The organism is Microbacterium azadirachtae (assembly GCF_000956545.1).
Classification (GTDB): Bacteria; Actinomycetota; Actinomycetes; order Actinomycetales; family Microbacteriaceae; genus Microbacterium; species Microbacterium azadirachtae.
On sequence record NZ_JYIT01000084.1, the window covers coordinates 56,711 to 113,811 of the forward strand.

Consider the following 57,101-nt stretch of genomic DNA (forward strand, 5'->3'; position numbering starts at 1 on the left):
CTCCGCTGAGCGTCGCGTAAGGACGCCCCAGATCTGAGGTGTAAGATGGAACCTGTACGAACGTGTGTCGGTTGCCGCGCTCGTGCATCTCGCGCCTCCCTGATCAGGGTGGTCATCCGGAACGGCGAGCTCGTCTTCGACGAGCAGGCCGTGCTGCCGGGGCGGGGTGCGTGGGTGCATCCGACTCCGGAGTGCGTGGAGACCGCCCAGCGGCGACGCGCCTTCGCCCGTGCGCTCCGTGTGTCCCCTGTGCTGGAATTCCCGGAAGCAGAGAACATGCAGACCCTCGAGAAACGGCTGAACGGCTATGGAAACAAAGTGAACGGCTCGAAATGAGACCCGTCCGCGACTAGTGGTCTGCCCTGTCAGGGCGGACCGACCCCTGACAGGAGAATTGTGGCTGGTAAACCACGCGTGCACGAGATCGCCGCTGAACTCGGCGTCGACAGCAAGTTCGCACTCGCGAAGCTCAAGGAGCTCGGCGAGTTCGTGAAGTCCCCCTCATCGACGATCGAGCCTCCCGTGGCGCGCAAGCTGCGCGCGGCGATCGAGGCCGACAAGCCCGCCGGCGCGCCCGCGTCGGCGGCTGCTCCGGCGGCGCCTGCGAAGAGCACGGCGACCCCCGGCGCACCCAAGCCCGGCCCCAAGGCGCCGACCCCCGGCCCGAAGCCGGGTCCGGCCAAGCCGGTCGAGACGGCTCCCGCCCCGGCGGCGGAGAAGCCCGCGGCCCCGGCGGCGCCCGCGGCTCCGGCGGCACCTGCCGCGGAGAAGACGGCGGCGCCCAAGCCCGGCGGCTCGGCAGCGCCGAAGCCCGGTGCCCCGCGCCCCGGCAACAACCCGTTCGCGTCCTCGCAGGGCATGGGCCAGCGTCCCGCCGGCCCGCGTCCGGGCAACAACCCCTTCGCGTCGCAGCAGGGCATGGGTCAGCGCCCGACGCCGGGCAACATCCCGCGTCCGCAGGCGCCGCGTCCCGGTTCGCCGCGCGTCGGCGCGCCCCGCCCTGGTCAGGGTGCAGGGCGTCCCGGTCGTCCCGGCCAGGGCGGCGGTCGTCCCGGCGCTCCGTTCCAGCAGCGCAGCGGCGGTCCCGGCCGTCCCGGTGCGGGCGCCGGCGCGGGCGGCGGCTTCCAGCGTCCCGGCGGCGCTCCGGCCGGCGGTTTCGCCGGACGTCCCGGCGGTGGCGGCGGTCGTGGCCGTGGTCCCGGCGGCGGTACGGCCGGCGCGTTCGGCAAGGGCGGCGGCAAGAGCAAGCAGCGCAAGTCGCGGCGGGCGAAGCGGCAGGAGTTCGAGATGCGGTCGGCGCCGGTCGTCGGCGGCGTCAACGTCTCCAAGGGCAACGGCGAGACGATCCGTCTGCGTCGTGGCGCCTCCATCGCCGACTTCGCGGACAAGCTCGAAGCGCTGAACGGCTACACCGTCCAGCCCGGAACGCTCGTCACGATCCTCTTCAACCTCGGCGAGATGGCCACGGCGACGGAGTCGCTGGACGAGGCCACCTTCGAGGTGCTCGGCGAGGAGCTCGGCTACAAGGTGCAGATGGTCTCGCCCGAGGACGAGGACAAGGAGCTCCTCGAGGGCTTCGGTCTCGACCTCGAGGCCGAGCTGGAGGCGGAGAGCGAGGACGACCTCGAGATCCGTCCGCCCGTGGTCACCGTCATGGGCCACGTCGACCACGGTAAGACCCGGCTGCTCGACGCGATCCGCAAGACCAACGTCATCGACGGCGAGGCCGGCGGCATCACGCAGCACATCGGTGCGTACCAGGTCTGGACCGAGCACGACGGCATCGAGCGCGCGATCACCTTCATCGACACCCCGGGTCACGAGGCGTTCACCGCCATGCGCGCCCGTGGTGCGCAGGTGACCGACATCGCGATCCTCGTGGTCGCCGCCGACGACGGCATCATGCCGCAGACGGTGGAGGCGCTGAACCACGCGCAGGCGGCCGGTGTGCCGATCGTGGTCGCGGTCAACAAGGTCGACAAGCCCGAGGCGAACCCCGCCAAGGTGCGTCAGCAGCTGACCGAGTACGGCCTGGTCGCAGAGGAGTACGGCGGCGACGTCATGTTCGTCGACGTGTCGGCTCGTGCCAACACCGGCATCCAGGAGCTCCTGGACGCCGTGCTGCTCACCGCGGACGCGGGCCTCGACCTCACCGCGAACCCGAACAAGGCCGCGCGAGGCATCGCCATCGAGGCGAAGCTCGACAAGGGCCGCGGTTCGGTCGCGACGGTGCTCATCCAGTCCGGAACGCTGCGCGTCGGCGACGCGATCGTCGCGGGCACGGCCTACGGCCGCGTGCGCGCCATGATCGACGAGAACGGCGATGCGGTCGAGGCCGCGGCGCCGTCCCGCCCGGTGCAGGTGCAGGGTCTGAACTCCGTCCCGCGCGCCGGCGACGTCTTCATCGTGACCGACGAGGACCGCATGGCCCGTCAGATCGCGGAGAAGCGCGAGGCCGTCGAGCGCAACGCCCAGCTGGCCAAGGCCCGCAAGCGCATCTCGCTCGAGGACTTCACCCGCGCTCTGGAAGAGGGCAAGGTCGAGACGCTCAACCTCATCATCAAGGGCGACGTGTCCGGTGCCGTCGAGGCGCTGGAGGAGTCGCTCCTCAAGATCGAGGTCGACGACTCGGTGCAGCTGCGCATCATCCACCGCGGCGTCGGTGCGATCACCGAGAGCGACGTGAACCTGGCGACGATCGACAACGCGATCATCGTGGGCTTCAACGTGCGCCCCGACACGAAGGCCCGCGAGGCCGCATCCCGCGAGGGCGTGGACGTGCGCTTCTACTCGGTCATCTACAACGCGATCGACGAGATCGAGAACTCCCTCAAGGGCATGCTCAAGCCGGAGTTCGAAGAGGTCCAGTCGGGTGTCGCCGAGATCCGCGAGGTGTTCCGCTCCTCGAAGTTCGGCAACATCGCCGGTGTCATCGTCCGCTCGGGCACGATCACGCGCAACGCCAAGGCGCGCGTCATCCGCGACGGCGTGGTCATCGCCGACGGCCTGGCCATCGAGTCGCTGCGTCGCTTCAAGGACGACGTCACCGAGGTCCGCACGGACTTCGAGGCGGGTATCGGCCTCGGCAAGTACAACGACATCCAGGTCGGCGACGAGATCGAGACGACCGAGATGGTGGAGAAGCCGCGCGCGTAAGCGCCTGGTGACGCAGGATGGCATCCTGTGTCGGCCTGATGGGGGCCCGGTCCGCTTCGCGGACGCCCCAACGGCCGCCACAGGATGCCATCCTGCTCCGTTCGTGACTCAGCGGCGGATGAGAGAGTGAGAGGGTAGGGACATGGCCGGAGAACGACAGGCACGACTTGCGGATCGCATCCGCGTCATCCTCGCCGAGCGCCTCGAGAAGGGGCTGCGGGATCCGCGTCTCGGCTTCGTGACGATCACCGACGTGCGCGTCACGGGCGATCTGCAGCACGCGTCCGTGTTCTACACGGTGCTCGGCTCGGAGGAGGAGCGCGTCGCGTCCGGTGCGGCGCTGACCTCGGCGACGGGCCTCCTGCGCAAGGAGGTCGGCCGGCAGCTCGGCGTGCGCCTCGTCCCGACGCTCGAGTTCATCCCGGACGCGCTGCCGGAGAACGCCGACCACATCAGCGATCTGCTGCGCCAGGCGCGGGAGCGCGATGAGGAGGTCGCGAAGCTCGCAGCCTCCGGCAGCTATGCCGGCGACGCCGACCCGTACCGGGTCGAGGAGGACGCTGCGCAGGAGTGATCCGCCGGACGCCGCGATGCGGCACGCCGGAATCGACGAAGGCCCTGGGAGACCGCTCCCGGGGCCTTCGTCGTCTCATGGCGCAATGCCGGGCACATCCCCGTCACTGAGCGCCATGAGCAGCGGTTCGCGCGACGGACATTGCTACGTTCCGAAGACAGCGCACGGCGGCGTGCGCGTCTGCGACAGCGGGGGGCTGGCGGGATGGACGGCACGACACGCGCGCGCCCGGCGGTGCACGACCTCGCACGACGGGGGATCGTCGCCGACGTCGGTCCGCGGGGCACGCGCGCTGCGGAACCCGCCGATGGTCACGATCCCTCGCCGGGGGACGTCGCTGCGCCGCACGTGCGTGCCGCCGTCTCGGCCGCGTGCGCGGGTGATCCGGTCGCCGTCGCCGAGGTGCTGGCGGCGCTGGGCGCAGAGTGCCGGCGCGGCTGGCGCGCCCTGCCCGACCCGCTGCCGAACGTGCCCTCACTCGCGGCACGGTCGCGGAGCCTGCTGCCGCCGGACCTGGATCCCGACCGGGTGCTCGCTCTCGCGCTGTGCGGACGAGGTCCGCTGTCCGTGCTCCATGCGATCACGGGCGGCAGCGCGGACAGGATCGTGTCGTCGCGGTTCGGCCGGCTCGTCGAGGCGCATGGCGGGATCTTCCGCTTCAGCGATGCCGCACTCCGCACGGCCGTGCTCGCCGCGTCGACCGCGTCGGTCCGGCTCCGTGCGCATCGTCTGCTCGCCGCCGCATACGCGACCGCAGGAGATCCGGACGCGGCGCTGTGGCATCGCGCCCGCGGTTCGGCTTCCGGCGATCCCGGATTCGTCGAGCCGCTGGTCGCCCAGTCCCGCGTCGCACTGAGGAGGGGATCCCTCTCCCGCGCCTGGGCGCACGCCGAGGAGGCCGTGGCGCACGCACGATCCGGCACGCCGGCGCATGCCGCAGCGCTGCTGTGCGCCGGTCACGCCGCGCTCTCCGGCGGCTGGGTCGTGGACGCCCTGGAGCGGATCGAGGGAGCGCGCCGCATCGACGGCGCCCACCGCGGAGACGCCACCGCGGCGTACGTGCTCGCCCGCACGCTCCGGCACGGAGTGGTTCCCGCACCCGCCGGCCTGATCCCCGGGGATGCGACGAGCCAGGGATACCGCTCGGCGGCTGTGCGGGGTGCACTCCTCAGCGCGGAGCGCGGCGACCACCGACGCAGTGCGGCGTGGCTCGCCGTCGGCGCAGGGATGGAGCACGACCGCGGAGAGAGATCCGCGCTCCAGGCCTGGTGCGACGTGCTGGCGGGCGGGAGCTCGACGATGACCGCCGGCGGCGGATCCGCGTCCATCGCGCATGCGCTGTACCTCGGGCTGAGCGGGGATCCCCGCGCCGGATTGCACGCTCTCACGGAGACCGACGCCCTCGAGACGGAGGAGATCTGCGCCGGGCTGCCGGCACGGGCGCCGATGCACCGGGCGCGCAGGGCCGTCGCCGAGGTGCTGCTGCACGTCTGGGCGGGGAGGATCGGGATCGCGCTGGATCTGCTCCGCGCGGCCGCCGACGAGCTTCCGGTGGCGCTGCCTTTCGCGGGGCTGGCGGTGGCGCTGTCCCGGCGGCTGGAGCTCGCCGTGGACGGCAGGGTCGGGGCGCTCTCGCGCGATCTCGAAGTGTGCCTGCCGTGGGTGCGCGAGGGCACGGGTTTCGTCGATCGCGCCCTCGGCGCGTTCCTGCAGGGCCGCAGCGACGAGGCCGCCGTGCACATGCGGCTCTGGTCGGACAGGTGCGGGCCGCCCGAGCCGTTCGCGCTGCCGGGGCTCGACGAGATCGGGCCGTTCGGCGCCCCTCGGGCACCGGAGCCGCCGGACGCGACCGCCGCGCGCCTGCTGCGTCAGCGTGTACGGAAGACCCGGACGTCGGGATGGCGCGATGAGCTCGATCAGATCGCAGCGGAGAGCAGGGGGATCCGCTCGCCGTTCGAGCGGGCACGGCTGGAGGCTCTGCTGGGTCCGGCGTGCGCCGTGCGAGGAGACCGGAGCCGCGCCGTGCGGCATCTGCGCGCGGCACAGAGCCTCTTCGACGAGTCGGGGGCGCAGGCATGGCGAGGCATGGTCGACCGCAGGCTGCGCATGTTGGACGCGCCGCGGCATGGCACCGGCAGGGCGAGGGACGACGTCTCGACACCCGTGCTCGAGGTGTGTCGTGCCACCTGGGAGACGATCCTCACCGCCCGCGAGCTGGAGGTCGCGCTGCTGATGGCGCAGGGCTGCACGAACAGGGAGATCGCACTGGCGCTGCACGTGTCCGTGCGGACGGTCGAGGTGCACGGCAGTCGGATCTTCGCGAAGCTCGGCGTCCGCACCCGGCACGAGCTGACGGTGCTCGCGCACCGCACCGAACAGCACCTCTGACCGTCCCTGTGCCTCCCCGGAGCCGGGCGCGGAGGGGTCAGCGGGGCAGCAGGAACTCGCCGTCCTCCGCCTCGATGAGGCCGTCGGCGATGAGGGAGTCGATCGCACGATCGCGCTGCGCCGGATCCGGCCAGTCGGCGAGGACCTCGGCGGCCGGCAGCCGGTGACCGTCGGCGTGCCGCAGCGCGCGCAGCACTCGGCCGCGCGCCTGCCGGTCCGAGCCTTCGTAGCGCGCCTGCCTGCGCCGCCGGTCCTCGCTCTCCGGATAGCCCGCCGCGCGCCAGGCGCAGCTGTCGAGGAGGGGACAGCGCGCGCAGTCGGGGGTGCGCGCGGTGCACACCGTCGCACCGAGCTCCATGGCTGCGGCGTTCACGATCGCGGCGTCGCCCCGATCGTCGGGGAGCAGTGCCAGCATGTCGTCGAGGTCTCGGCGCGAAGGCGGCTCGGGCTGCGCCCTGCCGTGAACGGCGCGGGCGATCACGCGACGGGTGTTCGTGTCGACCACGGGATGGCGGTCTCCGAAGGCGAACACGGCGACCGCACGCGCCGTGTAGTCGCCGATGCCGGGCAGCGCGAGCAGCGACGCCACATCGCGCGGCGTGGTGCCGTCGTGCTGGTCGCGGATGGCGACGGCCGCCCGATGCAGCCACAGCGCACGACGGGGATAGCCGAGGTTCGCCCATTGCTGCAGGACCTCGGCGCCGGTCGCCGACGCGAGGGCCGCAGGGTCCGGCCAGCGGGCGAGCCACGCCTGCAGGTGCGGGATCACCCGTGTCACCGGCGTCTGCTGGAGCATGAACTCGCTCACCAGCACCCCCCACGCGCCGTACCGGGCGAGGTACTCGGGCCGTCGCCACGGGAGATCCCGGGCATGCGCGCGATACCAGGCGATCAGCTCGGGCGCGCCGCGGGTCGGTGAGGGCGGCATGGCTCTAGCCTATGGCTGCGGACGGCGTCGCCGTCGCGACGGGGGACGAGCAACCACACAGAGGGAGACCGGAGATGACCACCACCAGTAGGCTCGCGTGCGGCGCCGTGGCCGTGCTGACCATGATCGGATTGGCGGCGTGCGCGCCGACCGCGACCACCTCGTCGTCTCCGACGCCTTCTGCGTCCCCGGCGGTGTCGCCGTCGACACCGCCGGTCTCCAGCCCCCCTGCCTCGTCGTCGGCGCCGGCCGAGGATCCGTCCTCGCCGTCGACCTGGATCATCTCGACCGCCGGCGTGGGCGCTGTCCGGCTTGGAGACAAGGTGTCGGCGCTGCCGGATCTGGCGGGCTGGTCGATCCGCGACAGCTGCCGATGGGCGGCGCTCTGGGGCGACTCGGAGCTGCAGCTGGTCGCGGCGGGGGACTCGTCCGAGTCCGAACCCGTGGTCTCGGAGATCGCGGTGCTCGGCTCGACGACGGGGCCGCGCCCGCAGACGGACAGCGGGGTCGGAGTGGGGTCGACCGAGGAGCAGGTGCGTGCCGCCTACCCGGGAGCGGCCGAGGGGACGAGCGGCTACGGTCCGTGGATCCGCACGGGCGATCCCGCTCAGGGCGCTGTGTACTTCACGCTCTACCCGGACTCCCGCACGGTGCGTCAGGTGACGGTGACGACTCGGGACAAGCCCTCGGCGGAGTACTGCGGCTGAGTTTCGGGCACCCGGCGTTCCGCCCCTAGGCTGGGAGGATGGCAACCAGCGGGATCCTGCTCGTCGACAAGCCGGGCGGGATGACGAGTCACGACGTCGTCGCCCGCACCCGCCGGGCGTTCGGCACGCGGAAGGTGGGTCACGCCGGCACTCTCGACCCGATGGCCACAGGGCTGCTCGTCGTCGGCATCGAGGCCGCGACCCGGCTGCTGACCTTCGTCGTCGGCGCCGACAAGACGTACCTCGCCACGATCCGCCTCGGCCAGACCACCGGCACCGACGACGCGGACGGGGAGATCGTCTCCACCGCCGACCCGCACGCGGTCGCCGCGATCACCGGGGACCGGATCGAGGCCGGCGTGGCGGCTCTCACAGGCGCGATCTCGCAGGTGCCCAGCGCCGTCTCCGCGATCAAGGTCGACGGACGCCGCGCCTACGACCGGGTGCGCGCGGGGGAGGAGGTCGTCCTCGCCGCCCGTGACGTGGTCGTGTCGCGGTTCGACGTGCTCGCCGACCGTGCGGGGGACGCCGGGACCCGCGATCTCGATGTGGTCGTGGACTGCTCCTCGGGCACCTACATCCGCGCGCTCGCCCGCGATCTCGGTGCCGACCTCGGCGTCGGGGCGCACCTCACGGCCCTGCGGCGTACCCGCGTCGGTCCGTTCGACGTGGCGGACGCCACGGGCCTCGTCGATCTCGCCGACGCGCAGCCGCTCACGTCGGCCGACGCCGCGGGCCGCATCCTGCCCGTGCTCCCCGTGACGGCCCAGGAAGCTGTCGACCTGCGGCACGGCAAGCGCCTCGTGGGTCAGCGCTCCCGGCTCGAGGGCCCGCGCGCCGCGGCGATCGATCCGGACGGCGTCCTGATCGGTATCGTGGAGCGCCGCGGCGACGACCTGAAGAGCGCCATGAACATGCCGGAGGGGGCGTCATGATCCTGTGGTTCACCGTCGTGCAGCTCGCGGTGGCGGTCGCGGCCGGACTCTTCTGCCTGATCATGGGCTTCGCGGGGAAGCGTCCCAACGACTGGACGGTGGGATCCCTGGCGCTGGTGGAGCTCCTCCTGATCGTCCAGGTGGTCATGGCGATCGTCTCGCCCTTCGCAGGCAACCCCGCGCGCGGTGACGGGCTGGAGTACGGGGTGTACCTCGTGTCGGCCGTGCTGCTACCGATCGGCGGCGCGACGTGGGCGCTGCTTGAGCGGTCCCGCTGGAGCACGGTGATCATGGGCGTGGTCTCGCTGTCGCTCGCGGTGATGATCTGGCGGATGCAGGTGATCTGGACGACGCCGATGGGCGGCTGAACGGAACGGTCTCGGCGGACGCCGTGTCCGTCCCGTTCCGTAGAATGGAGACGCCATGAGCACCGCGCGATCCTCGACCCCCTCCGACTCCTCCCCGCAGCCGGAGGGATCGTCCACCGCACCGGTGCGACCGCGGATGCGCGGCATCGGGCGCGTGCTCGTGATCGTGTACGCCGTGATGGCGCTCGGCGCCACGGGCCGCTCGTTCGTCCAGATCGCGCGCGCCTTCGATCAGGCACCGCTCGCCTACACGCTCTCGGCGCTCTCCGCCGTGGTCTACATCGTGGCGACCCTGGCCCTGATCCTGTCGGGCCGGCCGGGCTGGTACCGCGTCGCCTGGGTCGCGATCGCCTTCGAGCTGGTCGGCGTGCTGGTGGTCGGCACGCTCAGCCTCACCCATCCCTCGCTCTTCCAGCACCCGACCGTGTGGTCGCAGTTCGGCTCGGGCTACATCTTCATCCCCCTGGTGCTGCCACTGTTCGGCCTGTGGTGGCTGATCGCGCATCGCCCGTCGGCGCGGCCCGCGGAGATCCTGCCGGAAGGGCCGACCGCATGATCGTCTTCCGGGATCCGGCCGATATCCCCGCCGACTTCGGACGCACGGTCGCGGCGATCGGCAAGTTCGACGGCGTGCACTCCGGACACCGCGCCGTGTTCCGCCGCGCGCAGCAGGATGCCGCGCGGATCGGCGCGAAGACGGTCGCCGTCACCTTCGACCGCAATCCGCTGAGCGTGCTGCGCCCCGATCGCTGCCCCGACGACCTGGTGTCGGTCGAGCGCAAGATCGACCTGCTCTCCGGATGCGGACTGGACGCGGTGCTGGTGCTCACGTTCGACGAGCAGCTGGCCTCGCGCACCGCGGAGGACTTCGCGACGTCGATCCTCGTCGACGCACTGCACGTCGCCACCGTGCTCGTGGGCCGCGACTTCCGGTTCGGCCGCGGCGGCAGCGGAACGCCCGCCCTGCTGTCAGAGCTGGGCCGGGACCACGACTTCACCGTCGACGTGATCGAGGACGTCTTCCTCGAGGGCACGGATCGGCGGGTGTCGTCGTCCTGGGCGCGGGAGCTGCTCGCCGCGGGAGACGTGACGCTCGCCGGCGCCGTGCTCGGCAGGCCCGTGTCGGTGCGCGGAGAGGTCGTGCACGGGCTCAAGCGCGGCCGCGAGCTCGGATTCCCCACGGCCAACCTGCCCACGCTGCTGGACGAGATGGTCCCGGCCGACGGCGTCTACGCCGGACGACTGGTGGACCACACCACGGGGGTCACGCATCCCGCCGCGATCTCCGTCGGGACGAACCCGACCTTCGACGACGTCCCGGAACGCCAGGTGGAGGCGCACGCGATCGACAGTCCGGGCCTGGACCTGTACGGACACGACGTGACCGTGGAGTTCACGCACCGGCTGCGCGGCATGACGGCGTTCGACAGCATGGACGCGCTCGTCGAGGGAATCGCCTCGGATGTGGCGCAGGCGCGCAGCCTGCTCGGCGTCCCGCAGCCGGCCGGTGTTCCGGCGGCCGGGGGAGCAGAGGTCGCGGACTCGCCCGCGTCATGACCGCGTGACCGCACGAGTGGCGTAAACTTACCGCGAACCCGTTGTGTTCGACGTGCGCGATGCACGCCTACGGGGTTCGCCGTCCGCGCGGTCCGCGTACTGCCGACCGACAGTCGCCGTCCGCGGACATCGCATCGCCCGGAGGCACCGTCCATCCGGACGGTCATCGTTCGGACCAGCCGCCGTCCGTGTGGGACGGCATCCACGCTCAGGAGGAGCATGCCGACCACGGCGACCGCCACCCGGCGGAAGAAGACGTCGCGCCGAGACGAAGACGCGCCGCTGATCCCGATCCTCGCGCGCAAGGTGCGCGAGATCGAGGCCAAGGCCCAGCACGGGAAGCTCGGGCCCACGAACCGTGTCAAGTTCCAGGTGATCGCGTTCCTGGTGCGCGAAGAGCGCGCCAGGGTCAAGGGCGACACGGAGCTCGGCGACAGCGCCCGCGCCGAGCAGCTCAAGCGGCTGGACGGCGTCGCGACGATCCTCGCGAAGACCGCTGCGCGCGACACCTCGCTCATTCAGCTGCTCGAGGCCGATCAGGCCACGAGCCCCGTCGCGAAGCGCATGCGGCGGGACTGGCTGCTCGAGTCGGGCGCGGAGCTCGCCCCCGAGGAGCTGGTGATCGCCGACGTGATCCGGGTGCAGCAGGCGCCCGTCGTGCCCGCCGCGCTCGCCGAGCGCCAGGTGACCCCGCCGTCGGTGGAGTCGCGGATGCTCGCGAACCCGTTCCTCGCGCCCGACCTGACGCCGCGTCCTGCCGTGACCCCGCGTCGTCGTCTGGACGGCTGGGAGCTGATGGGCCCGCTGTACAAGGCGTTCGAGACGGGCGCCGGCGGTGCGACGGCCTCGATGGAGCTGCCCCCGTTGCCCGAGTACGACCACATCTCGCCGAAGGGCCTGGAGGTGATGGTGCACCAGTCCCGGTTCCTCGAGTCCGTGCGTGCCGGCCATCGCTCCTTCCTGCTCGCGGACGAGCCGGGCCTGGGCAAGACCGCGCAGTCGGTGCTGGCTGCGTCGGTCGCCGACGCCTACCCGCTGCTCGTGGTCGTACCGAACGTCGTGAAGATGAACTGGGCGCGCGAGGTCGAGCGGTGGACGCCGCAGCGCCGAGCCGCCGTCATCCAGGGCGACGGCCAGGACGTCGACGCCTTCGCCGATGTGTTCATCGTGAACTACGAGATCCTGGACCGGCACCTGTCCTGGCTCGGCGAGATCGGCCTGCGCGGGATGGTCGTCGACGAGGCGCACTTCATCAAGAACCTGTCCTCGCAGCGGTCCCAGAACGTCCTGGCGCTCGCGACGCGGATCAGGGAGCAGACTCCGAACGGACGTCCGCTGCTGATGGCGCTGACCGGCACCCCGCTGATCAACGACGTCGAGGACTTCGACGCGATCTGGCGCTTCCTCGGCTGGACCAACGGCGAGCGCCCCTCCGCGGAGCTCGCGGACAAGCTGGACGCCACCGGACTCACGCCCGCGGACAAGGCGTTCTACGGCGAGGCCAGGGATGCGGTCATCTCGATGGGCATCGTGCGGCGCAAGAAGAAGGACGTCGCCGCCGACCTGCCGGACAAGCTCATCGCCGACCTGCCGGTGCAGCTGGACGACGAGTTCGGCCGCAGCATCCGCCAGGCCGAGGCCGAGCTCGGTGCTCGTATGGCGGCGAAGTACCGGCGCATCATCGAGGCACGCGGGGACCGCGGACTGGCGCACGGCGAGATCGACGAGGACATCGTCCGTCTCGTGGCGCACGGCGAGCTCGAGGAGTCCAAGGCCGCAGGCACCGGGGGCGACAACGTCTTCACCATGGTGCGCAAGATCGGTCAGGCCAAGGCGCTGCTCGCCGCCGACTACGCGGCGCAGCTGCAGCGCTCGGTGGGCAAGGTGGTGTTCTTCGCGAAGCACATCGACGTCATGGATCAGGCCGAGGCGCACTTCGCGGCGGCGGGGATCAAGGCGGTCTCGATCCGCGGCGACCAGTCCACGCCCGCGCGCCAGCTGGCCATCGACTCGTTCAACGGCGACCCGGAGGTCGGCATCGCGGTCTGTTCGCTCACCGCCGCCGGCGTCGGCGTGAACCTGCAGACCGCCTCCAACGTGGTGCTCGCGGAGCTCAGCTGGACGGCGGCGGAGCAGACGCAGGCGATCGACCGCGTCCACCGCATCGGCCAGGACGAGCCCGTGACGGCGTGGCGGATCATCGCCGCGCACACGCTCGACACGAAGATCGCCGAGCTCATCGACCAGAAGCAGGGCCTCGCGGCGCGCGCGCTCGACGGCGAGGCCGTCGAGGAAGGCGCCAGCGAGTCGGTGCAGCTGGCCGCGCTCATGCACCTCCTCCGCGAGGCGCTGGGCGGCAGCTGACGCGGAGTCCGCAACGATCGCAAAGAACGGCGCTTCTTCACCCGCTTTCGGGTGGTGAAGCGCCGTTCTTCGTCAAGAAGCCGAGAACTCGGCGAGCGAGTGCGTAAGAATGCGGGTTTTCGGCGCGCTCGAATGGCGCCGCGGAGCAGATCGGCACTAGTGTCGAACGAGGCAACGGTGCCGCGCTTCCTTTCCCTTCCCTCCCGAGGACGACCCATGAAGATCGGCATCTTGACCAGCGGTGGCGACTGCCCCGGCCTGAACGCGGTCATCCGCGGCATCGTGCTCAAAGGCACCGAGGCGTACGACCTCGAGTTCGTCGGCATCCGCGACGGCTGGCGCGGCGTCGTCGACGGCGACTTCTTCCCCCTCACGCGGCACGAGGTCAAGGGACTCTCCAAGGTCGGCGGCACCATCCTCGGCACCAGCCGCACCAACCCGTACGAGGGTCCGCGCGGCGGCGCCGAGAACATCGCCAAGACGTTGTACGGGCACAAGATCGACGGCATCATCGCGATCGGCGGCGAGGGGACCCTCGCGGCGGCGGACCGCCTGCACAAGGAGGGGATCAACGTCGTCGGGGTTCCCAAGACCATCGACAACGACCTGCGTGCGACCGACTACTCGTTCGGATTCGACACGGCCGTCAACATCGCCACCGAGGCCATGGACCGTCTGCGCACCACCGGCGACTCGCACCGGCGCTGCATGGTCGCCGAGGTGATGGGCCGCCACGTCGGCTGGATCGCGCTGCACGCCGGCATGGCGGCCGGGGCGCACGTGATCTGCATCCCCGAGGTGCCGATGTCGCTCGAGGAGATCGCCGCACTCGTCACCAGCGCGAACGATCGCGGGCGCGCTCCGCTCGTCGTCGTCTCCGAGGGCTTCAAGCTCAAGGACATGGACGAGGCGTACAGCGACAAGGGGCTGGACGCGTTCAACCGTCCGCGGCTCGGCGGCATCGGCGATCTGCTCGCCCCGGAGATCGAGCGGCTCACCGGCATCGAGACCCGGGCGACGATCCTCGGTCACATCCAGCGCGGAGGCGCCCCGTCCGCCTTCGACCGGGTGCTCGCGACGCGACTCGGCATGCACGCCGCCGACGCGGTCGTCGCCGAGGCATGGGGCCAGATGGTCGCGCTGCACGGCACCGAGATCGTGCGGGTCCCGTTCGCCGACGCCCTCGGCGAGCTCAACACGGTGCCCCGCAACCGCTACGACGCGGCGGCGACCCTCTTCGGTTGAACGCCGATCGGCCCCGGTTCTGCTGGGCCGGGGCCGATCGACCGAGAGCAGGCGAACACACGCGGATCCGCCTGATCCCGGCCGATCCGCCTGATTCCGGCAGGCCGGCGCAGGGGAGGGGGGCGAGGCGTCCGCGCGTCAGGCGGCGGCGCCCAGCCGGTCCAGGATCCAGGCGAGCTCGAACGCGCGCTCGCGCCAGGAGTTGTACCGTCCGCTGACGCCGCCGTGTCCGGCGACCATCTCGCACTTCAGCAGCACGTCCTCGGCGCCGGCGTCGCGCAGGCGGGCCACCCACTTCGCGGGCTCGACGTACAGCACCCGGGTGTCGTTGAGCGAGGTGACCGCGAGGATCGACGGATACGCCACCCCGTCGCGCACGTTCTCGTACGGGGTGTACGACTTCATGTAGGCGTAGACATCCGCGTCGTGCAGCGGATCGCCCCACTCGTCCCACTCGATCACGGTGAGCGGGAGCGACGGATCCAGGATCGTGGTCAGGGCGTCGACGAAGGGCACGGAGGCGAGGACGCCGCCGAAGAGCTCGGGGGCGAGGTTCACGACCGCGCCCATGAGCAGGCCGCCGGCGCTGCCGCCCTCGGCCACCATCCGCGACGGCTCGGTGATGCCGGAGGCGACGAGGTGGCGCGCGGCGGCGACGAAGTCGGTGAACGTGTTGGTCTTCTGGCCGAGCTTGCCGTCCTCGTACCACTGCCGGCCCATCTCGCCGCCGCCGCGCACGTGTGCGACGGCGAACACCACGCCGCGGTCGAGCTCGCTCAGGCGCATGACGGAGAAGCCAGGATCGATCGAGTGCTCGTACGAGCCGTATCCGTACAGGTGCACGGGCCGGAGAGCGGAACCGGGCTCTCCGAAGGAGCGCTTCCACACCAGCGAGATCGGCACGCGCGTGCCGTCGTCGGCCACGGCCCAGTCGCGCCGCTGACCGTAGGTGGCCGGGTCGTAGCCCCCGAGCACGGCCTGACGCTTGCGCAGGTGCAGGGTGCGGGTCGCCAGCTCCAGGTCGTACACAGTGGAGGGGGTCACGAACGAGCCGTAGCCGAGGCGCAGGAAGGGGGAGGACCACTCCGGATTGCCCCCGAAGCCGGCGGAGAACAGCGGCTCGTCGAAGCCGAGCTCGTCGAGCGCTCCGGTGGCGGCATCCATCAGCGCGATGCGCTCCAGGCCCTCGAAGCGGTAGGCGACCACGGTGACGTCCTGGAACGCGTCGACGTCGAGCAGGCGGCGCCCCGGCGTGTGCGGCAGCACCACGCGCGGTCCGCCCTGGGGGTCGGCCGCGGATACGGCGACGAGCTCGAAGTCGAGCGCCCCGTCGTTGTGGAGGATCAGCAGCTCGTCGCGGCCGTCGACCACGGCGTGCTCCACGGAGTACTCCACGCCCTCCCTCCGCGGCCAGACGACTCGCGGCGGCGCGGTCAGGTCGTCGAGGTCGACGAGCAGCTCCTCGCTCGTGATCGAGGATCCGACCCCGATCACGAGGTACTTCCGGCTGCGGGTGATCCCCGCGCCGAGCCAGAATCGCTCGTCCGGCTCGTGGAACAGCTGCACGTCCGCCGACACCGGCGTGCCGATCCGGTGCAGCCAGAGGGTGTCCGGGCGCCAGGAGTCGTCGACCGTCGTGTAGATCACGGCCGTGCCGTCCGGGGTGAAGAACGCTCCGGACGTGCCGGGGATCTCGTCCGGGAGCGTCCGGCCGGTGGCGAGGTCGCGCACGTGCACGGTGTAGCGCTCGTCGCCCTCGAAGTCCGTCGACCACAGCAGCCGGGTGGCGTCGTCCGAGACGTCGAAGGCGCCCATCGCGAAGAACTCGTGCCCCTCCGCCTCGGCGTTGCCGTCGAGCAGGATCTGTTCTCCCTGCACGGGGACGGCGGGATCCAGGACCGGAGGCGTCCAGTCGTCGGGGGAGGAGACGGCGGCGCGGCACTGGAGGCCGTACTGCTGTCCTTCGGCGGTGCGCCCGTAGTACCACCAGTCGCCGCGACGCGTGGGCACCGAGAGGTCGGATTCCTGGACGCGCCCCTTGATCTCCTGGAACAGCGCCTCGCGCAGCGGCTCGAGGTGCGCCAGGCGCGCGTCCGTGTAGGCGTTCTCTGCCTCGAGGTGAGCGATCACCTCGGGGTCCTCCTTCGCGCGCAGCCAGTCGTAAGGATCGTCGAACACGTCGCCGTGGTGGGTCCGCAGGAGCGAACGCCGCGCGGCGCGCGGAGGGACGAGCGAAGAGGGGGAGGGTGAAGCGGAGACGGAGGTCACCATCCCACGCTAGCCGAGTTGACCGGTCTGGGCCGGGATGGGAGGATGCAGAGCGGTCCGTTAACGGATGCTGTACTCCCGGTGAACTCTTCGTTCGTCACGTCCCTCCACTTCCCGAAAGCGAACGGTGGAAACCGCAGCCCTCATCGTCGTGCTGGTGATCCTGCTGGCACTCTTCTTCGACTTCACCAACGGGTTCCACGACACGGCCAACGCCATGGCGACCCCGATCGCGACCGGCGCCCTCAAGCCGCGCACGGCCGTCATGCTGGCGGCGGGTCTGAACCTCGTCGGCGCGTTCCTGTCGACCGAGGTCTCCAAGACCATCTCCGGCGGGATCGTGCGGGAGGACCAGATCCACGGGGATCTCTTCCCGGCGCTGATCTTCGCGGGCCTCATCGGCGCGATCACCTGGAACATGCTCACCTGGCTGCTGGGACTCCCGTCCAGCTCGTCCCACGCGCTGTTCGGCGGCCTGATCGGCGCCACGCTCGTCGGGATCGGCATGAACGGCATCGACTTCGGCGCGGTGCTGTCCAAGGTGGTGCTGCCGGCACTGATCGCACCGGTGACGGCGGGCCTCATCGCGTTCCTCGCCACGAAGCTCGCGTATCTGATCACGCGCCGGTACGACGGCAAGCCCGACGGCCGCAGCGGATTCCGCTGGGGTCAGATCTTCACGTCGTCGCTGGTGGCCCTCGCGCACGGCACGAACGACGCGCAGAAGACCATGGGCGTCATCACGCTCGCCCTCATCACGGTCGGCTGGCAGTCCGGCGCCCACCACGAGCCGCAGCTGTGGGTCATCATCGCCTGCGCCTGCACGATCGCCCTCGGCACGTATCTCGGCGGCTGGCGCATCATCCGCACCCTCGGCAAGGGCCTCACCGACGTCAAGCCCGCACAGGGCTTCGCCGCGGAGACGTCCACGGCCGCCACGATCCTCGCCTCCAGCGCGCTCGGCTTCGCGCTCTCGACCACGCAGGTCGCCTCCGGGTCCGTGATCGGATCCGGCCTCGGCCGTCGCGGATCCGCCGTGCGCTGGCGTACGGCAGGTCGCATCGCGATCGGATGGGTGCTCACGCTTCCGGCGGCCGCCGCCGTCGGCGCGCTCGCCGCGCTCATCGTGGTGATCGGGGGCGGCTGGGGCGTGCTCATCGACGCGATCCTGGCGCTCGCCGTGATCATCGGCCTGTTCCTGCGTTCGCGCCGCAACGCCGTCACGGCCAACAACGCCTTCAGCGAGGTCGCCGACTCCGCGCGCGCGGTCGAGGTGCCGGAGGAGCCGCCGCTCACGCCGCGTCAGGCGCGGGCGCAGCGGGCGCGCGAACGGGCGAAGGCTCGCGAGAAGGGGGCGGGACGATGACCGTGGCGATCCACTGGGAGGCGTTCTTCCAGGTGCTCGGGGCCGCTCTCGTCGGCACTCTGCTCGTGGTCGGGTTCTACGCCCTGGGCCTGCGCATGCTCGTGCGCGCCGGCCGCGTGCCCGTCGTCACCCCGGCCGAGTTCACCGATGCGATCACGGTGATCAGCGACAAGGAGGCCAAGCGCGCCGCGAAGGCCGCCGCGAAGGCCGCCCGCAAGAGCCCGCTCAGCGAGGCGCAGAAGTCGCTCGCGCTCGTCGCCGCGTACGCGTGCTTCGCCGTCTGCACGGCCGCGGTGGCCGCGGGGATCCTGCTCATCGTCGTGAAGTAGCACGGGCCCGCCGAGGAGCCGAGGAGCCGCCTCGGGCGCTCCACGCCGGCGTCCGGAGCGCCCGCTAGCCTGGGGGCATGACAGTGCAGTTCGGCCGTTATGCGCCGCCCACGCACACCCTCGTGCATCTGAGCGATCCGCATCTCCTCGCGGGAGGCGCAGCTCTCGGCGGGCGCTTCGACGTCGATCGCACGCTGGCGCGCACGCTCGCCGCGATCGAGAACGCGGTCGAACGGCCGGATGCGATCGTGGTCACCGGCGATCTCGCCGACCTCGGCGAGCCCGACGCGTACCGGCGGCTCCGCGCCGCCGTCGCTCCCGTCTCGGAGCGCCTCGGCGCTCCGGTCATCTGGGTCGCGGGCAACCACGACGAGCGCGCCGTGCTGCGCGAGCACCTTCTCGATGCTCCGCCCACGGAGGACCCGGTGACCGGGGTGTGGGATCTCCGGGGCCTGCGCGTGATCGCGCTCGACTCGACCGTCCCCGGCTGGCATCACGGCGACGTGGACGCCGAGCAGCGCGCCTGGCTCGCCGAGCAGCTGAGCGAGCCCGCCCCGCACGGCACCCTCCTCGCGATGCACCACCCGCCCGTGCCCAGCCACATCCCCTTCTTCGACATCCTGGAGCTGCGTCATCAGGACGAGCTCGCCGAGATCCTGCGCGGATCCGACGTGCGCGGGATCCTCGCCGGACACCTGCACTATTCGCTGCACGCGACGTTCGCGGGCATCCCGGTGAGCGTCGCGAGCGCCACCTGCTACACGATGGACGTGGCGAGCCCGGGCGACCAGGTGAACGGCATGGACGCCGCGCAGTCGTTCCAGCTCGTCCACGTGCGGCCGGAGACGATCGCGCACACGGTGGTCCCTGTGGTCGAGGCGATTCCGGTGGACACCTTCAGCCCGGAATGGGTCGCGAGGATGGAGCGGCTGACACCCGAGGAGCGCCTGGAGGCGTTCTCGCGCAAGCCGGGGCGGTGATCTCGGGCGGCTAGGATGGACGCATCCCCCTTCCCTGTTCGCCATCACCCACGAGGATGTGTCCATGGCCGCCGTTGCGCCTGCCACCCGCACCACACGAACCGAAACCGACTCCCTGGGAAGCAAGGAGATCCCTGCGGACGCGTATTGGGGGATCCATACGCTCCGCGCCGCCGAGAACTTCCCGATCACGAAGCGACCGATCTCGGTCTACCCCGAGCTGATCGAGGCGCTCGCGATGGTCAAGCAGGCCAGCGCCCGGGCGAACAAGGAGATCGGCGCCCTCGACGCCGAGCGCGCCGACCTCATCGACGCCGCGGCGCAGAAGGTGATCAACGGCGAGTTCCACGACCAGTTCATCGTCGGCGTCATCCAGGGCGGCGCCGGCACGTCCACCAACATGAACGCGAACGAGGTCATCACCAACATCGCGCTCGAGCTGGCCGGCCGCGAGAAGGGCGACTACGCGTTCCTCTCGCCGATCGACCACACCAACCGCAGCCAGTCCACGAACGACGTGTACCCGACGGCCGTCAAGATCGGCCTCTCGCTGAACCTGCGCTCGCTGCTGGACGAGCTCGACCTGCTGCGCGTGTCGTTCCTCAACAAGGCGCGCGAGTTCCACGACGTTCTGAAGGTCGGCCGCACGCAGCTGCAGGACGCCGTGCCGATGACCCTCGGCCAGGAGTTCCACGGCTTCGCGTCGACGCTCGGCTACGACCACACGCGTCTGACCGAGAACGCCTGGCTCATGTACGAGATCAACATGGGCGCGACGGCGATCGGCACCGGCATCACCACGCACCCGAACTACGCGCCCGCCGTGCTGAAGCACCTGCGCGAGATCTCGGGTCTGGACCTCGCCACGGCCAGCGACCTCGTCGAGGCGACCAGCGACACCGGGTCCTTCATGTCGTTCTCGTCGTCGCTCAAGCGCAACGCGATGAAGCTGTCCAAGATCTGCAACGACCTGCGACTGCTCTCCTCCGGCCCCCAGGCGGGCCTCGGCGAGATCAACCTGCCCGCGATGCAGGCGGGGTCCAGCATCATGCCGGGCAAGGTCAACCCCGTCATCCCGGAGGTCGTGAACCAGGTGGCCTTCGCCGTCGCCGGATCCGACATGACGGTGACGATGGCGGCCGAGGCCGGTCAGCTGCAGCTGAACGCGTTCGAGCCCGTGATCGCCCACTCGATCTTCCAGTCGATCACCTGGATGCGCCAGGCGATGTGGACCCTGCGGGTGAACTGCGTCGACGGCATCACCGCCAACCGCGACCGTCTGGGTGCGATGGTGGGCTCCTCGGTGGGCGTCATCACCGCGCTGACCCCGTTCATCGGCTACGCGGCCTCCGCGGCGCTCGCCAAGACGGCCCTGCTGACCAACCGCAACGTCGCCGACCTCGTCGTCGAGGCGGGGCTGATGTCGCGCGAAGAGGTCACCAAGCAGCTGTCGCCCGCGCGCCTGTCCGGTCTGGAGACGATCACCGCGGCGATCCCGGTGATCCCGTCGAAGGACGTCGACGCCGGGGCCTGACCCGACGCACCGCACGAACGGTCCGCCACGCGCTGCAGTGGCGGGCCGTTCGGCATTCCTGCTCTTGCATTCCCGGGATCTATGCGCTTAGATCGACGAAGAGCGAGAATCTATGCGCTTAGATCCAGTCGATGGACGCTTCAAGGAGGAAGACGTGAAAAGCAGGACAGCTCTGGCCGGGATCGCGGCTCTCGCAGCGATCGGCCTCGCGCTCACGGGGTGCGGCCGCGCGGACGGCGGGTCGTCCGCCCCCAGCGCCACGGCGGTGCAGCTCGACGACGCGCCGGCCAAGGGAACCATCACGATGTGGGCCATGGGAGCCGAGGGGGAGGCCCTGCCCGACTTCGTCAAGACCTTCGAGAAGGCGAACCCGGGCGTCACCGTCACGGTGACCGCGATCCCCTGGGATGCCGCGCACAACAAGATCCAGACCGCCATCGCGGGCGGCAACACCCCGGACATCGCGATGATGGGCACCACCTGGATGGCCGATTTCGGGGACTCCTTCGGCACCGTGCCCGCCGGGATCGACACGTCGGGATTCTTCGACGCGGCGGTGAGCTCCACCAAGGTCGGCGACCGGGCCGCGGGCATCCCCTGGTACGTCGACACCCGCGTGCTGTACTACCGCACCGACATCGCCGCGAAGTCCGGCTGGACCAAGGCTCCGGCCTCCTGGGAGGAGCTGCAGAAGATGGCGGCGGACATGCAGTCCCAGGGCGGGGCGAAGTGGGGGATCCGCATGCCCGCCGGAAACGACTCCTTCCAGGGCGCGCTGTGGATGCCGTGGTCGGCCGGTGCCGAGGTGACCGACGGCAAGAAGTGGACGCTCGACACCCCCGAGATGACCAAGGGGATCGAGTACTACAAGAGCTTCTTCGACAAGAAGCTCGCGGACCCGAACGCCGACACCTCCGCAGGGGCGGTCGAGTCCGAGTTCGTCGCCGGCACGACGCCGATGGTGGTGGAGGGGCCGTTCCTCCGGGGCCAGCTGGCCTCGGTCGGCGGTGCGGACTTCGCGAGCAAGTACGCCACGGCCGTGCTCCCGGCGGACAAGTCCTCGGTGTCGTTCAGCGGCGGTGCGAACCTCGTGGTCTTCAACGGCAGCAAGAACGCCTCCTCGGCGTGGAAGCTCGCGCGCTGGCTGGCGGATCCGAAGGTGCAGGCCGATTTCTACGCCGCGACCGGCGATCTGCCCGCGGCGAAGGCCGCGTGGCAGGAGAAGTCCGTCTCCTCCGACGCGAGCCTGTCGACCTTCGGCACCCAGCTGGAGACGGCGAAGGCTCCGCCCGTGACGACCTCCTGGGTGCAGGTGGCGGCCAAGGGCGACCAGGCGCTCGAATCGATCCGCCGCGGCGGGACCTCGGTCGCCGACGCGCTCAAGAAGCTGCAGTCCGACGCCGACACGATCGGGCTGAAGTGAGATGACGTCCACCGTCCTCCCCGCCGCCGGAACCCGGACGGGCTCCGGCGGCGGGAACGACCGGGCGGGCGGCGGCATGTTCGCGGCCGCCCGCCGCCGCCGGGCGCTCATCGCGTGGGGCTTCGCCCTGCCGTTCGTCCTGGTCTTCGGCGTGTTCATGATCGTGCCGATCGTGGGCTCGTTCGCGATGTCGTTCACCGACTTCACCGCCCGCGACATCGGCTCGCCGTTCGCCGTGGACGCCGTCGGCCTGCAGCAGTACGTCGCGCTCTTCCGCGATCCGCGATTCCTCACCTCGCTGGGGGTCACGGGGGTGTTCGTGGTGGTGGGCATCCCCGTCACGATGATCGTCGCGTTGGCCCTCGCCCTTGCGCTGAACAGCGGCCAGGGACGTCTGGTGGCGTTCTTCCGGGTCGGGTTCTACGCGCCCGTGGTCACCAGCATCGTGGCCGTCGCCGTCGTCTGGCGCTACATCCTGCAGCCGGACGGCCTGCTCAACACCGCGCTCGCGGCGATCGGCATCGCAGGGCCCAACTGGTTGAACGATCCCGCCTTCGCCCTGCCGTCGCTCATCCTCATGGCGGTGTGGCGCAACGTCGGCACGCTCATGGTCATCTTCCTCGCCGGGCTCCAGGCCGTGCCGGAGGACGTCACGGAGGCGGCGATCATGGACGGCGCGTCGCCGTGGCGGCGGCTCGTCTCGGTCACCCTGCCGCTGCTGCGTCCGACGCTCCTCCTTGGGGCCGTGCTCATCTCGGTGGGATACCTGCAGTTCTTCGAGGAGTCCTTCGTGATGACCAAGGGCGGCCCCCTGGACTCGACGCTGTCCGTGGCGTTCTACACCTACCAGCAGTTCGGCTTCGGCGAGTACGGCCTCGCGTCCGCGGCCAGCTACGTGCTGTTCCTCGTGATCGCGCTCGTGAGCCTGCTGCAGTTCCGCCTGCTGCGTTCGAAGGACTGACCCATGGCTCTCGCACACACAGAAGCCCCGATCCGGTCCCGCCGCGCCCGCCGGCTGAGCGGCCGGGCGACCTCCTACGCCGTGCTGACGGTCGGGCTGGTGATCTGGCTCGTCCCGTTCGTCTGGATGGTGCTCGGATCCGTCAAGACGCAGGGCGAGATCCTGCGCCGGCCGCCGACCTGGTGGCCGCAGGCGCCGACCGGGGAGAACTACGCGCAGTGGTTCGGCCCTCTCGACTTCTGGCACTTCTTCGGCAACAGCCTGATCGTGGCGCTCGTGACGGTGCTCGGCAACCTCGTGTTCTGCTCGATGGTCGGCTATGCGCTCGCGAAGATGGAGTTCCCCGGCAAGCGGATCCTGTTCGGCGCCGTCATGGTCACGCTCATGGTGCCGGGCGTGGTGACCTTCGTGCCGCTGTTCGTGATGGTGTCCAAGCTGGGGCTGGTCAACAGCTATCCCGCCCTCATCCTGCCGTTCATCACGGCGCCGCTCGGGGTGTTCCTGATGCGCCAGTTCATGGCGGGGATCCCCGACGCGCTGCTCGAGGCGGCACGCCTGGACGGCGCGGGGGAGTGGCGGATCTTCCGCTCGGTCGTCATGCCGCTGTGCGGACCGCCCCTGGCGACGCTCGGGATCCTGACCTTCCTGGGCTCCTGGAACAACTTCCTGTGGCCGCTCGTGGCGGCGCAGACCGAGGACATGTACACGCTGCCGGTCGCCCTGTCGCTGTACTCGACGGGCCAGAACGCCACCGACTACGGGCTGCTGCTGGCAGGTTCCGTGCTCGTGATCGCCCCGATCCTGCTGCTCTTCGTCTTCCTGCAGCGGTGGTTCATCCGGGGCGTCGCCACGACCGGCCTGAAATGACGCAACGAGGGAGAGGGACATCCATGAGGGATGAGTTTCGGACGACGGACGAGGGCGTGCGCTTCCGCGACCTCAACGGCAACGGAGTGATGGATCCGTATGAGGATCCTCGGCTGAGCGCCGAGGAGCGGGTCGAGGACCTGCTCGGCCGCCTGTCGATCGAGGAGAAGGTGGGGCTCCTGTTCCACACCGTCATCGAGATCGGCGACGAGGGCGAGCTGCGCGAGGAGCCCGGTGCCATCTCGAAGTCTCCGACCTCGGTGGTCGTGCTGGGCAAGCACCTCACGCACTTCAACGTGCACGGCATGCGCACCGCACGGGAGGGCGCGCGGTGGAACAACCGGCTCCAGGCCCTCGCGGCCCGCAGCCCGCACGGCATCCCGGTGACCATCAGCACCGACCCGCGGCACGCCTTCGTGGAGAACTCGGGCGTCGCCTTCGCCGCCGGCCCGTTCTCGCAATGGCCCGAGCCCCTGGGGCTCGCCGCGCTGGACGACGTCGACCTGGTGCGGAGGTTCGCCGAGATCGCGGGCAGGGAGTACCGCGCGGTGGGGATCAGGATGGCTCTGCACCCGCAGGTCGACCTCCCGACCGAGGCGCGCTGGGGGCGCCAGGCGCAGACGTTCGGGTACGACGCCGAGCGCGTCGCCGAGATGACCGGCGCGTATCTGGAGGGCTTCCAGTGGGAGCGGCTCGGTCCCGACAGCGTCGCGTGCATCACCAAGCACTTCCCGGGCGGCGGTCCTCAGTTGGACGGCGAGGACGCGCACTTCCCCTACGGTCGCGAGCAGGTGTACCCCGGCGGGCGCTTCGAGGAGCATCTGCGTCCGTTCGTCGAGGCGATCCGTCGCGGCACGGCGGGGATCATGCCGTACTACGGGATGCCGGTGGGGCTGGTGCGCCACGGGGAGCCGATCGAGGAGGTCGGCTTCAGCTACAGCCGGCAGATCGTCACGGATCTGCTGCGCGAGGAGCTCGGCTACGACGGCGTCGTCCTGAGCGACTGGGAGCTCATCAACGACAACCACGTCGGGGATCAGGTGCTGCCGGCGCGGGCGTGGGGCGTCGAGGAGTTGTCGCCGCGGGAGCGGCTGCTGCGGCTGCTGGACGCCGGTGTCGATCAGTTCGGCGGCGAGGAGTGCGTCGAGCTCCTGCAGGAGCTCCTCGCCGAGGGGGCGGTCGCGGAGGAGCGGATCGACCGGTCCGCGCGGCGCATCCTGCTCGTGAAGTTCCGGCTCGGGCTCTTCGACGACCCGTATGTGGACGAGGACGAGGCCGAGCGCATCGTCGGCGCGGCGGAGTTCCGCGCCGAGGGGGAGCGTGCTCAGGCCGAGTCCGTCACCGTGCTGCAGAACCGGGACCGCACGCTGCCGCTGTTCCGCGGCGGGCGTCCGAGGATCTACGCCGAGGGCGTCGCGACGGACGCGCTCGCCGGGTACGGGGACCGCGTCGCGGCTCCCGAGGAGGCGGAGCTCGCGCTGGTGCGGATCGGCGCGCCGTTCGAGCCGCGGGACGACCTCTTCCTGGAGGCCTGGTTCCATCAGGGCTCCCTCGAGTTCCCGCCGGGCCTCGTCGCACGGCTGCGACGGATCGCCGCGCACTGCCCGCTGGTGGTGGTCGTGAACCTCGACCGTCCCGCGATCCTCACGCCGCTCGTGCCGTTCGCCGCGGCGATCGCCGTCGAGTTCGGCACCTCGGATGCCGCCCTGCTCGCGGCGCTCTCCGGGCGGATACCGCCGCGCGGCGTGCTCCCCGTCGACATCCCGCGTTCGATGGACGCGGTGCGGGCGGCGTTCGCCGACATGCCGGACGGCACCGAGGATCCGGTCTTCCGCCGCGGCACCGGCCTGACGATCGGCTGAGCGCCCGCTCAGTAGAATCGCTCCGAAAGCGAGGTGCTCATGGCGTCGAGCCGACCCACCGTCTACGACGTGGCGCAGCGTGCCGGAGTGTCGATCGCGACGGTCTCCTTCTCGTTCCGCCGGCCCGACCGGGTGCGCGAGGACACGCGCCGCCTCGTCCTCGAGGCCGCGCGTGAGATCGGCTACGTGCCGAGCGGATCCGCGCGGAGCCTCGCTCGCGGGCGCACCGGGGTGCTCGGGCTGCATCTCTTCGACATGCTGCTCGACCAGGAGCCCGGGGCGTCGCCCTCGGCGGACGGGAGCGCCCGGGTCGACCTGGACGAGCTCGACCTCGACGCCGACGCGGTGACCTGGGACGCCGCCGCGGACGAGCGGGAGAGCGATCCGCGCACGTTCCCGCTGTACGTCGACGAGGTGCAGCGCGGGTTCGTGCTCGAATGCAAGCGCAACGGCACGGCGGTGCTCCTCTCCAGCGGAGGCGTGGGCGTCTCCGACCTTGCCGACACGGCAGGGCGGGTGGACGGTCTCGCGATCCTCCCGGGACGTTCGACGGCCGCGGCGATCGAGGCGGTGGCCGCACGGGTCCCGGTCGTGCAGCTGAGCAAGCGCGCGGGCATCGGACACCGCGTCACGGTGGACAACGCCGGCGGCATGCGGAAGCTCGTGCAGCACCTGCACGACGTGCACGGCGTCGAGACGTTCGGATGGGTCGGGGCCATCGGCGAGGACGATCTGGACGAGCGGCGTGAGGGCTTCCTCACCGCGGTGCAGGACATCCGCGGCGCCCGCGCCGAGACCCTCGACGACGCCGACCTCGAGCGGATGCCCGCCTATCCCGTGCTGCGTGAGCGGGTCGCGGCGGGGACGCTCCCCGCCGCCCTGGTCTGCGGCAGCGACCAGACCGCGCTGCGCGTGATGGACGTGCTCCGCGGCGAGGGGATCCGCGTGCCGCAGGACGTGCTCGTGACGGGCTTCGACGGCATCATGGCGAGTCGGCTCTCGACGCCGACGCTCACGACGGTGCGCCAGCCGATGGAGCTGATGGGACGCATCGCCGCCCACCTGCTCCTGACGGATCCCGGCGACGGAACAGTGCCTCCGCGCACCGTGAGACTCGCGACGGACCTCCGCGTGGGCGGCAGCTGCGGCTGCTGACCCTCGCGGCGGCGGACGTCAGTCCAGGATCCGGCAGTGCGTCGTGAGTTCGCCGATGCCGTCGATGCCGACCGTGACGGTCGAGCGGTCGCGGAGGAAGATCTGCGGGTCCCGAGAGTATCCGGCTCCGCCGGGGCTGCCGGTCGAGATGAGCGTGCCCGGACGCAGGGTGAGCGAGCGCGAGAGATGCGCGATCAGGGTCGACACCGGTCGCACCATCTGCCCGGTCGACGCGTCCTGCACCCGGTGGCCGTCGACGACGGTCCAGATGTGCAGGTCCTGCGGATCCGGGATCTCGTCGGCCGTCACGACCACGGGGCCGGTAGGGGAGAACCCGTCGAAGGATTTGCACCGCGACCACTGCGCCTCGGCGAACTGGATGTCGCGCGCGGTGATGTCGTTGACCACCGTGTAGCCCCAGACATGGTCGAGCGCGTCCTCGGCCGTGACGTCCTTGGCGGGTGCGCCGATGATGACGCCGAGCTCCGCCTCGTAGTCGACCGACTCGGACAGCGCCCGCGGCCACGACGTCGTCTGCCCGTGCCCGGTGAGCGAGTTGGGCCACAGCGTGAACACCGTGGGAGCAGTGTCGGTCTTGAGGCCGAGCTCGCTCGAGTGCGCCGCATAGTTCAGCCCCACCGCGAGCACGACGGGGGGAGCGAGCACCGCGGCGCTGAAGCCGAAGCCGTCGAGGGGGTGCACCGGGGCATCGCCGTCGGCGTGGGCCTCGCGGACCCGGGCGAGGAGGTCGTCGCCGCCCTCGATGAGCTGCTGGAGTGTGGCAGGGGCCGGATCCACGAGATCGGAGACGAGCGTCGCGCCGTCGCCGTCGATGACGGCGAGGACGGGAATGTCGGACTCGGGACGGCGCAGATGAGCGAACCGCATGCATCCACGCTACCGGGCGCATCCGCGACCCCGCCCGAGCGAGCCTCTAGGCTTTGGGCATGAGCTTTGGAGGACACGGCGATCCTGCCGCGCAGCGCCCGGCCTCGCGACCGTCGGCGCAGCCGACCTCGTACGGGACACCGTCCTCTGCGCAGCCGCAGTACGCGCAGCAGCCGCAGTATGTCCAGCCGCAGAGCTACCCGCAGACGGCGTCGACGCCGATCTCACCGGTGTACGGCTCCGTGCTGGCGCAGCGGCCGGAGCATCACGGCGCGGTCGCCTACGACGCATACACGCCGCCGGCTCCGGTGCAGGCAGTGCCTGCGCTGCCGGTCCCTTCGGCGAAGGGGCGCCACGCCTCGGTCTGGGCGTTCGGCGTGCTGGGCTTCGTACTGCTGGGGCTCATCGCGTACTTCGTGTGGGCGCTCGGCCCCGCGGCGTCGATGATCGGCATGGTGCTCGCACTGGTGCCGCTCACGATCGTGTTCTTCGGCGTGTTCTTCATCGACCGCTGGGAGCCCGAGCCCCGGTCGCTCGTCGCGTTCGCGATCGCGTGGGGCGCGATCGCCTCGATCGGGCTGGCGCTGCTCGTCGACCTGCTGCTCACGCTGCTGGTCGGGGAGCGGAGCTCCGATCTGGCGGCCGTGATCCAGGCGCCGATCGTCGAGGAGTCGGCCAAGGGCCTGGGCGTGTTCCTGATCTTCCTGATGGCGCGGCGCACCTTCGACGGTCCCGTCGACGGCATCGTCTACGGCGCGCTCGTGGGCGCGGGCTTCGCCTTCACCGAGAACATCCAGTACTTCGCGATCAGCCTGATCGAGGGCGGGGCTCCCGATCTGACCGTCACGTTCGTGCTGCGCGGGCTCATGTCTCCGTTCGCGCACGCGATGTTCACGTCGGTGACCGGCTTCGCGATCGGACTGGCGGCGCGGCGCGGCGCCTCCGCCGCGCGGGCGCTCGGCTTCGGCGCCGTCGGCCTCCTCGGGGCCATGGCCCTGCACGCCCTGTGGAACGGGTCGTCGATGATCGGCAACTTCTTCGTGCTCTACTTCGTGCTGCAGGTGCCGCTGTTCATCGGCTTCATCGTCGCGGTCATCCTCTTGCGCAAGGAGGAGGCCCGGCTCACCTACGCCCGCCTCGGCGACTATGCGGCCGCGGGGTGGTTCACGCCCCAGGAGGTGTCCATGCTGGCCACGCCCGCCGGGCGCCGTGCGGGCCTGCAGTGGGCGAGCGGACTCCGCGGCGACCGCCGTCCGATCATGCGCGGGTTCATCAAGGACGCGACGACGCTGGCGTCCGTGCGTCAGCGCATCATCACCGGACGGGATCCGCTGGCCGCGCAGGACGAGCAGGCGCTGCTGCACCGCACGCACGCCGCGCGAGACGCCCTGCTGGCGCTGTGAGCCCGCTCAGAGGTCGCTGAAGTCGTCCCCTGGGGCGGCGATCCTGGTGACCGTGCCATCGACGCTCTCGTGCTCGACGTAGACGGAGCCGACGTCTCCCGGAGTGACGAGGGAGTTCGTCCCGGGCTGCTGCGTCGATTCCGAGACGAGGATCTGATGCACAGCGCCGGAGGTGTCGGTGAAGGACGCCGTGGGGGTCGCACCGGCGGCGATCGTCGCCTCCTTGGTCATGCCGACGGACACTCCGATGGCGCTGCGCAGGGAGACGCCGGCGGACGCGGCGGCAAGGAACGTGATCCTCGCCTTCGCGGAATCGGCGTAGACGCTGACGATCACTCCGTCCCATTTCGTCGTCGTGACGTCCCAGGGATCCGTATGGTGCTCCTGGGACACCGGCGCGCCGAGTGTTCGAGAGAGGAGCTGGACGACCGCGTCTCCATCATCCAGACGTGCGGTCCCGGCCACGGCCCCTGAGGCGTCCGCGGCATCCAGATGGCCCAACGACAGCGACAGGGTCGCGATCGCCGCCGGCGTCGGCGACGCGGTCGACGACGGCGTGGGTGCGGGAACTGCTGAGGTCGTCGGGCTGCTCGACGTCGCGGCCGGCGGAGTGACCGCAGCGCACGACGTGAGGACAAGCGCGACGAGGACGGTCGCGGGGGCTCGCAGTACTCGCATGAGATGAATCTAGGGGTGGACGAGACTCGACCGGTGGCTTCCGATATAACGGGACCGCATCGGATTCTGTGCGCGGCGCGGATGCGGTGATCGCAAGACTCAGCGCCCGGTGCTGCGGCGATGCCTGCAAGTCCTCCGGGCGCTGAGTTGATCTGAAAACAGGTTGCACCCGCCGTACGGCGATGTCAAGGATCGCTTCGGGAAACCGCGGAGCCGGCGGGTGTTCGCCGTCGGCGCAGTGCCTCGCGTTGACCTCGCTGTGCGCGCTCGGGTTGGATGGAAGCATGACTGAGCGCACCAAGCCCGAGTTCGACGCCCCTACCGGACCCGCTCCCACGGAGCTCGTGATCCGCGACATCATCGAGGGAACCGGCGACGAGGCCAAGCCCGGCGACACCGTGACCGTGCACTACGCCGGAGTCGAGCACGACACCGGCGAGGAGTTCGACTCCTCGTGGGGCCGCGGCGAGACCATCCAGTTCCCGCTGCGCGGCCTGATCCAGGGCTGGCAGGAGGGCATCCCCGGAATGAAGGTCGGCGGTCGCCGTGAGCTGATCATCCCGCCGCACCTCGCGTACGGACCCGCCGGATCCGGTCACTTCCTCGGAGGCAAGACCCTGATCTTCATCATCGATCTCATCGCCGTCGGCTGAGCGGATCGGAACGAAGGCCCCGTCGTCCGGCGGGGCCTTCGTCGTGTCGTCGACAGCTCTCCGAAAAAGTTCTGCGAGCCGGGAATGCATTCAGATGAATGTAGGTTGGACTCTCATGTCGCCGAGAGCGGCCCCTACGAACACTTCCGACGAGGAGCACCCATGACCATCGACATCCCCGGTTACCGCAGCGGCACCTGGAACCTGGACCCCGCCCACAGCGAGGTCACGTTCAGCGTGCGTCACATGATGATCTCGAAGGTGCGCGGCACCTTCGGCGTGAAGAGCGCCACCCTCGTCGCTCCGGAGAACCCGCTCGAGGCGCGCGTCGAGGCGAGCGTCGACGTGACCTCGCTGAGCACCGGGGACGCCGGTCGTGACGGCCACCTGCTCTCGGGCGACTTCTTCGACGTCGAGAAGTACCCGACGATGGACTTCGTCTCCACGGGTGCGCGCGCCGAGGGCGGCGAGCTCTACGTCGACGGCGACCTGACGATCCACGGCGTCACCAAGCCGGTCACCTTCGAGCTCGACTTCGGCGGCTTCGGGGCCGACCCGTACGGCAACTACAAGGCCGGCGCGTCGGCGAAGACCGTGATCAACCGCGAGGACTTCGGCCTCACCTGGAACGCGGCGCTGGAGACCGGCGGCGTGCTCGTGGGCAAGGACGTCACCATCACGCTCGACCTGCAGGGCGCGCTCCAGGCGTAAGCCCCGGACGACCGTCGAAGGGCGGATGCCGCAGCGCGCGGCATCCGCCCTTCGTCGTCGTGCCGCATGTCTGCAGGCAGCGCGTCTCAGGCGTCGCTCTGCGCGATGAGCCGTGATCCCACCGCACGCAGCGACACGGCGGCCCAGGTGCGGAACGGACGCCAGCCCTCCGCGATGCGCGCGAGCTCCGCATCGTCGGGAGCGTGATCGAGCCCGTAGAGGGCCTGGACGGCGGCGCGCGTGTGGTCCTCCTGGGTCGACAGCACGTCGGTGAGACCGCAGGAGCGGATCACGATCAGGGCGCTGTAGAAGGGGCCGATGCCGGGCAGCTGCTGCACATCGAGCATCGCGTCGGCCGGAGGCATCGCTGCGAGACGTCGCACGTCGAGGCGGCCGTCGAGGGCGGCCCGGGCGATCGCATGCAGTCGCGGGATCCGGTCGGCCGGGAGCCCCGGGAACGCATCGACGCCGAGCAGCTGCTCGGGCAGCGGGAGAGCGGCCTCGGTGCGGCCGGCGACCTCGAAGACCGCTCCGTGCTGCTGCGAGAGCCGCTGGCGCAGCGCGATCCCCTGCCTGCGGGCGCGGCGGGCGGACAGGACCGCCCAGACGGCGGCCTCGTAGGGGCTGTAGAAGTTCGAGGGGCGGAAACCCGGTGCGGCCGCGTGCACGCGCGCGAGCACCGGATCCGCGGCGCACACCGCCGCCCACGCCTCACCATCGTGATCGGCGGACACGACACGGGCGACCTGCGCGGCGATCGCGGTCGGGTCGCCCTCCCCGTGCACGGTCAGGGCGAGCGCGCCGTCGTGCTGTCGCACCTCGACCCCGACCTGGGCGTCGAGCGCGTCGGTGCAGAAGGCCAGGCGCATGACTCCGTCGAAGGCCGCCTCGTCGCGGTGGCCGAACCCCATGAGTGCGACCTCGCGGAGGTCGTACGGCCCCACGAGGGGCAGCGAGATGGTGCGGGTGGCGGTGCTCATGCCCTCACTCTGCCCCGGGGCGGGGACATTCGCCTCCGCTTCCGGGACCGCCGTCGTCAGCGGGTCGGAAGCGTGAGCTCGGCCACACGCGCCGGCCCGGCGAACGCATCGATCGCCGCGATCCGATCGCCGTCGACATCGAACGCCATGACCGACACCGCCCGCCCGCCGACCAGGACCACGACGCCCGGGAGCCCGTCGATCAGCACGGGCTCGAGCACGGCGTCGGGGATCGCGAACATGAGGGCACGGCTCGCCACCGACGCGCTGCCGCGGACGAGCGACGTCGCCGACAGCCCCTGGTCGATCCGGAGCTCGACCTCGGGGGAGAGCAGCGCCACGAGGCGGTCGAAGTCCCCGGCGCGCGCGGCGGCGAAGAAGGCGTCCACGACCGGACGACGCTCGCGGGCGGGCCTGGTTCCGGCGACGTCGGCGGAGCGCATCCGCCTGCGCGCGCGACTCGCGAGCTGTCGCACCGCTTCGGGGGAGCGTTCGAGCAGCTCGGCGATCTGCTCGAACGGGACGTCGAACGAGTCGTGCAGCACGAACGCGACGCGCTCGGCGGGGGAGAGACGCTCGTGCACGGCGGTGAGCGCGGCGCTGATCGCATCCTCCCGCTGCGCCTGCGTGAGCGGATCCGGAGTGCGCGGCTCCGGCTCCACGACCGGGTCGCCCCCGTCGTCGTCCAGGGGGATCTCGCCGCGCGCTGCCCGGGCGCGCAGGATGTTCAGGCACGCGCGCGAGGTGATGGTCGTCAGCCAGCCCCCGATGTTCTGCACGTCGTCGACGCCGGCCGCCGATGCACGGAGCCACACGTCCTGCACGGCGTCATCCGACTCGGACGCCGATCCGAGCATGCGCTCGGCGATCCGCCGCAGCCGAGGACGATGCTGCTCGAACAGCAGCGCGAGCGAATCCTGATCCGTCATGTCACATCTCCTCCGGCCCGCGTGTCATCAGAGTGACCGCGTCGCTCGGCGCGGTCATGACACCGAGAACGGGAAGAGTCTGACATGACCATCGACCAGACCATCGACACCACGGCCGCCGTCGCGATCAAGGCGCGGATGCCGCACCCGGCGTTCCTGCTCGAAGGCGGCTTCGACGCGCTCACCGCGCTCAGCGCCGTGGCGGCATCGACGGAGCTTCCGGAGGCGCTGCTCCACCTCGTGCATCTGCGTGCGAGCCAGATCAACGGCTGCAGCTGGTGCACGATCGAGCACGCCAAGGAGATGCGCGCGGACGGCGCGAGCGACGAGAAGGTGTTCGGCGTGGCCGCCTGGCGCGAAGCGCCGCTGTTCACCGCGTCCGAACGGGCGGCGCTCGCCTTCACCGAGGCGCTCACCCGCATCGCCGACTCCGCCGACCCGGTGCCGGACGAGCTGTGGCACGAGGTGTCGGAGCACTTCGACAGGCGCCAGCTCTCTGCGCTGATCCTCGCGATCAGCACGATCAACGTGTGGAACCGCATCAACGTGGCGATCCGTCAGCCTGCCGGACAGTGCTGACCGTCGCGCCGGATCCGCGGCTCGTTCCGAGGTCAGGGCTGCGGATCCAGGGCGTCGTAGGCGCGGAAGCGCGGGGTGAGGCGCACGAGCACCGCGACCAGGGCGATCACGAGGAGACCGCCGAGCAGGGGCGGGAACCAGAGCGCGGTGAGCGAGGCGAGCGCGCCGGCATAGAGGGCGCCCAGACGGGGGCCGCCCGCGACGACGATGATGAAGACGCCCTGCAGGCGCCCGCGCATCGCATCGGGGACCGCGGCCTGCATCATCGTGTTGCGGTAGATCGAGCTCACGTTGTCGGACGCGCCCGACAGGGCCAGCGCGATGCACGCGAGCACGATCAGCACCACGTCGGGCGAGGACGCCGTCGCCGCAGAGCCGCCCTGACGCAGGGCGCCGCAGACCAGCACGACGCCGAACACCGCGATCGACGCGCCGTAGGCCTGCACCGCACGGGCGATGCCGCGCCCGTGCCAGCGGTAGTGCACCATGCGTCCGGAGAACAGGCTGCACAGGAACGTGCCGACGGCGACGGCCGCGGTCAGCAGGCCGGTGGTGACCGCCCCGCCGCCGAGGATCACCGTGCCGAGCGCGGGGAACAGGGCCAGCGGCTGGCCGAACGTCATCGCGCAGATGTCGAGGACGTACTGCATGCGGATGTTCCCGGCGCGCCGTAGGAAGCGCCACCCGTCGACCAGCGAGGCGAGTCCCGGACGCACGATCTCACCCTCCGGCTTGAGCGCGGGCAGCGTCCACAGGCCGAGGAACATCGACAGCATCAGGATCACGTCGATCGTGTAGGTCCAGCCGTAGCCGGTCAGCGCCACGAGGAGTCCGGCGAGAGCGGGACCCGCCATCACGGTCATCCCGAAGGCGACGCCGTTGAGCGCGGAGGCGGGCGCGAGCATCTCGCGGGGGAGCAGCCGGGGGACGATCGCCGTGCGCGTGGCCATGCCCACCGAGTTGGCGGCCGCGATGATCATGCTCAGCGCGTACAGCCACCAGATCGTCTCGGCATGGGTCCAGGTGAGGGTCGCGAGCAGGGCGGTGGCGGCGAACGTGACGACCGCGGCGATCAGGGCCACCCGGCGGCGGTCGAAGGCGTCGGCGAGCATTCCGCCGTACAGGCCCGCGAGGATCATGGGCACGAGCCCGGCCACCGCGATCATGGAGACCGCGAACGTGCTGTGCGTGAGCGCGAACACGTGCAGCATCACCGTGACCACCGTGAGCTGACCGCCGATGCCGCTGAGCGTGGATCCGATCCACATCCGGGCGAATGCCGGGCTCTGCCGGAAGGGGCTCAGGTCGATCAGATGACTCACTCGTCGAGCGTATCGGCGCGGTGAGGACCCCGGATCCGGCCCGGGCGCGCGGGGGCTTCCGGTGCTGATAGACTTGTGCGGTTGCCGTTCGATCGGCCGCGGATAAAGAGAGCCCACGCATCAGGCGTCGGGCACCGCGCAGCAAAGAGGAAGGGGATCACCTATGGCACTGGATGCAGACGTCAAGAAGGCGATCATCGAAGAGTACGCGACGCACCCCGGTGACACCGGATCCCCCGAGGTGCAGGTTGCGATGCTGACGCAGCGCATCAAGGACCTCACCGAGCACCTCAAGGAGCACAAGCACGACCACCACTCGCGTCGTGGCCTGTTCCTGCTCGTCGGTCAGCGCCGTCGTCTGCTCGGCTACCTCCAGGACGTCGACATCGAGCGTTACCGCTCGCTCATCGAGCGGCTCGGTCTGCGTCGATAAGACGCAGACGCCTCCCGGTTGCTGAGGAGCGACCGGAGGGAGCGTATCGAAGCAGAGCGTCTGGGGCTCCGCCGCTAAGCAGCAGCGCAGCCGCGTACAATCGCGCGAAACATTCTTGCGAGGCCCGTCCCACGGTGTGGGGCGGGCCTCGATCTTTGCCCGGTGCCGCGAACCCCGAGCGGTGCTGCCGATCGTCAGTGGAGCGACACCGGGGACCGGCGGATGACCAGGGCAACTGCGACGGAGAACGCGGCGGAGATCACCGCCATCGCGATCAGCGGCGCACTCCAGCCGTCGGTGGCGTCGTGGAGCGCGCCGAGGGCGAACGATCCCAGTCCCGCGACGGCGTAGCCGACGCCCTGCGCGATCGCCGACAGCGGTGCGGCGGACGCCGCGTCGGCGGCCAGGCTGACGATGAGGCCCATGCCGAGCCCGAAGGCCGCGCTCTGCACGATGCCCAGCATCGTGACGATCACGGCGTCGGGCGAGCCGTCGAAGGCGAACCAGAGGAAGCCGACGATCATCACCACCCCCAGACCGGGGCCGAACCAGGTCAGGATCCCTCGGCGCCGCGCCAGCACCGGGGCGACGAGCGTGGGGATCAGGCCGATGATGCTGAACCAGGCGAGCAGGCCCCCGGCATGGGCCGCATCGGCGCCGCGGGAGACCAGGAGCAGGGGCAGCCAGGTGGTGACGGAGAAGTAGAGCAGGGCCTGGAGGGCGAACACGGCGGTGACGAGCGCGACGGTCGGACGCGCGGAGGGCGGGATCCGGGTGCGCATCCGGGAGCCTGCCGACGCGGCGGCGGCGGGGATCGGGGACACCGCGAACATGGCTGCGGCCGCCGCGGCGGCCAGGATCGCCCAGGCCGCGAGGGACGGGGACGGTGCGCCGAACAGCCGGGACATCGGAACGGACAGGCTCGCACCGAGCGCGGCGCCCACGCCGAACGACATGCTGCTCAGGCCCACCCAGAGTCCGCTCGCGCCGAGCGACTTCAGGAACGGCGGCAGCAGCGTCGCCCCGATCATGATCGCGATCCCGGCCAGGCAGGTGCCGGGCAGGAGGGTCCACGAGGCGAGCACCCGCACGCCGAGCGCGACGGCCAGCAGCACCATCGCCGTCGCGAGCGCGCGGTGCACGCCGATCCGTCGGGCCAGCAGCGGACCGAGCGGGGCGGCGAGGCCGAACGTGACGATCGGCAGAGCGCCGAGGATCCCGCGCTGCAGCGGATCCAGGCCGTAGGTATGGCTGAGCGCGTCCAGCAGGGTCGAGACCGACGTGATCGCGGGCCGCAGGTTGACGCCGACCAGGAGCGCCGCGGTGAGCGCGAGCGCACGCGCCGCGCCCGTCGCCGTGGGGTGGCCCGCGGGGCTGGAGAGAACCGTGCCTTCGTCGACTCCGCGCGCCCGCTCAGCCGGCGAGGACACGGAGCCCGTCCGCGACGACGCGTCCATCGTGCAGGACCGTGCGGTCGGTGCCGCGGTCCATCACGGCACTGGTCGGCGTCTCTCCGTCCACGATCAGCAGATCCGCCCGGTCGCCGACGGCTGTACCAGGGCGATCCTGCACGCCGGTGAGCCGGGGCACGTCGTGGGACATGATCGCAGCGCCGCCCATCGTCGCGACGGCAAGGCACATCTCGATGTGCTCGTCCCGGCGGAAGCTGTTCGTGAACGCGAGCTGCCAGGTGCGATCCAGCATGTCCGCGTTGCCGTACGGGCTCCAGTAGTCGCGCTGGCCGTCCTCTCCGAGGCCGAACCGCACACCCGCCGAGACGAGGTCGACGAGCCGGAGCTGGTTGCGGGCCGCCGGCGCGACGCTCGCCATCGCGATGTCCAGCTCGGCGAACGCCTCGATGAGACGTCGGCTGGTCGCCTCGTCCACGCCGCCGAGCTCGTAGGCGTGCGACATCGTCACCTTGCCCTGCATGCCGAGTGCGCGCACGCGCTCGAGCACGAGCTCGGTGCTGAACACGCCGAGGTGTCCCGGCTCGTGCAGGTGGATGTCGACCTCTACCTGGTACTTCTCGGCCAGACCGAACACGATGTCGAGATGCCGGACCGGGTCGCGGTCGAGCTGGGAGGGGTCGATGCCCCCCATCACGTCCGCGCCCTGCCGGAGCGACTCCTCCAGGTAGTCGACGGTTCCCTCCTCGAGCAGGATGCCGGCCTGCGGGAAGGTCATCACCTGCACGTCGGCGGCACCGGCGAACTTCTCCTTGGCCGCCATCACCGAGTCGAACTTCTCCAGTTTGCAGTCCACATCGACCTGTGCGTACGAGCGCACCCGCGTGGTCCCGCGGGCGATCATGCGCTCCAGGGTGCCCGCGACGATCTCGGCGTGCGGAACGTCGGTGTTGCGCCAATGGGCGCGGTCGTTCAGCATCATGGCCCAGACGCCGGGTGCACCCGTGTGCTCGCGGAAGGGGAGGCCGAGGCGCGTGGAGTCCAGATGCACGTGCACATCGCTGAACGAGGGGAGGAGCAGTCGCCCCCGGCCGTCCACATCCCCCGCCCCGAGCGGGACGGTGCGGTCGTGCGGTCGGACGGCGCCGATGCGGCCGTCCTCGATCACGACGTCGGATGCGGAACCGCCCCACGGGCGGACGTCACGAATCAGCATGGAACTCCTCGGTGCGGGACGGATTCGGCGGGACACGACAGAGCGCCGGCGCCGAAAGGAATGGTATACCATTCTCGGAGCCAGCGCTCTGTGCGGAATCCCGGATCCGCTCGCGCGCGGAGGTCTCAGGCCGGAGTGCCGACCAGATCCGCGTGATGGATCGCCGCGACGTCGGGGTGCGCCCGCAGACGGGACTTCAGCGCGTTCTCGCCGTACAGGGCGTGGATCGGGTTCGACGGGTCCTTGGTGACGCCGCGTGCCTGTGCCGCGAGCTCGGCGGGCAGCTCGATCAGCGGCAGGCGCGCGTCGAGCGCAGGGTTGAAGAAGAAGGGGATCGAGATCCGCTCGTCCGGAGCCTTCGGCGAGACCACGCGGTGGTTCGTCGCCTTGAGGTAGCCGTCGGTCGCGTACTCGAGGAGCTCGCCGATGTTGACGACGAACGCGCCGTCGACCGGCGGGGCGTCGACCCAGGTGCCGTCGCGCTCGACCTGCAGGCCGCCCTTGCCGGGCTCGACCCACAGCAGCGTGAGCACGCCGGAATCCTTGTGGGCGCCGACGCCCTGCTGCGGCTCGGGCTCGTGCGTGCCGGGGTAGCGGACGATCTTGATGAGGGTGGAGGGGTCGCCGAAGTTCTCCTCGAAGTACCCCTCGTCCGCGCCCAGGGCGAGCGCCCAGGCCCGGAGGAGCTTGCGGGCGACGCCGGAGAGGTGCTCGTGCCACTCCTCGACGATCTCGCGCAGCTCGGGCTGCGCCTCGGGCCAGAGGTTCGGGCCGATCAGCCGGTTGTATCCGGGGCCGCCTTCGACGGCGGCGCGCTCGGAGCCGATGTCGATCTGTTCGCGCCAGTCCACGGCGCCCTGCGTGCGCTCGCCGCCGATCCGGGTGTAGCCGCGGAAGTGCGGGCTCTTCACGTTCTCGATCGCGAGCTTGTCGGCCTCGGGCAGGGCGAAGAAGTCCTTGGCCGCCTGGTGCAGCCGTGCCTCGAGCTCGGGGGTGACACCGGTTCCGGTGAGGTAGAAGAAGCCGACGTCGTGCGTCGCCGCGCGCAGGTCGTCGCGGAAACGCGCCGCGGCCTCGGGGCCGGCGTCGAGCTGGGAGAGATCGAGGATCGGAAGGTTCAGTTCGGCCATGAGGCGAGGCTAGATCGGCTCGTCGCCGTCGGCGCGAATGTTGCCGTGGATTACTCGCGGACGCCGTCGGCCCGCGCCGGGAGGTGTTCCGGGGAGGCGTCTCGGGATGCGGGAGCGCGACGGGACGGATGCTACAGTTTTCTGAGGTAAGGGATGCCTTACCTCAGAAACTCGTCAGGAACAGTCCCTCCGTGTTCGCCACCTTCCTCATCGGCCTTCGTGAAGGCCTCGAAGCCGCGCTCGTCGTCGGCATCCTCGTCGCCTACCTGAAGCGGCTCGATCGCAAGGACGTGCTGCCGCGTCTGTGGATCGGCGTCGGCGCGGCCGTGCTGCTCGCCCTGGGGATCGGCGCGGTGCTGACGTTCGGCGCCTACGCCCTCACGTTCCAGGGACAGGAGATCATCGGCGGCACGCTGTCGCTCGTCACAGTCGCCATGGTGACCTGGATGATCTTCTGGATGCGCAAGGCGGGGCGCACCATGAAGGCCACCCTGCAGGGCGGCGTGGATCGTGCGCTCGAGACGGGCACCGTGTGGGCGCTCATCCTGGTCGGTTTCGTGTCGGTCGCCCGGGAGGGCGTCGAGACCACGCTGCTGCTCTGGTCGATGGTGCAGTCGTTCGGGGACGCGCCCTCGGCGATCCTCGGCGCGGCCCTCGGCCTCGTCGTCGCCGTCCTCGCCGGCTGGCTCCTCTCGCGCGGCGCCGTGCGGCTGGATCTCTCCCGCTTCTTCACCTGGACCGGCGGCTTCCTCGTCGTCATCGCCGCGGGCGTGCTCGCGTACGCGATCAGCGATCTGCAGGAGGCCGGCGTCGTGCCGGGCCCCTTCACCTCCGCCGCGCCGCTCGACGGCGCCGGAGCCGTGCTCGTGGGCGCGGCGGGCTTCCCGTTCGGATGGGCCTTCGACGTCTCGGCGGCGATCCGCCCGGACAGTGCGCTCGCGGTGCTGCTCCAGGCCGTCGTGGGCTTCATGCCGAGGATGAGCTGGATCCAGGTGATCGCCTGGGTGCTGTACCTGGCGATCGTCGGCACGCTCTTCGTGCGCGGCCTGCGCCGCGCCGCCCCGCGCGCCGCCGCCCCCTCCGTCTCCGATTCCGTCCCCTCGTCCGCGCCGGCGCTCGTCGCCGCGGAGCCGTCGGCTGCGCACATCGCGCCGACGACCGTCTCTTCCGAAGGAGCCTCATGACTCTCTCCCGCCCCATCGCCGTGCTCGGCGCGGTGACCGTCCTCGGTCTCGCCCTCACCGGCTGCGTCGCGAAGAGCGACGTCGCCGCCGCCGGACGGCTCACGGTGTCGTCGACGGCGGACGCCTGCACCGTCTCGGCGGGCACCGCGAGCAGCGGCACCCTCGCGTTCGACGTCAGCAACAAGGGCGAGGAGGTCACCGAGTTCTATCTCCTCGCGGAGGACGGCGTGCGGATCGTGGGCGAGGTCGAGAACGTGGCGCCCGGTGCGGCGCGCACGCTGACCGTGGTCGCCCAGCCCGGCAAGTACTTCACCGTCTGCAAGCCCGGCATGATCGGATCCGGCGTCGGCAAGGCGGCGTTCTCGGTGACCGGGGCGAAGGTGGCGGAGAACGGCGGAGACGCCGCGCAGAAGCAGAAGGCGCTCACCCAGTACGCCGCGTACGTGAAGGACCAGGTCGGGCAGCTGATCCCGGCGGCGAAGGCGTTCACCGACGCGTACCGCAACGGCGACGATGCGGCTGCGAAGACGCAGTTCGCGACCGTCCGCTCCTACTACGAGCGCATCGAGCCGGTCGCCGAGCAGCTCGGAACTCTCGACCCCCGCCTGGACTTCCGAGAGCTCGACGCCAAGGCCGAGGGCATCGACTGGACGGGCTTCCACCGCATCGAGAAGGATCTGTGGGCTCCGGCTGCCGGTGCCGTGAACTCGGACGGCACGACGCCCGCGACCCAGGACTGGGCGCCGTCGACGCCCGCCGAGCGTGCGGCGTTCGCCGACAAGCTCCTCGCCGATCTGCAGGAGCTCTTCGACCACGTGCACTCGGACGCGTTCGTGAAGGACCTCGAGGCCAAGGGGATCGCGGGGATCTCCAACGGGGCGATCTCCCTGCTGGACGAGGTGGCCAACGGCAAGATCACCGGTGAGGAGGACTGGTGGTCGGGCACCGACCTCTCCGACTTCGCCGCGAACGTCGAGGGATCCAAGATGGCGTTCTCCGTGGTGCGCGAGTTCGCGGAGAGCAAGGGTGCGGAGGGCAAGAAGCTCGTGGGGCAGATCGACCGCGGCTTCTCGGCGCTCGAGGCCGAGCTCGCGGTCCACGGCTCGCTGAAGGACGGCTTCGCGCCCTACTCGACGGTCACCGAGACGCAGAAGCGCGACCTCACGGATCTGCTGAACGCGCTCGCCGAGCCGCTCTCCAAGCTCACCAGCACGATCCTCGGCTGACATGAGCGTCCCCGATCCCGCGGAGGAACAGATCCCGTCGGCCCCGGAGGCATCCGCCCCGGGAGACTCCCGCGCGGCGGAGCAGAGCGACCGGCCCGGCATCAGCCGCCGCGGCCTCATCGGCTGGGCGCTCGGCAGCGGTGTGGCCGGGATCGCCGCCGGAGCCGGCGGCGCGGCGGCGATCGCGTCCAGCGGCGTCCTGGCCGGCACGCCCGCGGCGGACGAGTACGCCTTCGAGGGCGCGCATCAGGCCGGCATCACGACCCGCGTCCAGGAGCACCTGCACTTCGCGAGCTTCGACATGATGCCGCGCGCGAGCCGCGACGACCTGATCTCCCTGCTCCAGGACTGGAGCTACGCCGCATCGCGTCTCACGAAGGGGCTCGACGTGAGCGCCGCGGGCGCTGTGGGCGGCTCTCCCGAGGCGCCTCCGGACGACACCGGGGAGGCGCAGGGGCTGACCGCCGCGGGGCTCACCCTCACGATCGGCCTCGGCCCGTCGCTGTTCCTCGCCGAGGGCGACCGGTTCGGGATCGCATCCCGGCGCCCGGCCGTCCTCGCCGAGCTCCCCGGATTCGTCGGGGATGCGCTCGACGCCGCCTACACCGGCGGAGACCTGTGCATCCAGGCGTGCGCCGACGACCCGCAGGTGGCGGTGCACGCGGTGCGCAACCTGAGCCGCATCGCCTTCGGCCGGGCCCGGCTGCGCTGGTCCCAGCTCGGCTTCGGGCGCACGTCGCGCACGTCGGCCGACCAGCAGACGCCGCGCAACCTTTTCGGATACAAGGACGGCACCGCGAACATCCTGGCGGACGACGCGAAGGCGCTCGCCGAACACGTCTGGGTGGGGGAGGAGGACGAGCCGCAGTGGATGGCCGGAGGCTCGTACCTGGTGGCCCGCAAGATCGCGATGCTCGTCGAGACGTGGGATCGGCTGCGCCTGGCCGAGCAGGACCGCACCATCGGACGGGCCAAGGGCAGCGGGGCTCCGCTGTCCGGTGGTGGCGAGACGACCGAGCCGGTCTTCTCCGGCTCGGCGATCGACGAGCACTCCCACGTGCGCCTGGCGCATCCGACGGTCAACGACGGGATCCGGATCCTGCGCCGCGGCTACAACTACGTCGACGGCAACAACGACCTGGGCCGCCTGGACGCCGGGCTCTTCTTCCTCTCCTATCAGCGTTCGCCCGAGCAGTTCGTCACCCTGCAGAAGCGCCTGTCGACGGATCTCATGAGCGAGTACATCCGGCACATCGGCTCCGGGATCTGGGCGATCCCGCCCGGGGCGGAGAAGGGCTCCTACGTCGGCGCGGGGCTGTTCGCCTGACGCTGCGCAGGCTCCCCGGATCCGCGCTGGCCGGCATCCGGGATCCGGGGAATACTTCTGAGAGGCAGACGTTTCACCAGATATATTCAAGTGAATAGAAATCTGAAGGAGACAGCAGTGAGCGAGTCGAGCACCTGGTCGGGCATGCAGTTCGGCCTCATGTCGGTCAGCGACATCACCCGCAACCCGGTCACGGGGGAGACCCCCAGCGAGCGCGAGCGGATCCAGAACACCCTCACGATCGCCAAGCACGCCGAAGAGGTCGGCCTCGACGTCTTCGCGATCGGCGAGCACCACAATCCGCCGTTCTGGTCGTCGAGCCCGACGACCTTCCTCGCCGCCCTCGCCGCGCAGACCGAGCGGCTGATCGTCTCCACGTCCACGACGCTGATCACCACGAACGACCCGGTGAAGATCGCCGAGGACTACGCGATGCTGCAGCACGTCTCCGGCGGCCGCATGGACCTCATGATGGGCCGCGGCAACACCGGACCGGTGTACCCGTGGTTCGGCAAGGACATCCGGCAGGGCCTGCCGCTCGCGATCGAGAACTACGCGCTGCTGCACGAGCTGTGGACCAATGACGTCGTGGACTGGGAGGGCAAGTTCCGCACCTCGCTGCAGGGCTTCACCTCCACTCCGCGCCCCCTCGACGGCGTGGCCCCCTTCGTCTGGCACGGCTCGATCCGCACGCCCGAGATCGCCGAGCAGGCCGCCTACTACGGCGACGGCTTCTTCGCGAACAACATCTTCTGGCCCAAGGAGCACTACCAGCGCCTCATCGAGCTGTACCGGCAGCGCTTCGCGCACTACGGCCACGGCACCCCCGAGCAGGCGATCGTCGGCCTCGGCGGCCAGGTGTTCATGCGCGCGAACTCGCAGGATGCGGTGGACGAGTTCCGCCCCTACTTCGACAACGCGCCGGTCTACGGTCACGGTCCCTCCATGGAGGACTTCACCGAGATGACGCCCCTCACCGTGGGCTCGCCCCAGCAGGTGATCGACCGCTACGCCGCCATGCGCGACCACTACGGCGACTACCAGCGCCAGCTCTTCCTCATGGACCACGCCGGACTGCCGCTCAAGGTCGTGCTCGAACAGCTCGACATCCTCGGTGGCGAGGTCGTGCCGGTGCTGCGCAAGGAGCTCGCCCAGAACCGTCCGGCGTCCGTCCCCGACGCGCCCACCCACGCCGCCCGCGTGAAGGCGGTCTACGGCGACGGACCGGCGCGTGAAGCGCGTCCCGGTGCGAACCGCGGCGACAACCTGACGGCCGGCTCGCCCTACCAGGACGGCGGCGCGGTCCCGGCCCGTCGAGAGACGCAGGCCGGTGCGGCGTTCGGCGCTGCGGCCACGAAGGGGGCGAACTGAGATGGGCGCGCGTCGCATCGCGGTGATCTCCGCCGGACTCAGCAACCCGTCCTCCACGCGGATGCTCGCGGATCGGCTCGCGGCCGAGACCGCGAACCGGCTCACCGAGCTCGGATCCGAGGTGAGCGTGGACGTCATCGAGCTGCGCGACCTCGCGCACGACATCACCAACAACCTGCTCACCGGATTCGCGCCGCCGGCGCTGGACTCGGCGATCAACACGGTGGTCTCGGCCGACGGCCTCATCGTGGTCACGCCCATCTTCTCGACGAGCTACTCGGGGCTGTTCAAGTCGTTCATCGACGTGCTCGACCCGGACGCCCTGACGGGCAAGCCCGTGCTGATCGGCGCGAACGCCGGGACGGCGCGGCACTCGCTCGCGATCGACTACGCGATCCGCCCGCTGTTCACGTACCTGCACGCGGAGCCGGTCTCGACGGGCGTGTTCGCCGCATCCAGCGACTGGGGCGCGAAGGCCGACGACGTCGCCCCGCTCAGCACGCGCATCGAGCGCGGCGCGCGGGAGCTCGCCGCGGCGATGGCGCGGCGCGAGCCGGCCGCGGACAAGGATCCGTTCGATCCGGGCAGCTATCTCGGTGAGGGCCGCTCCTTCGGTCACCTGCTCGGCGGTCTCGCGGGCGAGTAGCCGAGGGGAGGGAAGGGGCATGACGCCCCTGCGATGTCGGTGCGGCATCGTAGGGTGACGGCATGCCCCTTCCCTCTGCGCTCCACGCCCTCAGCGGCACCTTCGACGGCCCCGTCCTGCTCTCCGGGGACGACGGGTTCGATGCGGCACGCCGCCCCTGGAACCTCGCGATCGATCAGACGCCCGCCGCCGTCGCGACGCCCGCCGGGCTCGACGACCTGCGGCGGCTCCTCGCCGCCGCGCGCGACGCCGGCACCCCGATCGCCGTGCAGCCCAGCGGCCACGGCGCCTCAGGCGACCTGGCCGGCGCCCTGATCGTGCGCACGGCCGCATTCGACCGGCTCGACGTCGATCTCGACGCCGGCGTCGTCGTGGTGGGCAGCGGGGTGCGCTGGGGCGCCGTTGTCGCAGCGCTCGAGGGCACCGGCTGGGCGGCGCCTGCGGGCACCAGCCCCGTCGTCTCCGTCGCGGGCTACACGGTCGGCGGCGGGCACTCCTGGTTCAGCCGGACGGCGGGACTCGGGTCCGACAACCTGCGTGCGGCCTGGGTCCTGCGTACGGACGGCACGCACGAGCGGGTCGACGACGTCAGCGATCCCGAGACGATGTGGGCTCTGCGCGGCGCCGGCGGGATCGCGGGCATCGTCACGGCGCTCGAGATCGACCTGGTCCGCGCACCCGCGCAGTGGGGGGCCGCCCTGACGTTCGACGCGGCCGACTCCGCCGCGGTCATACGCGCCGTGCGCGACTTCGCCGAGCACGCGCCGGCGACGCTGAACGTCTTCACGAACTCGATGCGCATGCCGGACGCGCCGATGCTCCCCGAGGAGATCCGGGGTCGCAGCTTCCTCTCCGTGCAGGCGCTGTCCTCGGACGGCCCGGCCGACGCCTTCCTCGACGCCCTGCGCGGTGCGGCGGCCGTGCAGCGCGAGCTCGTCGGCCCGACGTCGCCCGCAACCCTCGCGGCAGCGTCGGGCGAACCGACCGATCCGACCCCGGGGCGTGGGGCCGCGCTCGCTCTGGCGCAGCTCGACGACGCGACGATCTCGGCTCTCGTCGACTTCCGGCAGGCGCCCGAGCAGTGGCCGATCGTCGGGATCGACCTGAGGATGCTCGGCGGAGCGCTCGACTCGCCGCGTCGTGCCGGGTTCTCCTCACTCGCCTCGGCCGGATGGCTGCTGCATGCCCTCGTCCCGGTCTTCCCCGGAGCCCCGGCCGAACCGGGCGACGCGAGCATCGCGGGCCTGCTCGCCCTCCTCGCCCCCGCGGCCGCCGACCGCACGATCCCCACGTTCCTCGCTCCGGGTCAGACGCTCGAGCGCTGCGGCACGTCGGCCGACATCGATCGGCTGCGTGCCGTGCGCGCGAGCGCCGACCCCGACGGCATCCTTCACGAAGGGCGCCTGCCGCGCTGAGCGCCCCGCGGGCACGCCTCGCGGGCACGCCTCGCACTGTGCCGAGGCGCGGCCGCGGGCCGGGCGGCTCGGCTCAGCCGATCGCCGCGAGGCTCTCGATGGTCGCCGAGACGGCGTCGGCGAGCTCGCGCCCCTTCACCGCGAAGTGCCGGGTGAAGTAGTCGCGATGCTCGGCGTGCTCGTGGAAGTGGTGCGGCGTGAGCACGGCGGAGAACACCGGGACGTCGGTCTCCAGCTGCACGCGCATCAGCGCGTCCACGACGGTCCCGGCGACGAAGTCGTGCCGATAGATCCCGCCGTCGACGACCAGAGCGCTGGTCGCGATGGCGGCGTACCGTCCGGTGACGGCCAGGCGCTTCGCATGCAGCGGGATCTCGAGCGCTCCCGGCACGCGGAAGACGTCGACCTCGTCGATGCCGAGCTCGGTCAGCCGCTCACGGAACGCGGAGACGGCCTGGTCGACGATCTCTGCGTGCCACTGGGCGGCGACGATGGCGATTCTGGGCATGGTGCACTGCTCCTTCTGTCCTCTCTCATCCGGACTCTGACCGTCGGCTCCGGGTTCGCACCGGATCGGCGGTCCCCGCCATGGGGACCGTTCGCGGGCTCGCGCGGCTTGGCCGCGACACCGCCGGTGGGGACTTCCACCCCGCCCTGAGGACAGGACGACGCTATCATCGCGACGGTCAGGATCCGGCGCCCGCCAGCCGGTAGGCCGTCTCCGGCCGTCCGGGGGTGCCGTAGCGGGGCGCGCGGGTGGCGACGCGCGCGTCCACCAGGTGCTCGAGGTAGCGGCGCGCCGTCACCCGGGAGACCCCCACGAGCGGCGCGGCCTCGCCGGCCGACAGCTCGCCGTGCGCGCGCAGGGCGGCGGTGACCGCCTGCAGCGTCTCCGCGGTGAGCCCCTTGGGCAGCACCACCGCACCGGTGGGCGGACCGCCGACGAGGGCGTCGATCTCGTCCTGGCTCGCCGCCCCCGTGATGCCGATCGCGCGCGCCCGGCGCTCCGCGTACTGCTGCATGCGCTCGCGGAACACGCGGAACGGGAACGGCTTGAGCAGATACTGGGCCACCCCGAGCGCCGACATCCTCCGCACGGCGTCGACCTCGCGCACGCTCGTCACCGCGATCACGTCGATGTCCGCGTCTGCGGCGCGGATCTGCCGGAGCACGTCGATCCCGGATCCGTCCGGCATGGTGATGTCGAGCAGGACGAGGTCGATGCGGTCGCCCACCTCGGCGATCGCGGTGAGCGCCGCGCGCACGCCGGTGCATTCACCGACCACCGCGAAGCCGTCGAGCCGCTCGACGTAAGCGGTGTGCAGCTCGAGCGTGAGCGGATCGTCGTCGACGATCAGGACGCCGATCATCGACGTCGCGCCTTCGCCGGCGCCGCGGGAAGCGTCACGCGGAAGGTCGTGGGATCGTTCGTGACCGTGATGCTCCCGCCCGCCGCCTGCACGACGTCGCGGACCAGGGCGAGACCGACGCCGCGTCCCGCTCGATCGCTGGGCTTGGTGGAGACGCCGTGCTCGAACACGCGGTCGCCGAGGTCCGCCGGGATGCCAGGGCCGCTGTCCGAGACCGTGATGGCGACCTCGCCGCCTTCCGCGGGAGCGATCTCCACCCGCACCCAGCGACCGGCGTCGTCGGTCGCGTCCTGGCCGGCCGCGTCCAGCGCGTTGTCGATGAGGTTGCCGACCACGGCGACCGCGTCGACGGGATCCAGGTCCGCGCGCGGCGCGGTGGGATCGACGACGACCTGCCAGTGCACGCGGCGCTCCTTGGCCTGCGAGGCCTTGCCGAGTAGGAGCGCGGCGACGGTCGGGTCCCCGTCGCGCAGCGTCATCTGGTCGATCACCGACTGGCTCTGCACCGACGAGTCCGAGAGCAGCGCGATCGCCTCGTCCTTGCGATCGAGTTCGAGCAGGGCGAGTGCGGTGTGCAGCCGGTTGCCGTGCTCGTGGGTCTGCGCGCGCAGCGCCTCGCCGAGCGTGCGCACGGACTCGAATCCCGCGACGGCGTCGCGCACGTCGCGGGCGTTCAGGTCGCCGGTGATCCTGCGGGTCGCGAGCCGTGCGAGCACCGCGCCCACCGCGCCCAGGGCGACGACCGCGAGGGTGAGCAGCACGATCACGGGCAAGCGGCGCAGCAGCGCTCCGGCGAGCGACTCCACCGTGACACCGGCGGAGACCCAGCCGACGACTGCGCCCCCGGCATCGTGCACGGGCGAGATCGTGCGCACCGACGGGCCGAGCGTACCGGTGTACTGCTCGGTGAGGGTGCGTCCGTCGGCGGGGATCGTCCCCAGGTAGTGCCCGCCCACCTGCGCGGGATCCGGGTGCGTGAGACGCACGCCGTCCCGGTCCATCACCGTGATGAAGTCCAGACCCGCGCCGGTGCGTGCCGACTCCACATAGGCGCGCAGGCTCGCCTCCGCGGCCGGACGGTCGCCCGCGGTCACGGCCGACCGCACGAGCGGCGCGGCTGACAGGGCGTGCGCGATCGCGGCGGTGACGTGCTCGGCCTCCTGCCGTGCCGAGGTCTGCGCCTCCCAGGTCAGGAACACGCCGATCGCCGCGCCGATCAGCAGCACGGATCCGATCAGCAGCGCGAAGACGCGCGATGCCGCGCTGCGCACCCGCGCCCGTCGTGTCGTCGCCATCGCCGATCCTGACCTCCTCAGCCAGTATGCGCGAGGCCGCACGGTGCGCGCCGGGTCCGTCGCGCTTTCAATACGAACAGAACTCGTCCCCGCCTGCCGGTCGTCCGCAGGATGGTCGGCACGGCCCGCCCGAAGTGGTGCGGGCGTCCTGTAATCCAGCGGAGGCGATGATGGCTCTCACCGAAGGTTTCTCACTCCCACGGCACGACTGGCGCCGCGGCAAGAGCTCCTGGGACAAGCACACCTGGCTCTATGTGTCCGTGCTCATCGCGGTGGCCCTCGGAATCGCGGTGGGACTCGTGTTCCCGCAGTTCGCGCAGGGCCTCGAGCCCGTCGGCAAGGGCTTCGTGAGCCTGATCAAGATGATGATCGCGCCGATCATCTTCTGCACGATCGTGATCGGCGTCGGATCCATCGCCAAGGCGGCGACGGTCGGCAAGATCGGGGGGCTCGCCCTGATCTACTTCATGGTGATGTCGACGTTCGCCCTCGCGATCGGCCTGGTCGTGGGCAACATCATCCACCCGGGAGAGGGCCTGCACATGGCGGGCGCCACCTATCAGGCGACCACCACCGAGGCCAAGACGACCCAGGACTTCATCCTCGGCATCATCCCGGCCACGTTCTTCGGCGCCTTCACCGGCGAGAGCGTGCTGCAGGTGCTCTTCATCGCGCTGCTGGTCGGCTTCGCGCTGCAGGGGCTGGGGGAGCGCGGCGCCCCCATCATGGGCGCGATCAAGCACCTGCAGACGCTCGTGTTCCGCGTGCTCGGCATGATCCTGTGGCTCGCCCCGGTCGGCGCCTTCGGCGCCATCGCCGCCGTCGTCGGCAAGACCGGTGTCGCCGCGATCTGGAGCCTCGGGATCCTCCTCGGCGCGTTCTACCTGACCTGCATCGTGTTCATCGTCGTCGTCCTCGGCGGGATCCTCATGCTCGTCGCCCGCGTGAACATCTTCCAGCTGATGAAGTACCTCGCCCGCGAGTACCTGCTGATCGTCGGAACCTCCTCGTCGGAGTCGGCGCTGCCGCGCCTGATCGCGAAGATGGAGCACCTGGGCGTGGCGAAGCCGGTCGTCGGCATCACGGTGCCGACCGGCTACTCCTTCAACCTCGACGGCACCGCGATCTACCTGACCATGGCGTCGCTGTTCATCGCGACCGGGCTGGGGCAGCCGATGTCCATCCCCGAGCAGATCGGCCTGCTGGTGTTCATGATCATCGCGAGCAAGGGCGCCGCCGGCGTCACCGGTGCGGGACTCGCGACGCTCGCCGGCGGACTGCAGGCCTACCGGCCCGATCTGGTGAACGGCGTCGGCGTGATCGTCGGCATCGACCGGTTCATGTCGGAGGGTCGCGCGCTCACCAACTTCACCGGCAACGCCGTGGCCACGATCCTCATCGGCACCTGGACGAAGCAGATCGACGCGGAGCAGGTGCGCCAGGTGCTCTCGGGCGCTCGGCCGTTCGACGAGTCCCTGCTCGACGGCGTGGGGCACGAGGCGGGCACGTCGCCGGGCGCGGGGGCGGAGCCGGTCAGCACCGAGACGCTGGGCCGTGCGGCCGTCGACGAGATGGCGGCGAAGCAGGAGCGCGCCCGCGCCCGCGCAGGACGCGGCTGAACCGAGCTCATCGGACCGGGCCGGGCAGGAGCCGTACGAGGTTCCTGCCCGGCCTCCGTCCGTTGCGGAGTCCGCCGTCGAGCGAGGAGGGCGATAGCGTCGGAGCATGCCCGTCGTCCAGGCCGCTGTCGTCGTCCCGATCCCGCCCGACCTCGCGTACGCCGTGTCGCAGACCACGGGGCCGGTGCGCCGGCGCTGGGACGGCTTCATCAGCGAGCAGCACTTCCTCGACGGATCCACGTCGCCCGCCAAGGGCGTGCGCACATTCACGCGGCAGCGGTTCGGCCTGTCGATGGTCACGCGCTACGTCTCGTACGCGCCGCCCACCAACGTCGGGATGACGATGGAGAAGGGGCCGTGGTTCTTCCGCACCCTCGGCGCCGGCTGGCGCTTCGAACCCGCCGAAGGGGGCACGCGGGCCGTCTGGAAGTACAACTTCACGTGCCGACCGGGCTGGCTCGCGCCGATCGCGGAGAGGATCGGATCCGTGGTCCTCGGCTACGAGATCCGCCGGCGGATCGCCGGGTTCGCACGAGGCTGCGCGGATCCGGTCGTGCTCGACGCGGCCCGCACGGCGCTCGCCGCGCCCTGAGCGCGTCCGCTCAGTACCAGTCGTTCGCGACCTCGTGCGCCCAGGCGCCGCACGGGGACCCGTACCGCCCCTGGATGTAGCTCAGCCCCCAGTCGATCTGGGTGTTCCCGTTCGTGCGCCAGTCGGCCCCCGCCGCCGCGAGCTTGTCGGCCGGGAGAGCCTGCGGGATCCCGTAGGCCCCGCTGTCCGGGTTCAGGGCGTCCGCCCGCCAGCTCGACTCCTGCATCCACAGCCGGTACAGGCAGGGGAACTGGTCCTGGCCCCACCCGTAGTTGCCGAGCTGCCCGGCGGCGTAGGCCTGCGCGCCGGCAGGATCGACGTTCACGCCGTCTCCGCCGAGGCCGTCCCAGCCTCCGCCGCTTCCGCCGCCGGACCCTGCCGCAGCAGCCGCGGCCGCTTCGGCGGCTGCGGCCTGCTCCCGGGCCTGCTCGGCGACCTGCTGTCCGATCCGGTAGCGGCGCTCGACGTCGGCGGTGGTGTTCTTCAGGGCCGCCAGCTGCGCGTACAGCGTCGTGATGTGCCCCTGCAGGTCCTGCACCGCCGCGGCCTCCGCGTCGGCGGCCGCCTGAGCCTGCTGTGCGGCCTGCTCGGCGGCCGCGGCGAGCCGGTCGCGCTCTGCACGGGCCGTCTGCGCCTGATCCCGCAGCGATGCGGCGACGCCCTCTTCGGCGAGAGCCCGGGAGCTGAGGCTCGCCCACGTCGCGTCGAGCCTCTGCATCACGCCGAGCCGGGTCAGCAGCTGATCGGGGTGGGCGGACGTGAACAGCCGCACCGGCAGGGGCGACGAGGTCTCCGTGCGCGCACGTCCGGCCACCACTGTGCCGACACGCTCGTGCGTCTGCTGCGCGGTCTGCGCGGCGGCCTCGGCCTGCGCGGTGAGCTGGTCGGCACGGGCGGCCGCCGCCGCGGCGTCGGCACGCGCAGCGGTCGCGGCCTGGCCCGCCTTCAGCGCCGCTGTCGACGCTTCCGCGGCCTTCTGCTGCGTGCTCGCCAGGGCGTCGCCGACCTTCGAGATCTGATCCTGCGTCGCCTGCTCGTCGCCCTGGGCGTTCTGCACGTCCTGCCAGGACGGGTAGTCGTCGGCGCGGGCCGGCGTCGCCAGCAGCGGTCCGGCGAGGAGCGCCGCCGCGGTCAGGAACGCCGCGAGCGGGCGCACGGCGCGGCCCCGGCGCAGGGGCGCTGCCGTGGTGCGGTTCGGGTCGCTCACCATTCGACGCTAACTCCGTTGTCTGTGGATCGCCACCCGATCCGTGGAGCGCCTGTCGCGGGCGGACGCAGAAGGGGCGCCGGCGTTCGCGCGCCGGCGCCCCTTCTGGATGGAGGCGGGTCAGCCGCTCTTGCGGCGGAACTCCCGCTTGGTCTGCGCGGCATGCGTGCCGTGCACGGCGGAGTCGCCGTCCAGATGCGCTTCGCCACGATGCTGCTGGGCGTTCTTCTTCTCGAGCGCCTCCTTGAACTTGCGCTTCATGTCCGCGGCGGCGGTGTCGTCGGTACTCATGCGCGCCAGCCTAGCCCCGTCTCCGCGCGAGGGGCCGGAGGAGCAGACCGCCGTCCGGAGGAACGGGACGGAACCGGCGCGCGGCGTCGTGGAGGACGCGCGGTGACCGATCGCGGTGCATTCGGTGAACAGTGCGCGACGCCGCCCGTCCCGGGCGTTTCCCGGCGTCGCGGAGCGGGATCCTGATCACGTGAGAGCAGCGATCGTGACGGAGTCCTTCCTCCCGCACATGAACGGCGTGACCGGGAGCGTCCTGCAGATCCTCCGCCATCTCGAACGACACGGCCATGAGGCGCGGGTGTACGCCCCGGCCGCCGCCGACATGCCGCGCATGATCGGACACGCGCGCATCGAGCCCATCCCGTCGGTCGCCCTGCCGGGCTATCGCACCGTGCGGGTGGGCACGTCGAGCGCGCACCGGCTGTCCGGCGCGCTGGCCCGCTTCGAGCCCGACGTCGTGCATCTCGCCTCGCCGTTCGCCCTCGGCTGGCGGGGAGCGCTCGCCGCGGAGCGCATCGGCGTGCCCGCGGTCGCCGCCTACCAGACCGACGTCGCGGCCTACGCCGCGCGATACGGCGTCTCGCTCACGACGGCCCTGGCCGAGGCGCACATCGCCCGCCTGCACCGCCGTGCCACGCTGACGCTCGCGCCGTCGACCGAGTCGGAGCAGCAGCTGGCCCGCCTCGGGGTCGATCGGGTGCGCCGGTGGGGGCGCGGCGTCGACGCCGAGCGCTTCCACCCCGACCGGCGTGCAGTGGCATGGGAGCATCGCGGAGGAGCGGAGGTCGTGGTCGGCTACGTGGGCCGGCTCGCACCGGAGAAGCAGGTCGAGGATCTGCAGGTGCTCGCGGACATCCCCGGCGTGCGTCTCGTGATCGTGGGGGACGGCCCGTCCCGCCCCCGTCTGCAGGCGCTGCTGCCCGGGGCTGTGTTCCTGGGGCATCTCAGCGGTGCCGAGCTCGCCCAGGCGATGGCGTCCTTCGACGTCTTCGTGCACCCGGGGGAGAGCGAGACGTTCGGCCAGACGCTCCAGGAGGCGCACGCGAGCGGCGTCCCCGTGGTCGCGACCGGCCGGGGCGGTCCGCGGGATCTCGTGCGGATGGGCATCGACGGCTGGCTCTATCGTCCCGGCGATCTGCAGGACCTGCGCGAGCGGGTGCGGGATCTGGCGGGCGACGCGCGCAAGCGCGCGGCGTTCGGGCGGGCGGGCCGCGAGGCGGTGGAGCGGCGCAGCTGGAGCGCCGTGTGCGAGCAGCTCGTCGGTCACTTCGCGGAGGCGCAGGAGCTGCATCGCGCGGACGCGGGACTGCGCGCGCCCCGGGCCGTGCGGCCCGAGCTGTCGGTCGCGGTGGAGCGCAAGCGGTGGCGTCGCTACGTCGCCCTCGGAGACTCCCTCACCGAGGGACTGTGCGACCCGGGACCCGACGGCGGGCTCCGCGGCTGGGCGGATCGGCTGGCGCTGCTGCTGGCCGCGCGCGAGCCCCTGGACTACGCGAACCTGGCGATCCGCTCCAAGCGCGTCGAGGACGTCTGCGGGACGCAGCTGGACCGCGCGCTCGAGCTGCGTCCGGATCTCGTTTCGATCCTCATCGGGGCGAACGACCTGGTGAAGCGGCGGGCGTCGATCCCGCTGCTCGCCGCGCGGCTCGAGGATGCGGTGCGCCGGCTGCGCGCGTCGGGGGCCGACGTCGTGCTGGTCACGGCGTTCCTGCCGGGCAACCCCGCGGCGCGGATCTACGCCCGGCGGTTCTCGGCGTGGGCGACCGCGCTGACCGGCATCGCGCGCAGGCAGGGCGCGATCCTCGTCGACACCGATCTGCACCCCCAGCTCGCCCGCCGCGAGAACTGGGGCGAGGACCTGGTGCACCTCTCCAGCCGGGGCCATCGCTTCCTCGCCTATCGCGTCGGCGTGGTCCTCGGCGTGCCGCTGGCCGACGAGCTCGGCGCCCTCGACGAGGTGCTGCACGCCACGGAGCGCACGGGTGCCGGGGTGTGGTGGCGGCGTCACGCGCTGCCGTGGGTGTGGCGTCGTCTGCACGGTCGCGCTGCGGGCGACGGGCGCAGCGCCAAGCACCACGACTACATGCGCCTGGGGCGCGAGCGCGGCGTGCGCGCGCCGAGCGAGGTCTGAGCGCGCGCCGGGAGATCGCGGTCGGGGACGGCTGAGGCGCCTCCCGCTGATAGGATCGGACGGGATGCCTCTGTGCGCATCCGTCCATGCTCGCGCTCCACACGGGAGAGCGAGCCTAAACAAAGAAGGAGAGACCTCTTGGAAGGTCCTGAAATCACTGCCACCGAGGCCGTTCTCGACAACGGCCGCTTCGGCACCCGCACCGTCCGCTTCGAGACGGGTCGTCTCGCTCAGCAGGCGCAGGGCGCGGTCGCCGCCTACCTCGACGAGGAGACGATGCTGCTCTCGGCCACGAGCGCCAGCAAGTCGCCGCGCGAGGGCTTCGACTTCTTCCCGCTGACCGTCGACGTCGAGGAGCGCTCCTACGCCGCCGGCAAGATCCCCGGCTCGTTCTTCCGCCGCGAGGGCCGTCCGTCCACCGAGGCGATCCTGGTCTGCCGTCTGATCGACCGCCCGCTGCGCCCGTCGTTCGTCGACGGTCTCCGCAACGAGGTGCAGATCGTCATCACCGTGCTCTCGATCGCGCCGGGCGAGTACTACGACGCGCTCGCGATCAACGCCGCGTCGGCGTCGACCCAGATCTCGGGTCTGCCGTTCTCCGGCCCGATCGCCGGTGTGCGTCTCGCGTTCATCCCCGGCCACGGCGAGCACGCCGACCAGTGGGTCGCGTTCCCGAACGCGGAGCAGGTCGAGCAGGCCGTCTTCGACCTCGTCGTCGCGGGCCGCGTCGTCACGAAGGGCGACGGCACCGAGGACGTCGCGATCATGATGGTCGAGGCCGAGGCCACCGAGGGAAGCTGGAACCTGATCAAGGCCGGCGCCACGAAGCCCAGCGAGGACATCGTCGCGCAGGGCCTCGAGGCCGCCAAGCCGTTCCTGAAGCAGCTCGTCGAGGCGCAGGCCCAGCTCGCCGCCACCGCGTCCAAGGAGCCGGGCGTGTACCCGGTCTTCCTGCCGTACAGCGAGGAGACGTTCGACTTCGTCTCGTCCCGCGCGTTCGCCGAGCTCGTCGACGTCTACCAGATCGCCGACAAGCAGGAGCGCCAGAACGCCGACGACGCGATCAAGGACCGCGTCAAGGCCGAGCTCGTCGCCGCCGTCGAGGCGGGCGAGCAGCCGGAGATCGCGCTCAGCGAGTTCTCCGCGGCGTACAAGTCGGTCACCAAGAAGATCGTGCGCGGCCGGATCCTCACCGAGGGCGTCCGCATCGACGGCCGCGGCCTCGCGGACATCCGTCCGCTGGACGCCGAGGTGCAGGTCATCCCGCGCGTGCACGGCTCCGCGATCTTCCAGCGCGGCGAGACCCAGATCCTGGGCGTCACCACGCTGAACATGCTCAAGATGGAGCAGCAGATCGACTCGCTGTCGCCCACCACGAGCAAGCGCTACATGCACCACTACAACTTCCCGCCCTACTCGACCGGCGAGACCGGCCGCGTGGGTTCGCCGAAGCGTCGCGAGATCGGGCACGGCTTCCTCGCCGAGCGCGCCCTCGTGCCGGTGCTCCCGACCCGCGAGGAGTTCCCCTACGCGATCCGCCAGGTCTCCGAGGCGCTCGGATCCAACGGCTCCACGTCGATGGGCTCCGTCTGCGCCTCGACCCTGTCGCTGCTGAACGCCGGTGTGCCGCTGCGCGCCCCGGTCGCCGGCATCGCGATGGGCCTCGTGTCCGACCAGGTCGACGGTGAGACCCGCTACGCGGCGCTCACCGACATCCTCGGCGCCGAGGACGCTCTCGGCGACATGGACTTCAAGGTCGCCGGCACCAGCGAGTTCGTCACCGCGATCCAGCTGGACACGAAGCTCGACGGCATCCCGTCCGAGGTCCTCGCGGGCGCCCTGACCCAGGCCAAGGACGCGCGTCTGACGATCCTCAACGTGCTCAACGCCGCGATCGACAGCCCCGACGAGATGGCCCCGACGGCGCCGCGCGTGATCAGCGTGCAGATCCCGGTGGACAAGATCGGCGAGCTGATCGGCCCGAAGGGCAAGACGATCAACGCGATCCAGGACGAGACCGGCGCGCAGATCTCCATCGAGGAGGACGGCACGGTCTACATCGGCGCGACCGACGGCCCGTCGGCCGAGGCCGCCCGCGCCCAGGTCAACGCGATCGCCAACCCGACCAA

50 protein-coding genes, 1 pseudogene and 1 riboswitch (1 of these 52 cut by a window edge) are annotated in these 57,101 nt (G+C 71.1%); of the genes and pseudogenes, 35 read left to right on the top strand and 16 right to left on the bottom strand.

Annotated features, from left to right (window positions below):
* The first annotated feature begins 45 nt into the window (after positions 1-45).
* The 4 genes from RL72_RS15300 to RL72_RS15315 all read left to right on the top strand — a co-directional run bounded on the left by RL72_RS15300 (position 46) and on the right by RL72_RS15315 (position 6,118).
* Positions 46-336, top strand: a complete 291-nt coding sequence (locus RL72_RS15300; protein WP_045251740.1) for a YlxR family protein — start codon at positions 46-48, stop codon at positions 334-336.
* 60 nt (positions 337-396) lie between these two features.
* The gene (infB, locus tag RL72_RS15305) at positions 397-3,156 is read left to right on the top strand and encodes a translation initiation factor IF-2 (protein WP_248700492.1); all 2,760 of its coding nucleotides are present in this window, start codon (positions 397-399) and stop codon (positions 3,154-3,156) included.
* A gap of 142 nt (positions 3,157-3,298) precedes the next feature.
* On the top strand, positions 3,299-3,730 hold the full coding sequence (gene rbfA / locus RL72_RS15310) for a 30S ribosome-binding factor RbfA (RefSeq protein WP_045251742.1): 432 nt from the start codon (positions 3,299-3,301) through the stop codon (positions 3,728-3,730).
* 204 nt (positions 3,731-3,934) lie between these two features.
* Positions 3,935-6,118, top strand: a complete 2,184-nt coding sequence (locus RL72_RS15315; RefSeq protein ID WP_045251743.1) for a LuxR C-terminal-related transcriptional regulator — start codon at positions 3,935-3,937, stop codon at positions 6,116-6,118.
* A gap of 37 nt (positions 6,119-6,155) precedes the next feature.
* On the opposite strand, the gene RL72_RS15320 is transcribed toward RL72_RS15315, so the two are convergent.
* Together RL72_RS15320 and RL72_RS15325 are read right to left on the bottom strand one after the other, a co-directional pair.
* A complete protein-coding gene (locus tag RL72_RS15320; protein ID WP_045251744.1) occupies positions 6,156-7,046 on the bottom strand; it encodes an HhH-GPD family protein in 891 nt (296 codons plus the stop codon).
* Positions 7,047-7,050: 4 nt separating this feature from the next.
* Positions 7,051-7,329 (bottom strand): hypothetical protein, encoded by a 279-nt coding sequence (locus RL72_RS15325; RefSeq protein WP_045251745.1) that lies wholly within the window; start codon positions 7,327-7,329, stop codon positions 7,051-7,053.
* Between the two features lie 40 nt (positions 7,330-7,369).
* Between RL72_RS15325 and RL72_RS15330 the strand changes: the two genes are divergently transcribed.
* The 7 genes from RL72_RS15330 (at position 7,370) to RL72_RS15360 (ending at position 14,222) form a co-directional block, all read left to right on the top strand.
* Complete coding sequence (locus RL72_RS15330; protein WP_045251746.1) at positions 7,370-7,753, top strand: hypothetical protein; 384 nt, start codon at positions 7,370-7,372, stop codon at positions 7,751-7,753.
* A gap of 38 nt (positions 7,754-7,791) precedes the next feature.
* Positions 7,792-8,688 carry a tRNA pseudouridine(55) synthase TruB gene (gene truB / locus RL72_RS15335; protein WP_045251747.1) on the top strand — a complete coding sequence of 299 codons (897 nt, stop codon included), beginning with the start codon at positions 7,792-7,794 and terminating at the stop codon, positions 8,686-8,688.
* On the top strand, positions 8,685-9,056 hold the full coding sequence (locus tag RL72_RS15340) for a hypothetical protein (protein ID WP_045251748.1): 372 nt from the start codon (positions 8,685-8,687) through the stop codon (positions 9,054-9,056). Before truB ends, RL72_RS15340 begins: the two co-directional genes overlap by 4 nt.
* Before the next feature lie 136 nt (positions 9,057-9,192).
* Entirely contained in the window at positions 9,193-9,612 is a 420-nt protein-coding gene (locus RL72_RS15345) for a hypothetical protein (RefSeq protein ID WP_156156822.1), read from the top strand.
* On the top strand, positions 9,609-10,613 hold the full coding sequence (locus RL72_RS15350; RefSeq protein ID WP_045251750.1) for a bifunctional riboflavin kinase/FAD synthetase: 1,005 nt from the start codon (positions 9,609-9,611) through the stop codon (positions 10,611-10,613). The genes RL72_RS15345 and RL72_RS15350 overlap by 4 nt, the downstream gene beginning before the upstream one ends.
* A 219-nt stretch (positions 10,614-10,832) precedes the next feature.
* Positions 10,833-12,977, top strand: coding sequence for a DEAD/DEAH box helicase (locus RL72_RS15355; protein WP_045251751.1), 2,145 nt, complete (start codon positions 10,833-10,835; stop codon positions 12,975-12,977).
* A gap of 216 nt (positions 12,978-13,193) precedes the next feature.
* The gene (locus tag RL72_RS15360) at positions 13,194-14,222 is read left to right on the top strand and encodes a 6-phosphofructokinase (protein WP_045251752.1); all 1,029 of its coding nucleotides are present in this window, start codon (positions 13,194-13,196) and stop codon (positions 14,220-14,222) included.
* Between the two features lie 138 nt (positions 14,223-14,360).
* Here RL72_RS15360 and RL72_RS15365 read toward each other — a convergent pair whose 3' ends face one another.
* Positions 14,361-16,490 (bottom strand): S9 family peptidase, encoded by a 2,130-nt coding sequence (locus RL72_RS15365; RefSeq protein ID WP_248700493.1) that lies wholly within the window; start codon positions 16,488-16,490, stop codon positions 14,361-14,363.
* Positions 16,491-16,617: 127 nt separating this feature from the next.
* Between RL72_RS15365 and RL72_RS15370 the strand changes: the two genes are divergently transcribed.
* The 9 genes from RL72_RS15370 (at position 16,618) to RL72_RS15410 (ending at position 26,967) form a co-directional block, all read left to right on the top strand.
* Positions 16,618-17,856 (top strand): inorganic phosphate transporter, encoded by a 1,239-nt coding sequence (locus tag RL72_RS15370; protein WP_045251754.1) that lies wholly within the window; start codon positions 16,618-16,620, stop codon positions 17,854-17,856.
* Positions 17,853-18,185: a hypothetical protein gene (locus tag RL72_RS15375; RefSeq protein WP_045251755.1), complete on the top strand. Its 333-nt coding sequence runs from the start codon at positions 17,853-17,855 to the stop codon at positions 18,183-18,185. Before RL72_RS15370 ends, RL72_RS15375 begins: the two co-directional genes overlap by 4 nt.
* 77 nt (positions 18,186-18,262) lie before the next feature.
* Positions 18,263-19,165, top strand: coding sequence for a metallophosphoesterase (locus RL72_RS15380; protein WP_045251756.1), 903 nt, complete (start codon positions 18,263-18,265; stop codon positions 19,163-19,165).
* A 64-nt stretch (positions 19,166-19,229) separates the two neighbouring features.
* Positions 19,230-20,699 (top strand): aspartate ammonia-lyase, encoded by a 1,470-nt coding sequence (locus tag RL72_RS15385; protein WP_045251757.1) that lies wholly within the window; start codon positions 19,230-19,232, stop codon positions 20,697-20,699.
* Between the two features lie 154 nt (positions 20,700-20,853).
* The gene (locus RL72_RS15390) at positions 20,854-22,122 is read left to right on the top strand and encodes an extracellular solute-binding protein (protein ID WP_045251758.1); all 1,269 of its coding nucleotides are present in this window, start codon (positions 20,854-20,856) and stop codon (positions 22,120-22,122) included.
* A 1-nt stretch (position 22,123) separates the two neighbouring features.
* A complete protein-coding gene (locus RL72_RS15395) occupies positions 22,124-23,083 on the top strand; it encodes a carbohydrate ABC transporter permease (RefSeq protein WP_082072441.1) in 960 nt (319 codons plus the stop codon).
* 3 nt (positions 23,084-23,086) lie between these two features.
* Positions 23,087-23,950 (top strand): carbohydrate ABC transporter permease, encoded by an 864-nt coding sequence (locus tag RL72_RS15400; RefSeq protein WP_045251759.1) that lies wholly within the window; start codon positions 23,087-23,089, stop codon positions 23,948-23,950.
* 23 nt (positions 23,951-23,973) lie between these two features.
* Positions 23,974-25,812 (top strand): glycoside hydrolase family 3 protein, encoded by a 1,839-nt coding sequence (locus RL72_RS15405; RefSeq protein WP_045251760.1) that lies wholly within the window; start codon positions 23,974-23,976, stop codon positions 25,810-25,812.
* A gap of 39 nt (positions 25,813-25,851) precedes the next feature.
* A complete protein-coding gene (locus tag RL72_RS15410) occupies positions 25,852-26,967 on the top strand; it encodes a LacI family DNA-binding transcriptional regulator (RefSeq protein WP_045251761.1) in 1,116 nt (371 codons plus the stop codon).
* Positions 26,968-26,985: 18 nt separating this feature from the next.
* Here RL72_RS15410 and RL72_RS15415 read toward each other — a convergent pair whose 3' ends face one another.
* Positions 26,986-27,855, bottom strand: coding sequence for a fumarylacetoacetate hydrolase family protein (locus tag RL72_RS15415; protein WP_045251762.1), 870 nt, complete (start codon positions 27,853-27,855; stop codon positions 26,986-26,988).
* 59 nt (positions 27,856-27,914) lie between these two features.
* Here RL72_RS15415 and RL72_RS15420 point away from each other — a divergent pair, with 59 nt between their 5' ends.
* Positions 27,915-29,258: a PrsW family intramembrane metalloprotease gene (locus RL72_RS15420; RefSeq protein ID WP_082072442.1), complete on the top strand. Its 1,344-nt coding sequence runs from the start codon at positions 27,915-27,917 to the stop codon at positions 29,256-29,258.
* 6 nt (positions 29,259-29,264) lie between these two features.
* Here the strand turns inward: RL72_RS15420 and RL72_RS19925 are convergent, their stop codons facing one another.
* Positions 29,265-29,936 carry a hypothetical protein gene (locus RL72_RS19925; RefSeq protein ID WP_156156815.1) on the bottom strand — a complete coding sequence of 224 codons (672 nt, stop codon included), beginning with the start codon at positions 29,934-29,936 and terminating at the stop codon, positions 29,265-29,267.
* Positions 29,937-30,220: 284 nt separating this feature from the next.
* Here RL72_RS19925 and RL72_RS15430 point away from each other — a divergent pair, with 284 nt between their 5' ends.
* The gene (locus RL72_RS15430) at positions 30,221-30,589 is read left to right on the top strand and encodes an FKBP-type peptidyl-prolyl cis-trans isomerase (RefSeq protein WP_045251764.1); all 369 of its coding nucleotides are present in this window, start codon (positions 30,221-30,223) and stop codon (positions 30,587-30,589) included.
* Between the two features lie 162 nt (positions 30,590-30,751).
* Positions 30,752-31,300, top strand: a complete 549-nt coding sequence (locus RL72_RS15435; RefSeq protein ID WP_045251765.1) for a YceI family protein — start codon at positions 30,752-30,754, stop codon at positions 31,298-31,300.
* A gap of 86 nt (positions 31,301-31,386) precedes the next feature.
* On the opposite strand, the gene RL72_RS15440 is transcribed toward RL72_RS15435, so the two are convergent.
* A complete protein-coding gene (locus tag RL72_RS15440) occupies positions 31,387-32,280 on the bottom strand; it encodes a DNA-3-methyladenine glycosylase family protein (protein WP_052674460.1) in 894 nt (297 codons plus the stop codon).
* 56 nt (positions 32,281-32,336) lie between these two features.
* A complete protein-coding gene (locus RL72_RS15445; RefSeq protein WP_045251766.1) occupies positions 32,337-33,209 on the bottom strand; it encodes a sigma-70 family RNA polymerase sigma factor in 873 nt (290 codons plus the stop codon).
* A gap of 84 nt (positions 33,210-33,293) precedes the next feature.
* On the opposite strand from RL72_RS15445, the gene RL72_RS15450 reads away from it, so the two are divergent.
* On the top strand, positions 33,294-33,788 hold the full coding sequence (locus RL72_RS15450; RefSeq protein WP_211256073.1) for a carboxymuconolactone decarboxylase family protein: 495 nt from the start codon (positions 33,294-33,296) through the stop codon (positions 33,786-33,788).
* Positions 33,789-33,820: 32 nt separating this feature from the next.
* Here the strand turns inward: RL72_RS15450 and RL72_RS15455 are convergent, their stop codons facing one another.
* Positions 33,821-35,056 (bottom strand): MFS transporter, encoded by a 1,236-nt coding sequence (locus tag RL72_RS15455; RefSeq protein WP_248700501.1) that lies wholly within the window; start codon positions 35,054-35,056, stop codon positions 33,821-33,823.
* 217 nt (positions 35,057-35,273) lie between these two features.
* Here RL72_RS15455 and rpsO point away from each other — a divergent pair, with 217 nt between their 5' ends.
* A complete protein-coding gene (gene rpsO / locus RL72_RS15460; protein WP_045251768.1) occupies positions 35,274-35,543 on the top strand; it encodes a 30S ribosomal protein S15 in 270 nt (89 codons plus the stop codon).
* Between the two features lie 194 nt (positions 35,544-35,737).
* Here the strand turns inward: rpsO and RL72_RS15465 are convergent, their stop codons facing one another.
* The 3 genes from RL72_RS15465 to RL72_RS15475 form a co-directional block, all read right to left on the bottom strand.
* A complete protein-coding gene (locus RL72_RS15465) occupies positions 35,738-36,973 on the bottom strand; it encodes an MFS transporter (protein ID WP_156156816.1) in 1,236 nt (411 codons plus the stop codon).
* Positions 36,957-38,168 carry an amidohydrolase family protein gene (locus RL72_RS15470; protein ID WP_045251769.1) on the bottom strand — a complete coding sequence of 404 codons (1,212 nt, stop codon included), beginning with the start codon at positions 38,166-38,168 and terminating at the stop codon, positions 36,957-36,959. The genes RL72_RS15465 and RL72_RS15470 overlap by 17 nt, the downstream gene beginning before the upstream one ends.
* A 125-nt stretch (positions 38,169-38,293) precedes the next feature.
* On the bottom strand, positions 38,294-39,298 hold the full coding sequence (locus RL72_RS15475) for an isopenicillin N synthase family dioxygenase (RefSeq protein ID WP_045251770.1): 1,005 nt from the start codon (positions 39,296-39,298) through the stop codon (positions 38,294-38,296).
* Between the two features lie 191 nt (positions 39,299-39,489).
* Here RL72_RS15475 and efeU point away from each other — a divergent pair, with 191 nt between their 5' ends.
* From efeU to RL72_RS15505, 6 genes are all read left to right on the top strand, one after another.
* Positions 39,490-40,482 (top strand): iron uptake transporter permease EfeU, encoded by a 993-nt coding sequence (gene efeU / locus RL72_RS15480; protein WP_045251771.1) that lies wholly within the window; start codon positions 39,490-39,492, stop codon positions 40,480-40,482.
* Positions 40,479-41,708, top strand: a complete 1,230-nt coding sequence (gene efeO, locus RL72_RS15485) for an iron uptake system protein EfeO (protein WP_045251772.1) — start codon at positions 40,479-40,481, stop codon at positions 41,706-41,708. The genes efeU and efeO overlap by 4 nt, the downstream gene beginning before the upstream one ends.
* Before the next feature lies 1 nt (position 41,709).
* A complete protein-coding gene (gene efeB, locus RL72_RS15490; protein ID WP_082072444.1) occupies positions 41,710-43,035 on the top strand; it encodes an iron uptake transporter deferrochelatase/peroxidase subunit in 1,326 nt (441 codons plus the stop codon).
* Between the two features lie 144 nt (positions 43,036-43,179).
* Positions 43,180-44,406 (top strand): LLM class flavin-dependent oxidoreductase, encoded by a 1,227-nt coding sequence (locus tag RL72_RS15495; RefSeq protein ID WP_248700502.1) that lies wholly within the window; start codon positions 43,180-43,182, stop codon positions 44,404-44,406.
* Position 44,407: 1 nt separating this feature from the next.
* Entirely contained in the window at positions 44,408-45,052 is a 645-nt protein-coding gene (locus RL72_RS15500; protein ID WP_045251774.1) for an FMN reductase, read from the top strand.
* Positions 45,053-45,114: 62 nt separating this feature from the next.
* Positions 45,115-46,467 carry an FAD-binding oxidoreductase gene (locus tag RL72_RS15505; protein WP_052674461.1) on the top strand — a complete coding sequence of 451 codons (1,353 nt, stop codon included), beginning with the start codon at positions 45,115-45,117 and terminating at the stop codon, positions 46,465-46,467.
* A gap of 73 nt (positions 46,468-46,540) precedes the next feature.
* On the opposite strand, the pseudogene RL72_RS15510 reads toward RL72_RS15505, so the two are convergent.
* The 3 genes and pseudogenes from RL72_RS15510 to RL72_RS15520 all read right to left on the bottom strand — a co-directional run.
* Positions 46,541-46,981, bottom strand: a pseudogene (locus RL72_RS15510) (6,7-dimethyl-8-ribityllumazine synthase); the annotation flags it as partial.
* Between the two features lie 7 nt (positions 46,982-46,988).
* Positions 46,989-47,133: riboswitch (FMN riboswitch) on the bottom strand.
* Between the two features lie 20 nt (positions 47,134-47,153).
* The gene (locus RL72_RS15515) at positions 47,154-47,837 is read right to left on the bottom strand and encodes a response regulator (RefSeq protein WP_045251776.1); all 684 of its coding nucleotides are present in this window, start codon (positions 47,835-47,837) and stop codon (positions 47,154-47,156) included.
* Positions 47,834-49,132, bottom strand: coding sequence for an ATP-binding protein (locus RL72_RS15520; protein ID WP_045251777.1), 1,299 nt, complete (start codon positions 49,130-49,132; stop codon positions 47,834-47,836). Before RL72_RS15520 ends, RL72_RS15515 begins: the two co-directional genes overlap by 4 nt.
* Positions 49,133-49,302: 170 nt before the next feature.
* On the opposite strand from RL72_RS15520, the gene RL72_RS15525 reads away from it, so the two are divergent.
* Both RL72_RS15525 and RL72_RS15530 read left to right on the top strand, forming a co-directional pair.
* Positions 49,303-50,751 (top strand): cation:dicarboxylate symporter family transporter, encoded by a 1,449-nt coding sequence (locus RL72_RS15525; RefSeq protein ID WP_045251884.1) that lies wholly within the window; start codon positions 49,303-49,305, stop codon positions 50,749-50,751.
* Between the two features lie 106 nt (positions 50,752-50,857).
* Positions 50,858-51,343 (top strand): SRPBCC family protein, encoded by a 486-nt coding sequence (locus RL72_RS15530; protein ID WP_045251778.1) that lies wholly within the window; start codon positions 50,858-50,860, stop codon positions 51,341-51,343.
* Between the two features lie 10 nt (positions 51,344-51,353).
* On the opposite strand, the gene RL72_RS15535 is transcribed toward RL72_RS15530, so the two are convergent.
* Positions 51,354-52,550 (bottom strand): aggregation-promoting factor C-terminal-like domain-containing protein, encoded by a 1,197-nt coding sequence (locus tag RL72_RS15535; RefSeq protein ID WP_248700494.1) that lies wholly within the window; start codon positions 52,548-52,550, stop codon positions 51,354-51,356.
* A 120-nt stretch (positions 52,551-52,670) separates the two neighbouring features.
* Positions 52,671-52,841: a DUF5302 domain-containing protein gene (locus RL72_RS20150; protein WP_091477308.1), complete on the bottom strand. Its 171-nt coding sequence runs from the start codon at positions 52,839-52,841 to the stop codon at positions 52,671-52,673.
* 190 nt (positions 52,842-53,031) lie between these two features.
* On the opposite strand from RL72_RS20150, the gene RL72_RS15540 reads away from it, so the two are divergent.
* Positions 53,032-54,972, top strand: a complete 1,941-nt coding sequence (locus tag RL72_RS15540; RefSeq protein WP_045251779.1) for a GDSL-type esterase/lipase family protein — start codon at positions 53,032-53,034, stop codon at positions 54,970-54,972.
* 138 nt (positions 54,973-55,110) lie between these two features.
* A protein-coding gene (locus RL72_RS15545) for a polyribonucleotide nucleotidyltransferase (protein ID WP_045251780.1) crosses the window boundary here: on the top strand, positions 55,111-57,101 show its 5' portion. Its footprint extends 286 nt past the window's final position; the window shows 1,991 of its 2,277 coding nt (coding positions 1-1,991); it begins with the start codon at positions 55,111-55,113; its stop codon lies off the right edge, out of view.

Excerpts from the sequence above, each read along its gene's own strand:
- RL72_RS15300 (WP_045251740.1), top strand. The coding sequence starts at position 46 with ATGGAACCTGTACGAACGTGTGTCGGTTGCCGCGCTCGTGCATCTCGC.
- rbfA (WP_045251742.1), top strand. The coding sequence starts at position 3,299 with ATGGCCGGAGAACGACAGGCACGACTTGCGGATCGCATCCGCGTCATC.
- RL72_RS15315 (WP_045251743.1), top strand. The coding sequence starts at position 3,935 with ATGGACGGCACGACACGCGCGCGCCCGGCGGTGCACGACCTCGCACGA.
- RL72_RS15320 (WP_045251744.1), bottom strand. The coding sequence starts at position 7,046 with ATGCCGCCCTCACCGACCCGCGGCGCGCCCGAGCTGATCGCCTGGTAT.
- RL72_RS15325 (WP_045251745.1), bottom strand. The coding sequence starts at position 7,329 with ATGATCCAGGTCGACGGCGAGGACGGATCCTCGGCCGGCGCCGACGAC.
- truB (WP_045251747.1), top strand. The coding sequence starts at position 7,792 with ATGGCAACCAGCGGGATCCTGCTCGTCGACAAGCCGGGCGGGATGACG.
- RL72_RS15340 (WP_045251748.1), top strand. The coding sequence starts at position 8,685 with ATGATCCTGTGGTTCACCGTCGTGCAGCTCGCGGTGGCGGTCGCGGCC.
- RL72_RS15345 (WP_156156822.1), top strand. The coding sequence starts at position 9,193 with ATGCGCGGCATCGGGCGCGTGCTCGTGATCGTGTACGCCGTGATGGCG.
- RL72_RS15350 (WP_045251750.1), top strand. The coding sequence starts at position 9,609 with ATGATCGTCTTCCGGGATCCGGCCGATATCCCCGCCGACTTCGGACGC.
- RL72_RS15355 (WP_045251751.1), top strand. The coding sequence starts at position 10,833 with ATGCCGACCACGGCGACCGCCACCCGGCGGAAGAAGACGTCGCGCCGA.
- RL72_RS15360 (WP_045251752.1), top strand. The coding sequence starts at position 13,194 with ATGAAGATCGGCATCTTGACCAGCGGTGGCGACTGCCCCGGCCTGAAC.
- RL72_RS15375 (WP_045251755.1), top strand. The coding sequence starts at position 17,853 with ATGACCGTGGCGATCCACTGGGAGGCGTTCTTCCAGGTGCTCGGGGCC.
- RL72_RS15380 (WP_045251756.1), top strand. The coding sequence starts at position 18,263 with ATGACAGTGCAGTTCGGCCGTTATGCGCCGCCCACGCACACCCTCGTG.
- RL72_RS15385 (WP_045251757.1), top strand. The coding sequence starts at position 19,230 with ATGGCCGCCGTTGCGCCTGCCACCCGCACCACACGAACCGAAACCGAC.
- RL72_RS15395 (WP_082072441.1), top strand. The coding sequence starts at position 22,124 with ATGACGTCCACCGTCCTCCCCGCCGCCGGAACCCGGACGGGCTCCGGC.
- RL72_RS15400 (WP_045251759.1), top strand. The coding sequence starts at position 23,087 with ATGGCTCTCGCACACACAGAAGCCCCGATCCGGTCCCGCCGCGCCCGC.
- RL72_RS15405 (WP_045251760.1), top strand. The coding sequence starts at position 23,974 with ATGAGGGATGAGTTTCGGACGACGGACGAGGGCGTGCGCTTCCGCGAC.
- RL72_RS15410 (WP_045251761.1), top strand. The coding sequence starts at position 25,852 with ATGGCGTCGAGCCGACCCACCGTCTACGACGTGGCGCAGCGTGCCGGA.
- RL72_RS15415 (WP_045251762.1), bottom strand. The coding sequence starts at position 27,855 with ATGCGGTTCGCTCATCTGCGCCGTCCCGAGTCCGACATTCCCGTCCTC.
- RL72_RS15420 (WP_082072442.1), top strand. The coding sequence starts at position 27,915 with ATGAGCTTTGGAGGACACGGCGATCCTGCCGCGCAGCGCCCGGCCTCG.
- RL72_RS19925 (WP_156156815.1), bottom strand. The coding sequence starts at position 29,936 with ATGCGAGTACTGCGAGCCCCCGCGACCGTCCTCGTCGCGCTTGTCCTC.
- RL72_RS15430 (WP_045251764.1), top strand. The coding sequence starts at position 30,221 with ATGACTGAGCGCACCAAGCCCGAGTTCGACGCCCCTACCGGACCCGCT.
- RL72_RS15435 (WP_045251765.1), top strand. The coding sequence starts at position 30,752 with ATGACCATCGACATCCCCGGTTACCGCAGCGGCACCTGGAACCTGGAC.
- RL72_RS15440 (WP_052674460.1), bottom strand. The coding sequence starts at position 32,280 with ATGAGCACCGCCACCCGCACCATCTCGCTGCCCCTCGTGGGGCCGTAC.
- RL72_RS15445 (WP_045251766.1), bottom strand. The coding sequence starts at position 33,209 with ATGACGGATCAGGATTCGCTCGCGCTGCTGTTCGAGCAGCATCGTCCT.
- RL72_RS15450 (WP_211256073.1), top strand. The coding sequence starts at position 33,294 with ATGACCATCGACCAGACCATCGACACCACGGCCGCCGTCGCGATCAAG.
- RL72_RS15455 (WP_248700501.1), bottom strand. The coding sequence starts at position 35,056 with ATGTGGATCGGATCCACGCTCAGCGGCATCGGCGGTCAGCTCACGGTG.
- rpsO (WP_045251768.1), top strand. The coding sequence starts at position 35,274 with ATGGCACTGGATGCAGACGTCAAGAAGGCGATCATCGAAGAGTACGCG.
- RL72_RS15470 (WP_045251769.1), bottom strand. The coding sequence starts at position 38,168 with ATGCTGATTCGTGACGTCCGCCCGTGGGGCGGTTCCGCATCCGACGTC.
- RL72_RS15475 (WP_045251770.1), bottom strand. The coding sequence starts at position 39,298 with ATGGCCGAACTGAACCTTCCGATCCTCGATCTCTCCCAGCTCGACGCC.
- efeO (WP_045251772.1), top strand. The coding sequence starts at position 40,479 with ATGACTCTCTCCCGCCCCATCGCCGTGCTCGGCGCGGTGACCGTCCTC.
- efeB (WP_082072444.1), top strand. The coding sequence starts at position 41,710 with ATGAGCGTCCCCGATCCCGCGGAGGAACAGATCCCGTCGGCCCCGGAG.
- RL72_RS15495 (WP_248700502.1), top strand. The coding sequence starts at position 43,180 with ATGCAGTTCGGCCTCATGTCGGTCAGCGACATCACCCGCAACCCGGTC.
- RL72_RS15500 (WP_045251774.1), top strand. The coding sequence starts at position 44,408 with ATGGGCGCGCGTCGCATCGCGGTGATCTCCGCCGGACTCAGCAACCCG.
- RL72_RS15505 (WP_052674461.1), top strand. The coding sequence starts at position 45,115 with ATGCCCCTTCCCTCTGCGCTCCACGCCCTCAGCGGCACCTTCGACGGC.
- RL72_RS15515 (WP_045251776.1), bottom strand. The coding sequence starts at position 47,837 with ATGATCGGCGTCCTGATCGTCGACGACGATCCGCTCACGCTCGAGCTG.
- RL72_RS15520 (WP_045251777.1), bottom strand. The coding sequence starts at position 49,132 with ATGGCGACGACACGACGGGCGCGGGTGCGCAGCGCGGCATCGCGCGTC.
- RL72_RS15525 (WP_045251884.1), top strand. The coding sequence starts at position 49,303 with ATGGCTCTCACCGAAGGTTTCTCACTCCCACGGCACGACTGGCGCCGC.
- RL72_RS15530 (WP_045251778.1), top strand. The coding sequence starts at position 50,858 with ATGCCCGTCGTCCAGGCCGCTGTCGTCGTCCCGATCCCGCCCGACCTC.
- RL72_RS20150 (WP_091477308.1), bottom strand. The coding sequence starts at position 52,841 with ATGAGTACCGACGACACCGCCGCCGCGGACATGAAGCGCAAGTTCAAG.